The sequence below is a fragment of the Lysinibacillus mangiferihumi genome, from assembly GCF_003049665.1.
Taxonomy (GTDB): Bacteria; Bacillota; Bacilli; order Bacillales_A; family Planococcaceae; genus Lysinibacillus; species Lysinibacillus mangiferihumi.
Window position 1 is genome coordinate 57,672 of sequence record NZ_PYWM01000013.1, and the last position, 57,671, is coordinate 115,342.

At 36.1% G+C, this 57,671-nt stretch carries 53 protein-coding genes, 2 tRNA genes, 3 pseudogenes and 1 riboswitch (1 of these 59 only partly in view); of the genes and pseudogenes, 16 read left to right on the forward strand and 42 right to left on the reverse strand.

The window, feature by feature from the left end; all coding sequences use genetic code 11:
• Nucleotides 1-38: 38 nt before the first annotated feature.
• From C9J37_RS13500 to C9J37_RS13515, 4 genes are all read right to left on the reverse strand, one after another.
• Nucleotides 39-1,160, reverse strand: a complete 1,122-nt coding sequence (locus tag C9J37_RS13500) for an endonuclease Q family protein (RefSeq protein WP_235617111.1) — start codon at nucleotides 1,158-1,160, stop codon at nucleotides 39-41.
• Nucleotides 1,161-1,277: 117 nt separating this feature from the next.
• Nucleotides 1,278-1,448: a hypothetical protein gene (locus C9J37_RS13505; protein ID WP_176723185.1), complete on the reverse strand. Its 171-nt coding sequence runs from the start codon at nucleotides 1,446-1,448 to the stop codon at nucleotides 1,278-1,280.
• 86 nt (nucleotides 1,449-1,534) lie between these two features.
• Complete coding sequence (locus C9J37_RS13510) at nucleotides 1,535-2,332, reverse strand: ABC transporter ATP-binding protein (RefSeq protein ID WP_107895811.1); 798 nt, start codon at nucleotides 2,330-2,332, stop codon at nucleotides 1,535-1,537.
• A gap of 5 nt (nucleotides 2,333-2,337) precedes the next feature.
• Nucleotides 2,338-3,384: a FecCD family ABC transporter permease gene (locus C9J37_RS13515; protein ID WP_107895750.1), complete on the reverse strand. Its 1,047-nt coding sequence runs from the start codon at nucleotides 3,382-3,384 to the stop codon at nucleotides 2,338-2,340.
• Between the two features lie 148 nt (nucleotides 3,385-3,532).
• A riboswitch (cobalamin riboswitch) is annotated at nucleotides 3,533-3,726 on the reverse strand.
• A gap of 151 nt (nucleotides 3,727-3,877) precedes the next feature.
• On the opposite strand from C9J37_RS13515, the gene C9J37_RS13520 reads away from it, so the two are divergent.
• Nucleotides 3,878-4,474, forward strand: coding sequence for a YdhK family protein (locus C9J37_RS13520; RefSeq protein ID WP_107895751.1), 597 nt, complete (start codon nucleotides 3,878-3,880; stop codon nucleotides 4,472-4,474).
• A gap of 42 nt (nucleotides 4,475-4,516) precedes the next feature.
• On the opposite strand, the gene C9J37_RS13525 is transcribed toward C9J37_RS13520, so the two are convergent.
• From C9J37_RS13525 to C9J37_RS13590, 14 genes are all read right to left on the reverse strand, one after another.
• A complete protein-coding gene (locus tag C9J37_RS13525) occupies nucleotides 4,517-5,209 on the reverse strand; it encodes a response regulator transcription factor (RefSeq protein ID WP_107895752.1) in 693 nt (230 codons plus the stop codon).
• 6 nt (nucleotides 5,210-5,215) lie between these two features.
• Complete coding sequence (locus C9J37_RS13530) at nucleotides 5,216-6,580, reverse strand: sensor histidine kinase (RefSeq protein ID WP_107895753.1); 1,365 nt, start codon at nucleotides 6,578-6,580, stop codon at nucleotides 5,216-5,218.
• Between the two features lie 576 nt (nucleotides 6,581-7,156).
• Nucleotides 7,157-7,699: an NADPH-dependent FMN reductase gene (locus C9J37_RS13535; protein WP_107895754.1), complete on the reverse strand. Its 543-nt coding sequence runs from the start codon at nucleotides 7,697-7,699 to the stop codon at nucleotides 7,157-7,159.
• 63 nt (nucleotides 7,700-7,762) lie between these two features.
• A complete protein-coding gene (locus tag C9J37_RS13540; protein WP_107895755.1) occupies nucleotides 7,763-8,380 on the reverse strand; it encodes a nitroreductase family protein in 618 nt (205 codons plus the stop codon).
• A gap of 109 nt (nucleotides 8,381-8,489) precedes the next feature.
• On the reverse strand, nucleotides 8,490-9,473 hold the full coding sequence (locus C9J37_RS13545) for a ring-cleaving dioxygenase (protein WP_107895756.1): 984 nt from the start codon (nucleotides 9,471-9,473) through the stop codon (nucleotides 8,490-8,492).
• Nucleotides 9,474-9,524: 51 nt separating this feature from the next.
• Nucleotides 9,525-9,959 (reverse strand): MarR family winged helix-turn-helix transcriptional regulator, encoded by a 435-nt coding sequence (locus tag C9J37_RS13550; RefSeq protein WP_107895757.1) that lies wholly within the window; start codon nucleotides 9,957-9,959, stop codon nucleotides 9,525-9,527.
• Nucleotides 9,960-10,153: 194 nt separating this feature from the next.
• Nucleotides 10,154-10,621: a YusW family protein gene (locus C9J37_RS13555; RefSeq protein ID WP_107895758.1), complete on the reverse strand. Its 468-nt coding sequence runs from the start codon at nucleotides 10,619-10,621 to the stop codon at nucleotides 10,154-10,156.
• A 133-nt stretch (nucleotides 10,622-10,754) separates the two neighbouring features.
• A complete protein-coding gene (locus tag C9J37_RS13560; RefSeq protein ID WP_107895759.1) occupies nucleotides 10,755-12,983 on the reverse strand; it encodes a YcdB/YcdC domain-containing protein in 2,229 nt (742 codons plus the stop codon).
• A 125-nt stretch (nucleotides 12,984-13,108) separates the two neighbouring features.
• On the reverse strand, nucleotides 13,109-14,398 hold the full coding sequence (locus tag C9J37_RS13565) for a glycoside hydrolase family 18 protein (RefSeq protein WP_167397315.1): 1,290 nt from the start codon (nucleotides 14,396-14,398) through the stop codon (nucleotides 13,109-13,111).
• A gap of 301 nt (nucleotides 14,399-14,699) precedes the next feature.
• The gene (locus tag C9J37_RS13570) at nucleotides 14,700-15,254 is read right to left on the reverse strand and encodes a hypothetical protein (RefSeq protein ID WP_107895761.1); all 555 of its coding nucleotides are present in this window, start codon (nucleotides 15,252-15,254) and stop codon (nucleotides 14,700-14,702) included.
• A 138-nt stretch (nucleotides 15,255-15,392) separates the two neighbouring features.
• Nucleotides 15,393-15,797, reverse strand: coding sequence for a hypothetical protein (locus C9J37_RS13575; RefSeq protein WP_107895762.1), 405 nt, complete (start codon nucleotides 15,795-15,797; stop codon nucleotides 15,393-15,395).
• Nucleotides 15,797-16,306 (reverse strand): RNA polymerase sigma factor, encoded by a 510-nt coding sequence (locus C9J37_RS13580; protein ID WP_167397313.1) that lies wholly within the window; start codon nucleotides 16,304-16,306, stop codon nucleotides 15,797-15,799. Before C9J37_RS13580 ends, C9J37_RS13575 begins: the two co-directional genes overlap by 1 nt.
• 397 nt (nucleotides 16,307-16,703) lie before the next feature.
• Nucleotides 16,704-17,438, reverse strand: coding sequence for a hypothetical protein (locus C9J37_RS13585; RefSeq protein ID WP_107895764.1), 735 nt, complete (start codon nucleotides 17,436-17,438; stop codon nucleotides 16,704-16,706).
• Nucleotides 17,431-18,768 (reverse strand): AAA family ATPase, encoded by a 1,338-nt coding sequence (locus C9J37_RS13590; RefSeq protein WP_107895765.1) that lies wholly within the window; start codon nucleotides 18,766-18,768, stop codon nucleotides 17,431-17,433. The genes C9J37_RS13585 and C9J37_RS13590 overlap by 8 nt, the downstream gene beginning before the upstream one ends.
• Nucleotides 18,769-18,938: 170 nt before the next feature.
• On the opposite strand from C9J37_RS13590, the gene C9J37_RS13595 reads away from it, so the two are divergent.
• The 4 genes from C9J37_RS13595 to C9J37_RS13610 all read left to right on the forward strand — a co-directional run bounded on the left by C9J37_RS13595 (nucleotide 18,939) and on the right by C9J37_RS13610 (nucleotide 26,033).
• Entirely contained in the window at nucleotides 18,939-19,427 is a 489-nt protein-coding gene (locus C9J37_RS13595) for a hypothetical protein (RefSeq protein ID WP_107895766.1), read from the forward strand.
• A gap of 504 nt (nucleotides 19,428-19,931) precedes the next feature.
• Nucleotides 19,932-21,680 carry a methyl-accepting chemotaxis protein gene (locus C9J37_RS13600; RefSeq protein WP_107895767.1) on the forward strand — a complete coding sequence of 583 codons (1,749 nt, stop codon included), beginning with the start codon at nucleotides 19,932-19,934 and terminating at the stop codon, nucleotides 21,678-21,680.
• 188 nt (nucleotides 21,681-21,868) lie between these two features.
• The gene (locus C9J37_RS13605) at nucleotides 21,869-25,036 is read left to right on the forward strand and encodes a non-ribosomal peptide synthetase family protein (protein WP_107895768.1); all 3,168 of its coding nucleotides are present in this window, start codon (nucleotides 21,869-21,871) and stop codon (nucleotides 25,034-25,036) included.
• A 241-nt stretch (nucleotides 25,037-25,277) separates the two neighbouring features.
• Nucleotides 25,278-26,033, forward strand: coding sequence for a GNAT family N-acetyltransferase (locus C9J37_RS13610; RefSeq protein WP_107895769.1), 756 nt, complete (start codon nucleotides 25,278-25,280; stop codon nucleotides 26,031-26,033).
• A gap of 178 nt (nucleotides 26,034-26,211) precedes the next feature.
• On the opposite strand, the gene C9J37_RS13615 is transcribed toward C9J37_RS13610, so the two are convergent.
• The 4 genes from C9J37_RS13615 to C9J37_RS13630 form a co-directional block, all read right to left on the reverse strand.
• On the reverse strand, nucleotides 26,212-27,690 hold the full coding sequence (locus tag C9J37_RS13615; RefSeq protein ID WP_107895770.1) for an MDR family MFS transporter: 1,479 nt from the start codon (nucleotides 27,688-27,690) through the stop codon (nucleotides 26,212-26,214).
• Nucleotides 27,691-28,414: 724 nt separating this feature from the next.
• Nucleotides 28,415-30,472, reverse strand: coding sequence for a HAMP domain-containing sensor histidine kinase (locus C9J37_RS13620; RefSeq protein WP_167397314.1), 2,058 nt, complete (start codon nucleotides 30,470-30,472; stop codon nucleotides 28,415-28,417).
• Nucleotides 30,459-31,145 (reverse strand): response regulator transcription factor, encoded by a 687-nt coding sequence (locus C9J37_RS13625; protein ID WP_107895771.1) that lies wholly within the window; start codon nucleotides 31,143-31,145, stop codon nucleotides 30,459-30,461. Before C9J37_RS13625 ends, C9J37_RS13620 begins: the two co-directional genes overlap by 14 nt.
• A 225-nt stretch (nucleotides 31,146-31,370) precedes the next feature.
• A complete protein-coding gene (locus tag C9J37_RS13630; RefSeq protein ID WP_107895772.1) occupies nucleotides 31,371-32,123 on the reverse strand; it encodes a phospholipase A2 family protein in 753 nt (250 codons plus the stop codon).
• A 195-nt stretch (nucleotides 32,124-32,318) separates the two neighbouring features.
• Here C9J37_RS13630 and C9J37_RS13635 point away from each other — a divergent pair, with 195 nt between their 5' ends.
• The 4 genes and pseudogenes from C9J37_RS13635 to C9J37_RS29680 all read left to right on the forward strand — a co-directional run.
• Nucleotides 32,319-32,831: an RNA polymerase sigma factor gene (locus C9J37_RS13635; RefSeq protein WP_107895773.1), complete on the forward strand. Its 513-nt coding sequence runs from the start codon at nucleotides 32,319-32,321 to the stop codon at nucleotides 32,829-32,831.
• Nucleotides 32,815-33,774: an anti sigma factor C-terminal domain-containing protein gene (locus C9J37_RS13640; RefSeq protein WP_107895774.1), complete on the forward strand. Its 960-nt coding sequence runs from the start codon at nucleotides 32,815-32,817 to the stop codon at nucleotides 33,772-33,774. Before C9J37_RS13635 ends, C9J37_RS13640 begins: the two co-directional genes overlap by 17 nt.
• Nucleotides 33,775-33,795: 21 nt before the next feature.
• Nucleotides 33,796-34,071 carry a hypothetical protein gene (locus C9J37_RS13645; protein ID WP_107895775.1) on the forward strand — a complete coding sequence of 92 codons (276 nt, stop codon included), beginning with the start codon at nucleotides 33,796-33,798 and terminating at the stop codon, nucleotides 34,069-34,071.
• Nucleotides 34,072-34,259: 188 nt separating this feature from the next.
• Nucleotides 34,260-34,356 (forward strand): annotated as a pseudogene (locus tag C9J37_RS29680) (IS200/IS605 family transposase); the annotation flags it as partial.
• Nucleotides 34,357-34,531: 175 nt separating this feature from the next.
• On the opposite strand, the gene C9J37_RS13650 reads toward C9J37_RS29680, so the two are convergent.
• The 9 genes from C9J37_RS13650 to C9J37_RS13690 form a co-directional block, all read right to left on the reverse strand.
• Nucleotides 34,532-35,161: a hypothetical protein gene (locus C9J37_RS13650; RefSeq protein WP_107895776.1), complete on the reverse strand. Its 630-nt coding sequence runs from the start codon at nucleotides 35,159-35,161 to the stop codon at nucleotides 34,532-34,534.
• Nucleotides 35,162-35,166: 5 nt separating this feature from the next.
• Nucleotides 35,167-36,033, reverse strand: coding sequence for an ATP-binding cassette domain-containing protein (locus C9J37_RS13655; RefSeq protein ID WP_107895777.1), 867 nt, complete (start codon nucleotides 36,031-36,033; stop codon nucleotides 35,167-35,169).
• Nucleotides 36,034-36,047: 14 nt separating this feature from the next.
• Complete coding sequence (locus C9J37_RS13660) at nucleotides 36,048-38,108, reverse strand: hypothetical protein (RefSeq protein ID WP_107895778.1); 2,061 nt, start codon at nucleotides 38,106-38,108, stop codon at nucleotides 36,048-36,050.
• Between the two features lie 63 nt (nucleotides 38,109-38,171).
• Entirely contained in the window at nucleotides 38,172-38,564 is a 393-nt protein-coding gene (locus C9J37_RS13665) for a hypothetical protein (protein ID WP_107895779.1), read from the reverse strand.
• A 516-nt stretch (nucleotides 38,565-39,080) separates the two neighbouring features.
• Nucleotides 39,081-39,151: transfer RNA gene (locus tag C9J37_RS13670), tRNA-Cys, on the reverse strand.
• Between the two features lie 70 nt (nucleotides 39,152-39,221).
• On the reverse strand, nucleotides 39,222-39,458 hold the full coding sequence (locus C9J37_RS13675) for a helix-turn-helix domain-containing protein (protein ID WP_107895780.1): 237 nt from the start codon (nucleotides 39,456-39,458) through the stop codon (nucleotides 39,222-39,224).
• Between the two features lie 6 nt (nucleotides 39,459-39,464).
• Nucleotides 39,465-39,629: a YvrJ family protein gene (locus tag C9J37_RS13680; protein ID WP_107895781.1), complete on the reverse strand. Its 165-nt coding sequence runs from the start codon at nucleotides 39,627-39,629 to the stop codon at nucleotides 39,465-39,467.
• Nucleotides 39,629-40,249 carry a sigma-70 family RNA polymerase sigma factor gene (locus C9J37_RS13685; RefSeq protein WP_107895782.1) on the reverse strand — a complete coding sequence of 207 codons (621 nt, stop codon included), beginning with the start codon at nucleotides 40,247-40,249 and terminating at the stop codon, nucleotides 39,629-39,631. The genes C9J37_RS13680 and C9J37_RS13685 overlap by 1 nt, the downstream gene beginning before the upstream one ends.
• Before the next feature lie 163 nt (nucleotides 40,250-40,412).
• On the reverse strand, nucleotides 40,413-41,564 hold the full coding sequence (locus C9J37_RS13690; protein WP_107895783.1) for a S8 family peptidase: 1,152 nt from the start codon (nucleotides 41,562-41,564) through the stop codon (nucleotides 40,413-40,415).
• Nucleotides 41,565-41,908: 344 nt separating this feature from the next.
• Between C9J37_RS13690 and C9J37_RS13695 the strand changes: the two are divergent.
• Nucleotides 41,909-42,064 (forward strand): annotated as a pseudogene (locus C9J37_RS13695) (site-specific integrase); the annotation flags it as partial.
• A 79-nt stretch (nucleotides 42,065-42,143) separates the two neighbouring features.
• Here the strand turns inward: C9J37_RS13695 and groL are convergent.
• Nucleotides 42,144-43,778: a chaperonin GroEL gene (gene groL, locus C9J37_RS13700; protein ID WP_107895784.1), complete on the reverse strand. Its 1,635-nt coding sequence runs from the start codon at nucleotides 43,776-43,778 to the stop codon at nucleotides 42,144-42,146.
• Between the two features lie 56 nt (nucleotides 43,779-43,834).
• Nucleotides 43,835-44,119 (reverse strand): co-chaperone GroES, encoded by a 285-nt coding sequence (groES, locus tag C9J37_RS13705; RefSeq protein ID WP_024363933.1) that lies wholly within the window; start codon nucleotides 44,117-44,119, stop codon nucleotides 43,835-43,837.
• A gap of 173 nt (nucleotides 44,120-44,292) precedes the next feature.
• On the opposite strand from groES, the gene C9J37_RS13710 reads away from it, so the two are divergent.
• Nucleotides 44,293-45,057 (forward strand): CPBP family intramembrane glutamic endopeptidase, encoded by a 765-nt coding sequence (locus C9J37_RS13710; protein WP_107895785.1) that lies wholly within the window; start codon nucleotides 44,293-44,295, stop codon nucleotides 45,055-45,057.
• A gap of 38 nt (nucleotides 45,058-45,095) precedes the next feature.
• Here C9J37_RS13710 and tatC read toward each other — a convergent pair whose 3' ends face one another.
• From tatC to C9J37_RS13725, 3 genes are all read right to left on the reverse strand, one after another.
• Nucleotides 45,096-45,917, reverse strand: a complete 822-nt coding sequence (gene tatC / locus C9J37_RS13715; protein ID WP_107895786.1) for a twin-arginine translocase subunit TatC — start codon at nucleotides 45,915-45,917, stop codon at nucleotides 45,096-45,098.
• Nucleotides 45,918-45,937: 20 nt separating this feature from the next.
• Nucleotides 45,938-46,153: a twin-arginine translocase TatA/TatE family subunit gene (locus C9J37_RS13720; RefSeq protein WP_107895787.1), complete on the reverse strand. Its 216-nt coding sequence runs from the start codon at nucleotides 46,151-46,153 to the stop codon at nucleotides 45,938-45,940.
• A gap of 116 nt (nucleotides 46,154-46,269) precedes the next feature.
• A complete protein-coding gene (locus C9J37_RS13725; RefSeq protein ID WP_024363929.1) occupies nucleotides 46,270-46,905 on the reverse strand; it encodes a redox-sensing transcriptional repressor Rex in 636 nt (211 codons plus the stop codon).
• 295 nt (nucleotides 46,906-47,200) lie between these two features.
• Between C9J37_RS13725 and C9J37_RS13730 the strand changes: the two genes are divergently transcribed.
• Nucleotides 47,201-49,144 carry an ABC transporter ATP-binding protein gene (locus C9J37_RS13730; protein WP_107895788.1) on the forward strand — a complete coding sequence of 648 codons (1,944 nt, stop codon included), beginning with the start codon at nucleotides 47,201-47,203 and terminating at the stop codon, nucleotides 49,142-49,144.
• A 664-nt stretch (nucleotides 49,145-49,808) separates the two neighbouring features.
• On the opposite strand, the gene tsaD is transcribed toward C9J37_RS13730, so the two are convergent.
• From tsaD to C9J37_RS13760, 6 genes are all read right to left on the reverse strand, one after another.
• Nucleotides 49,809-50,828, reverse strand: coding sequence for a tRNA (adenosine(37)-N6)-threonylcarbamoyltransferase complex transferase subunit TsaD (gene tsaD, locus C9J37_RS13735; RefSeq protein WP_107895813.1), 1,020 nt, complete (start codon nucleotides 50,826-50,828; stop codon nucleotides 49,809-49,811).
• Nucleotides 50,828-51,280 carry a ribosomal protein S18-alanine N-acetyltransferase gene (gene rimI / locus C9J37_RS13740; RefSeq protein WP_107895789.1) on the reverse strand — a complete coding sequence of 151 codons (453 nt, stop codon included), beginning with the start codon at nucleotides 51,278-51,280 and terminating at the stop codon, nucleotides 50,828-50,830. The genes tsaD and rimI overlap by 1 nt, the downstream gene beginning before the upstream one ends.
• Nucleotides 51,270-51,980, reverse strand: a complete 711-nt coding sequence (gene tsaB, locus C9J37_RS13745) for a tRNA (adenosine(37)-N6)-threonylcarbamoyltransferase complex dimerization subunit type 1 TsaB (protein WP_107895790.1) — start codon at nucleotides 51,978-51,980, stop codon at nucleotides 51,270-51,272. The genes rimI and tsaB overlap by 11 nt, the downstream gene beginning before the upstream one ends.
• Entirely contained in the window at nucleotides 51,977-52,429 is a 453-nt protein-coding gene (gene tsaE / locus C9J37_RS13750; RefSeq protein WP_107895791.1) for a tRNA (adenosine(37)-N6)-threonylcarbamoyltransferase complex ATPase subunit type 1 TsaE, read from the reverse strand. The genes tsaB and tsaE overlap by 4 nt, the downstream gene beginning before the upstream one ends.
• 112 nt (nucleotides 52,430-52,541) lie before the next feature.
• Nucleotides 52,542-52,871 carry a hypothetical protein gene (locus tag C9J37_RS13755; RefSeq protein WP_107895792.1) on the reverse strand — a complete coding sequence of 110 codons (330 nt, stop codon included), beginning with the start codon at nucleotides 52,869-52,871 and terminating at the stop codon, nucleotides 52,542-52,544.
• A 304-nt stretch (nucleotides 52,872-53,175) separates the two neighbouring features.
• Nucleotides 53,176-53,251: transfer RNA gene (locus C9J37_RS13760), tRNA-Asp, on the reverse strand.
• 142 nt (nucleotides 53,252-53,393) lie between these two features.
• Between C9J37_RS13760 and C9J37_RS29685 the strand changes: the two are divergent.
• The 4 genes and pseudogenes from C9J37_RS29685 to C9J37_RS29405 all read left to right on the forward strand — a co-directional run.
• Nucleotides 53,394-54,484: pseudogene (locus tag C9J37_RS29685) on the forward strand (M24 family metallopeptidase).
• A 115-nt stretch (nucleotides 54,485-54,599) separates the two neighbouring features.
• Entirely contained in the window at nucleotides 54,600-55,523 is a 924-nt protein-coding gene (gene opp3b / locus C9J37_RS13770) for an oligopeptide ABC transporter permease (protein WP_107895793.1), read from the forward strand.
• Between the two features lie 3 nt (nucleotides 55,524-55,526).
• The gene (gene opp3C, locus C9J37_RS13775) at nucleotides 55,527-56,555 is read left to right on the forward strand and encodes an oligopeptide ABC transporter permease (protein WP_107895794.1); all 1,029 of its coding nucleotides are present in this window, start codon (nucleotides 55,527-55,529) and stop codon (nucleotides 56,553-56,555) included.
• A gap of 12 nt (nucleotides 56,556-56,567) precedes the next feature.
• Nucleotides 56,568-57,671, forward strand: the 5' portion of a protein-coding gene (locus tag C9J37_RS29405; RefSeq protein ID WP_107895795.1) for an ABC transporter ATP-binding protein. Its footprint extends 885 nt past the window's final position; 1,104 of the gene's 1,989 nt are visible here — the first part of the coding sequence; its start codon is at nucleotides 56,568-56,570; the stop codon falls past the right edge of the window.

The window sequence follows — 57,671 nt, forward strand, 5'->3', positions numbered from 1 at the left end:
TTATATTGTAAATACTTTGGCTAGAATTCTTTTCTACTCTATTTATGCTGTACCTTTCCATAGACACCTCCACCACCAACCTCAATATGTAATTGTCCCGTTCTCGCTAAATCAATCATCGTAGCTATTTTCTGTGGCACAATTTCCTCGAGTTGCTCGGTCGTGATACGGTGTAAAATAGTCATTTCAGTCCCAAATGCATGTAATAATCTTTCCATCATTTTCGGACCTAAACCTGGTATAAAATCAAGTGGTATTTGATGGATGTAAGGTGGTCTGTCACGTTCATCAACATACGGCTCTGATAGTTCCTTAATACGTGTCGCAACACCTTTAATAATTTTCAAACTTGCACAGGATGTACAAAGCGTATCGTCTGCACTTAACTGCTTACCACAATTAGCACAAACAGTTTGATAATATTTGCCGAGCAATGGATTTAACCCATAATTCGCCACTACTGCCCGCCCATCCTGTTCATGGAGCGCCATCTTTAATTCGCTAAAATTAGCCGCCATTAATTTTAGTTTTTGATATTCACGAGCCATTTTCCCAAGCGAATGTGCATCAGAGTTTGTAACAAATGTATAGGCTTGAAGTTCTTTTATGTTTTTTACCATATTGGTATCAGAACTTAAACCAAGCTCTATAGCATCTATAAGCTGTGGATTGAATACTTCTGTTAAGCTTATATGAACACCTTTTCCAAATAAACTTTTAAATGGCGTAAAAACATGTGCTGGAATAAAAAGGCCCCCTAATTCCCGCACTTTTTGTTGTACAGCTCGGCCTTCACAATAAATACGCTGTGAACTTAAATGGATGTTTTTCATATACTGGCTCATCCAATTCGAAAAATTCTCCATCACTTGAATAGTAGGGAAATAAGCTAGCACATGAATTGGTCCATGGCAGGAGCTATCATATATTTCGATTTCAGAACCTGGAATAAGCGTTGTTTCTTGAAACCGAAGTCCACCTTGCGATAACTCCTTAAGTTCGCCTTGTTGTATCATTATATTCATTTCAGCAATGACTTCTGGTGAATGACAATCAATAATGCCGATAATATCAAGCCCTTTTTTGGCACTAGCCATCTCTAAAATCCGTGCTAATGTTAACGTTTTACTCCCAGTAATTTTCACTGCGCGCCCACTCATTGTTCGTCCAATATGAATATGTAAATCTGCATAATAGTCATGAAACAATGTACACATCTCCTTTTGTTTTATTATAAAATGAAAAAACCTTACATTGCTGCAAGGTATTTTCAAGTATTAGGATGGATGGTTTTGATGAGCGCCTTTATCTGTCTCGTACGAACCTGAACCTTGGTTTGGCATTGCCGCTGCATCATAAGCAACTAATGTAACGCCAATTTTCTTTTCGAGTTCATTAATTTTTTCAAGCTGTGTGTGATCTAATTGTGCAAATTTTACTTCTTCCATATTCATCACGCATCCTTTCAAAAATAACGTTCCCCGAATATCTCACAACTATACTAAAGGCAATTGGATAATTTCTTTAAGCAGTGCTATGTGGAAATTGTTCGAAAATTGTTTGAGTGACTGGCACTTAAATAGGTTAAATATGGTTTGCCTGTTAGTGGATGTGTTTGAATATCGGCGCATACTCCAAAAACATCACGCAGTAGCTTAGGTGTTAACACTTCTTCTGGCGTACCATATTGAACGATACGACCTTGTTGTAAAACATAAATGTAGTCGCAGTACATTGCGGCCATATTTAAATCATGTAAGGCGGCGACAACCGTCAAATGCAGTGTTTGAATTAAATCCATTAGTTGTAATTGATGCTGGATATCTAAATGATTTGTCGGCTCATCTAAAATAAGTATCTGTGCTTGCTGTGCAAGCGCACGCGCAACCATCACTCTCTTTTTTTCCCCTCCAGAAAGGGAACTAAAACTACGTGTTTCTAAATGGGCAATACCTGTTTGAGACAAGGCTTCTTTTACAATATTAAAGTCTTCCTTATTGTCCAGCTCAAAAAGTTTTTTATGTGGTGTTCTCCCCATGCTTACTAAATCTTTTACTAGAAAATCGAACAACACAGGCGTTTCTTGACTGACAACTGCTAATTTCTTTGCGATGACTTTACTTGATTGCTTAAATATATCTTGCTCATTTAATAGCACTGTACCGCTTTCTGGCTTTAATAAACGATACATATTTTTTAATAGTGTAGACTTTCCGCTACCATTAGGGCCAATCAACCCAACAAACTGCTTTGCTTTTATTTGAATACTTACTTTCTCCAATATGCACTGATCATGAATGGAGAATGATACTTCCTTTGCTTCTAATGTCATCACCTTTAATCCCCTTCACCAAATGAATAATTGTTTCGACGTAGTAGCCAAATGAAAAATGGTCCCCCACAAAAAGCAGTAATAATACCAATCGGCATTTCTTCTGGGGCTATTAATACACGCGCTAACGCATCAGCCCAAACTAGAAAAATTCCCCCTAACAATGCACTTATGGGGATAACATGTTTATAATTAGAGCCAACTAACAAGCGTACGATATGCGGAATAATTAAACCAACAAACCCGATGGACCCACTTACTGCAACGAGCACACCTGTCAGTAAAGATACGAGTACTATTAGCTGTATGCGAAACTGTTGAAGATTTACCCCTAACGTGACGGCTGCTTCTTCCCCAAGTAGTAATAAATTCAGATTTCGATAGTATAGCCACAACAACCCAAATACGATAAAAAAGACAATGACTGGAATAAATAAATTACTCCATTTTGCTCCTGCGAGACTGCCTAACATCCAATACATAACGGCTTTCATACCGCCCTCTTCCTTAGACATCATTAACATAAAATTCGAAGTGGCAGATAAGATAAAGGACACCGCCATCCCCGCTAGTAAAAGGCGAAAAATCGAAATACGTCCTCCTACACGCGACAACAAAAATACTAAGACAATTGCCATAAAAGAGCCTAAAAAAGCAGAGACTGAAAGGGCGTAGATGCCTAAAAATGAAAACGCCCCTAAAATAATGACAGCCGTTGCGCCCACTGTTGCTCCCGAAGAAATACCTAAAATATACGGATCGGCTATCGAATTACGGACTAGTGCTTGAACAGCAGCACCAGCAACCGCTAAGCCTGCACCAACAACAGCCGCCAGGATAACGCGAGGAGCACGTATTTGCCATATAATAATCTCCTGCGAGCGACTCCAATCCGCCTCTACAGAACTAGTAAAGAACGGTATTTTTGAAAGAATTACTTTCCATACATGCAACGGTGTAACTGACACAGACCCAATCATAATGGCCACTGTCATAGACGCAATGAGCGCTAGAAAAAGGGTCAAAGAAAATAACATAAATTTTTTATTCATTTGGTTATGAACTCCTTATCAATCATGATAAAGACGCAGCAATAAAAAAGGGCATTCTACGCATACATGCATAGAAATACCCTTAGCTAAACAAATTAGGAGAAATATCCATCAATTGTCCGTAATTGCTTGCATCCTCGTGGGCATTACAGGTATGAACTAACTGGCAGGTCTCCTGGCTTCGATTCATCGTATCTACGATTGCCTTCCCATTTAAAAACAGTGGCTACATTATCATAGAACTCCTCGTTACAGTTGCGGGACAGCGTCGGATTTACACCGACTTCCCTTTTAAGTGATGCTCGTGTTTACAAGCGTCACACCATTAGTATCTGAAATTTTAAAATTATGACGATTCTATCATACATCATTATCGTAGTCTATTATTTCCTTCATTGAGGAATCCATCCTTCCTCCTTTCAAACAAAATCCATCATTTCTGCACATTTACTTGCTACATTAAAAACACATTAAATCGAAGGAGGAAATTCATATGGTGTTAAATAAAAATCGGCTCCTAATGTTAGTGGCAGCATTTGCTTTACTAATACTTTCAGCTTGTGCTGACAATTCGACGAAGTCAGAATCTGCTCATAGCGACAAAACAGGCCACGGCGAAGAGATGGACCATGGGGATGAAATGGATCATTCCATGATGAATCATTCAAGCTCTGGTGAAGTTCCAGCCACTTTAAAAACAGCCGAAAATCCAAAATTCCCTGTCGGCAGTAAGGCTATTCTTACAGATGGCCATATGTCAGGAATGACAGGAGCCGAAGCGACAATTGTCGGCGCTTACGATACGACAGCATATATTATTTCATTTGAGCCTACTACTGGTGGTAAGACAATTGAAAATCATAAATGGGTGATTCATGAGGAATTAATCGACCCAGGTGAAGCACCTTTATCTCCAGGAACAGAAGTAAAAACTGATGCTACCCATATGACAGGCATGGAAAATGCAACTGTACGCATTGATGATGCCGTACAAACGACTGTCTATATGGTCGATTTTGCTTTAACAACTACTGGTGAAGAAATGAAAAATCATAAATGGGTGACTGATAGCGAGCTAGCTACAAAATAATAACAAAACAGCCTCTGTGGTTTTACCATCAGAGGCTGTTTTTCATTCTAAAACCTTTTTGTCACCGCTTTTATGCCATTTATAGCCGATTCCCCACACTGTCTGTAAATAATCATCCACTGGAAAGCCACTTTTTCGAAGCTTATCCCGTAAATTGCGGACATGTGAATCAATCGTTCGGTCTTCAATTGCTACATTATATCCCCATACAGTGTTGATTAAATGCTCTCTTGAGAAAACTTTATTTTGATAATCAAGAAATAATGCTAACATCGAAAATTCTTTTGGCGTTAAAGAAATCATCTTTTGGTGAAAAGATGACTCAAAGGATTCTTTATTTAAGCATAGCCCTTCGAAATTAATAACGATTTCTTCAGCCTTTGTTCTTCTTAAAACAGCCTGTATACGCGCTAACAATTCTTCCTCATCGAAAGGCTTTAAAATATAGTCGTCAGCTCCAAGATTTAACCCTTTTATAATATCAGCCTGTTCCCCTTTTGCCGTAAGCATAATAACCGGCACGTCCCAAAACTTCCTTATTTCCTGACATACTTGCCAGCCATCCATATCAGGCATCATAATATCTAACAGCACTAAATCGATATGATGTTCTTCTAAATATTCTAAAGCATCTCTCACAGACGACCTAGCAATGCAATGAAAAGAAGGTTCAAGATAAAGGGTTAGTAACTCTAACATCCTTGGTTCATCGTCAATTAATAATAATGTTTTCATTTGTTCCTACTCCTTAAACAATAATTTAAAAGTAGTCCCTTTGTTTTCCTCACTAACAACGGTAATTTCCCCTCCATGTGCATGAACGAGCTCCTTTACAATGGCAAGTCCTAATCCTAAACCGCCATTGGCACGCGTACGAGATTTATCAACCCTATAAAAACGTTCAAAAATATAAGGTAAATCCTTCTGCGGAATTCCTTTTCCGGTATCTTTTATAATAATTGATACGAAATGATTGTTTCTTTCCACTTGTAAGAAAGTCGAATCTCCTGAGGAACAATAAGTCAGCGCATTATTTAACAAATTCAAAATAATTTGCTCCAACCTTATTGTATCAGCCAATAAAGTTAGTCCCGCTTCACATTGCACAAAAAGGTCAATGTGTTTTTCATGAAAAGCAGGTCTTAACTTTGCCTCAATACTTGCCACAAAGTCATCCATATGAAGACATTCTTTGTTTATAACAAATGCGTTTTCATCCATTTTTGCTAAATCAAATAAGTCTTTTATTAACCGTGATAATCGATTCGTTTCATCAATAATAATACGTAAATACTTTTGACGATCTCGTTCCGATAAATCTCGTTTATAAAGAATATCTGTATAACCTTTTATAAACGTAATCGGTGTTCGCAGCTCATGAGCAATACTCGATAAAAATTCCTTTCTTTCCTCTCGTAAATGATTTAAGTCATCAGATAATAGTTGAATAGCATTCGCAAGATCACTTAATTCATCTTGACCATTCGTTGAAAGGGCTACTGTAAAATCCCCTTTACTCATTTTTAATGTTGCTTCTTTCATTTCAATTAATGGACGAGCAAGCTTTCTAGATAACACAATAATCACTACAATGGTCACCAATCCCGACACAAGCCCAACAATTAGGAAGTGTTTATTTAATCGCTCCATTAAGGCATGGATAGAATCTGTATTTTGGAACATAAAAACATAGCCAATGGTCTTTTGCTGTTTTTGAATTGGACTAACGGTCGCTATATACTTTTCATCTTGCCAATTGTTCTCTAGCACCTGACCATCATAAGGTACACTTGCTCCAAGCCTCTGTAAATATGCTTTTATATCAAGGTGCGGCGAAGAAGTAGCTAAAATTTTGCCAGCACGATCTGCGATCACAACCTCTGTATTATCTCGGGATTCCATTAATAATATATGTGATAACGTTTCCTTTTCGAAATTTTGCTCCAATATCTTTCGATGCGAATTACCCGTTGTCTGCAAGTTTGTTAATTCTTCATCAACTCTCGAATTCGTCAAAGAAAGATGCAAAAATAACATCATAAACGTTTCTATGCAAAACAATGTGATAAAAAAGATAATGCCAAGCTTTAGTGAAAGTTTTTTCATCCTGTAACCACCTATATTTCAAAATGATAACGTGTAAGTGTGAAGATTTTATGCAGAAGAAAGATACTTCTATTAAATAGTATAAAATAAAAATTACATGCTCATTGATTTTTCATCCTATGTAGTACCTAATGCAAATAAGAATAAACCATATATTAGAAATGTATAGTAGGTACGTTTTGCTCGACTCCTGCTGGAAAAGCATGACACTTTAGAGCCCGTGCAATGCCAACAACCCTAAAAAAGAATGAGGCTGGTACAAAAGAGAAAAAGTGTTAGATTGAACCCAATCAATCTAACACTTTTTTGGTATGCCGTTGTTGTCCGCTACAGCGGTGCTTTCCGCGGGCACACCGTAAGCCGCAACCCTCGCTAACGCGCGGTCTGTTGCGTCTAACATTGTGTGCTGTTCCCGCTGGAGTCACCGCCTTCGCTACCAACAACTAGTAAACATTTCTAATTTTTTAAATTGCAAAAGCAAGAATAGCTAAGGTCTCCATATAGCAAAAAAATTATGAACACCTTTCCTCTGTTCTTTAAATTTTTTTAGTTATGTTCCAGCCTCATTCTTTTTTATTAAATATAATTTTTAACCCAATCTAAGAAGTTTTCAATTACTGAATCAAGGAATTTGACAGTTCCTTCATCTGTTAAATTACCTTCTGCATCAAATTTTGTGTGGACAGCGCCAATATAAACATCATTACCACTTAGCAATGGTGAATTAATGCCAGGTGAGAATAAAATATCACGTAAATGTAATTGCGCTTTAACCGTTCCTAAGTTCCCCATAGATGCTCCCATCATAAAGGATGGTTTACCAATCATTACTTTATCCACTCGTGATAGCCAATCTATCGCGTTTACCATCACCCCTGGCACCGTTCCGTTATATTCTGGTGTGATCCACAGTACCGCGTCTGCCGCTTTTACTTTGGCTTTGAAATCCAAGACCGTTTGTGGTGCTTCATTTTCAATATCTTGATCGTACATTGGTAAATCTCGTAAGCTTAATACCTCTAGTTCAAACTTTTCTGTATAACGTTTTTGTATAAACTTTGCTAATTGCATATTATAAGATTCTTTACGGATACTACCTACGATTGCTACTACTTTCACGATATTTCCTCCTAAATGATTACTATTTTTAATATTGGTTAAGCATTTATATTTTATACTGCACTAATAATAAGTAGTAAACTCTTCAACAGGTTTACGATACCCTCTTAAACGCTGACTACTTTCCTTTTCCTTACCGATTGTCATCATTAGTACAATTTCATGTGTTGCTGGCACATTGAATAGTGCACGCATTTGTTGTTGATCAAAGCCAATCATCGGACATGTATCCCAGCCGCGATTTTTAGCTGCTAACATAAAGAGCATAGCCGAAAGTGATGCATTACGAATTGCATCTTCCTTCATAAACGCTTCGCCACGTTCTTCGTAAAACTTTGTATTATCGTCTATAAGATTGTCAAGTTCACAGTTTGTAATAATACCCAAATCAACCATACCTTGACTAATATGAGCCGTTTGCTTGTAAGCTTCTTTATCTCCTAATACTAAAATAACACCGGATGCTGAATGTACTTTATATTGACCATATGCAGCCTCGCGTACTTTTTCTTTTAATTCTTGATTTAACACAACAATATATTCCGCGTGTTGCAAGTTGAATGCTGAAGGTGCAAGCTTTACATCTTCTAAAATGGGACGGATATCCTCCTCCGTCATTGTAATTCCCTCTATAAAATTATTTGCCGATCGACGTTTATCAATTAACTTTGTAAACTCCATTCTGACGTCCTCCAGTCATTCATTTTGCTTCGGTAGTACTGTCTACATTCATAATCTAAGACCTAACTAGCATTTACTTTCCAATTGCTTATTGCACACGGGAAAGTTATTATTCATATTCTTTCTCAAATGGTATCGTACTTCTAACAGTATTAATTGGTCGAACAAGTTCTTCTATTTGTGCGCGCTTAGGCTCTAGGAAAGGTGGTAATGATAATTTTTCTCCCAATGTTTCATAAGGTTCATCTCCCATAAAGCCAGGTCCATCTGTCGCCCATTCAAATAAAATTTGAGGTGCTACACGTGCATAGAGCGATTCAAAGAAGTGACGGTTAACGTAACCAGACGTATTGAAGCCAAAGCCTTCTAAGCGTGCTGTCCATTCATCTAGAACAGCTCGATCTGCTACACGAAATGCTGCATGGTGCACTGTACCAAAACCTTGACGGGCTACAGGTAAGATTGTGTTATATTCTACAATGATTTGCGCACCGTTCCCTCCCTCTCCTACCTCAAATAAATGGAAGTCTCCTTCTGCTGCTATTTCTGTGAAAAGCATTACTTTTTCTAACATTTCTTTGAAATAAGTAAAATTCGCAACACGTACAAATATTGGCCCTAATCCTGTAATGGCATATTCAAGCGGGATAGGACCATCTTGCCAAGGTGTACCTGCGGCAACGCCTTTGTTGTTTTCGTCAGATATCAGTTGATACTGTTGATCGTCAAAATCAACAAACGATACGGTTTGCTTACCAAACTGTTCTTTAATGCCTGTATGTTTGATATTTAAGCGATTAAAGCGCTTTACCCAATAAACTAATGCTGCATCCGTTGGTACTCGAAATGATGTTTTGGAAATCTCATTTGTTCCATGTACACCTTTTGGTATGTTCGGGAAGTCAAAGAATGTCATATCTGTACCTGCACTACCCTTATCATCTGCAAAAAATAGGTGATATGTTTGTATATCGTCCTGATTGACTGTTTTTTTTACGAGACGCATCCCTAGTACATACGTGAAAAATTTATAATTTTCTTCAGCACTACTTGTTATCGCTGTTACATGGTGAATCCCTTTTAAATGATTCATAATTAAAAGCCTCCTATTTATCTCGAAATCGAGATATATGTGTAAAATTTTTTATTTATTAATGGCATTAAGACCGACCTTTTTTAAAGCCATATTCATTATTTCCAACTCCTGCTGGTCCAATATTTGAAAAATTTCATTTATCTTCTGTTCATGGAGCGGGAAAATTCTATCCATTAAAACCTGTCCCTCATCTGTTAACACTGCATACGTAACACGTCGGTCATTAGCACAAGCACGTCGACAAACAAAATCTTTTTGCTCCAGCTTATCAATCACATACGTAATACTACTACTTGCAACTAAAATTTTCTTACCAATTACTTGAATGGGCTGTTCGCCATTATGATATAAAAAATCTAGTACCGCAAATTCCGTTTGGTTTAAATCATACTGAAGCAAATCTTTTTTGGTTGCATCCTGAACAGATTGATAAGCGCGGAACATAATCGTAAAAGCTTTTAAATAACGATTTTCTTCCTTCATAAGATGCACGCTCCTATTTACCTCGAAATTAATTATCTTTAATTCGAGATAATAATATCATAAAAATATCCTGCTAGCAATCCTTTTGTCTTAAACCCTTCTGTGGCATTTAAAATGGACTCAGATTGATTTATAAAAAGGCGTTGCAAATCGTAGAAAAAGCCCTATACATATTACCGTATAAGGCACAGCTATTACTTCAATCGTTTAAACTCTTTTTCTGTTCCATCCGCAAATTCCACTTCTACCTCAATGGATTGGTAATCATCTTTAATATTAAATACTTTAATAACCTGCTCAATTACTTCATCATTCGGTGTTGTTGAATCAAACGTTAGTTGCTTCAATAATGGTTCGACCTTCGTATAAGCCTTATCACCTTGTATTCTTTCATTGTTGCGATCATCTTTTAATTTAACTTCTAAACCGTTCTTCTTATTTTCATATTCAATCTCATAAGATTCTGTTGGCGAATAATCGACATCCAATGCAAATTCCAAAAAGTTAAAAGGCACTTGGTCAGTGACATTTTCGCCAGCTTGTTGATTTGTATTTTGCTCAATTGGAGCATTTGCAGGTACGTCTTTTACCTCATCTTTATTACAACCATAAAGTAAACCTGTCGCTAATGAGAATACTAATAAGTTTTTATAAATTCGCATTATTTCCACTCCTTTTCTTGCATGTATTCTTCCCTAAAACCGCTCCAATTAAACGGCAAAAAGGTATCTCTTTAAGTCAAGAGATACCCTTTTCCTCCATCCTAAACAGATGGAAGAATTCATTCAAATTGTCCTAGTAGAAATTACGACTAGCATTATTTTCATGAATAGCACGAGCTAAGCGAAGTGTTGACACAGCTAAATCAGCATAACTTACTTCTGCAGTGGCATTAAAGTTATTTTGTTGTGCATCAATTAACCCCATCGCGCTTGCTAATGCAACATATCCTGTATACGCTGGATCGATAGTGCTGGCATCTGCGAAGTTTAATTTATAAATATCGCTATGCTTAGCAGCACTTTCTAAACGTAATACATGAATATACCATTCTGCAAGTTCCTGACGAGTCAATTTTGCATCAACAGCAAATTCATTTGCTGGTTGTAATACGCCCATTCTTACTGCTTGTTCAACCACTCCGTATAACGGATGTTTCGCATCAATATTACTAAAGGATTGAGGGGCTTCTTCTTCATTTCCATATGTTCCAAAATGTCCATATGTCAATGATTTAAGCATAATTTTCAATGCCTCACCTTTTGTCACAGATGTATCAGCATTAAAGCTTGCTGGATCTTTTACTTCCAACACATTTTGAGCTAATAAGTAATTTAGTTCCTTTGCAGCAGTTGGGTGTGAAATTTGAGGTTTACTATTTGAATCATCAACGCTATTTACCCATTTGCCAGTTGTTGCATCAATTTGATTGAAAAGGCTACCTTCATAAGTCGGTGCATACACTAAATCATAGTGGTTATTATCCTCTTTATCCTGCTTTGTATACTGCAGTTTTAGCTTTAATGCATTACTAAATGTTTCCTTCACCTTATCAGCTGATACAGCATTACTTACAGCCGGCCAGTTATCAATTTTCTGTTGGTTAATTGTTAATGAGCGCAATGAACCATCTGATCCGATGCTTACATAAATTTCATCGCCAACAACAGCAATTCCATTGACTACGCGTGGGAAAGAGAAGCTATATTGCTTGCCATAACTATCATAAGCAAAATCATCTAAAGGTTTTGCATAGTTATGAATATAAGACGGAGCCCACTCTTTTAAGTAGTCGATTGCTTTTGCCATCGCAGCATCTTTAGTAATTGTTTCTGCTTTTTTATCTGATACCATGAAGTCTCTACGTACATCATAGAACTGAGTAATTTCACCAGTTGCCTTGTTAATTTCAAGTGACGCACCAGTGCCACCACTATCATAATTATACATATAGTTTACAGAGTAGAGTGTGTCACCGTTTTCATTTTCTCTTTCATCAATCATCTCAATTTGCAACTTCGCCTTTTCAGGGTCCACTTTTAAGAAGGACTTTGCAAATTCCTCCACTTCTTCAAGTGTCATGCCGCTTTTTCTCGGAGCAAGTTGTTCTGAAGAAAGCTTTTCAACACCCTTTGCTTTTGGTGCTTGCGATACGAAACCATTCGCTGTTTGCCATTGACCAGTTAATGCATTTACACCATAGAAGCTTGATGTTGGCACATACACTAGTTTGACATTGCGTTTTTCAGATTGGAAATTATAGTCTACATAATAACGTAGCTCAACAGCAAAGTTCTCACGAATTTGTGCAAGAACATCTTCCTCACTCTTTTTCTTTTCTATACTATCGAACGTTGCTTTAGAAGATACATCTGAATTGCGATATACTTGTACAACTTCTCCATTAGCAAGCACGCCGATAGAAATGAAATGGTCACTAATTGCCACACCGTTTTGTGTTGGTGCATACGTATAGGAATAAGTAATTGGTTCTGATAATGGACGAGTGAAATTATAACCGTAAAGATAATCATATTCATCTTCTTGCAACTTATAATTTGCTGTATTCGGGAATTTCTTTAAGAAATCCTGTGCAATTTTTTGTGCATCTTCTTTTGAATATTTTGCAGGATAGAGCGCATCTGCAACATTCGCTGGCTGGTAATAGAAGTTTTCTAGCTCTAAATTATCGCCCTTAAATGTGATGCTACCATAGATATCTTTTCCATTCACCGTTTTATGGAAGCTCAATTCATAACGAACCGTTTTATCATCGTTATAATAATGGCCACTTCCAGTATGGAAATCATTATCTGTTAAAAAATTGAACTTTTCTGGGAAAAGCTCACGTAATTTTTTAATAAGTGTGCTTTTTGTTACTTTTGTTTCAGTAGAGGCTACTTGAATCTCAATTCTTTCTGGAGCATCCTTAACATTAGCAGAAGCTTGTGCCATTGGAGAAAGAACCCCGACAGAAAATGCAGTAGACGTTAAAATAATTCCTAACTTTTTAAATTTACCCAAAATATCCCTCCTAAATTACAATTTACCATAATTATATATTATATTACCAAATTAGGGAATAGTATTTACAGATTATTTCCAAATAGTTGAGAAATAGATTGGGTATACCATTATCCCTATCATTGTCATTTCTTCACCACATCAAAATTTGAACCTATCAATAGCCAATTTTGCGGGAACGGTAGGCCTAGCTTCCAATAGCCTATACCTCTAAGCTTGTACTGCTTAATTAAATTGAATTTTGCTTGAATCGATCGCGCATCTTCAAACCAGACTACATGTGCTCTTCCTTGCTCGTCGTAATAGTCAAAGAAAGGTGCTTGTGCATTCCAATCATACTGAATCGCTGCATTATATTTTTTTGCAATGTCAATAGCCCTCTGCGGACTTACAGCCTCTGCATACGGACCACCTTGTACAAACGGCAATGTCCAATCGTAGCCATATAGGTTTTGCCCAAGCAATATTTTACTTGCTGGCATTTCCGATACAGCATACTTCACAACAGCCTCCACTTCCCTAATAGGTGAAACAGCCATTGGGGGACCCGCAGAATAGCCCCACTCATAGGTCATCAGCAATACAAAGTCCACAATCTCCCCATGCGCTTTGTAATCATGTGCCTCAATCCAAGGACCTCGCTGATTAGCACTTGTTTTCGGTGCTAGCGCTGTCGACACCGTATATCCCTCGGCATGGAACCGCTTCACTGCTCGTCTTAAAAAACTGTTATACGCTTCTCGTTGATCGGCTGGTAAGTTCTCAAAATCAAAATGAATATCTTTAATGCTTCCTACGCGCTTCGCTTCATTAAGAATGTTGTCAAAAAGTAAATCTTGCACAGCGATACTTTGGAATATATCTCTTGCTAGTTCTCCGCTAAATTGGAAGTTCTCCAAGTTAGATACAACCATAGCAAGAGCTGCACCTGTATCATTTGCAATTTCAGTGACACCATTAATCGGTGGTTTCTTTAGTGTCCCATCCCTCTGCGCCTCATAGCTAAATAACGCAAGATACGTTAAATATGGCGATGCTTCTCTAGCTTGGCTTAATAGCGCCTCACTTACCGCTGTTCCTCTTGGCTCTAAATATGCCAATGTCTCTGCTTTTGTTTTCGGTGCTGGCGGAATATAAAGACGCAAACCAATTGATAAAATCTGGTTTGGATGAATGCCATTGACCTGAGCAAGCGTTAAATAATTAATGCCGAAGCGTTGCCCTATTGACCATAAACTGTCCCCAGGCTGTACATAATAAAAGCTACCTACGATTGGAATGACGAGCGCTTGCCCAACAACTAATCGATTGGGATCAGGAATTTGGTTGGCATCTACTATACTTTGAACGGTTGTACCATACGCATGTGCAATGCCATATAAGGACTCCCCTGCCCGTACAACATGTATTTGAATGCGATTTGCCTCCTTTTTACATAATAAAACCATAGCTATAAAGCTTATGATATAAAATAAGAAAACATGTCACTTTCGAGTGTCAGGCACTCAAACAATTCTGAATTCTTCCGGCAAGCAATTAAGTAAAAATCTACGAAGACTCCTGCGGGAACGCACGTAACGTAAGACGCAACAGGCGGCGCGACAGCGACGGTTGTGGCTTACGTCGTGCCCGCGGAAAGCGTAGTGAATTTTTACGATTTAGGAGCCGATATTATGCTAGGTATCTATGGTAAGTGCCAGGCACTCAAACAATTTATTAAAATGATTGGACATTACTTTGTTGTTTGCTTTTAAAGTATTTACTACCTGAACGGCAATAAAAGACGAACAGTATAAAAGCTATAAGCTGTAGTAGAATACTTATAGTAAGCGCCACCTCTTGCAAATTGGCATCTAAGTTAATAGCAAATGATTGTATAACAAAACCACATAGCATAAGCGTCATATATATTTGATATGTTCTAAATGTTTTCGCCTCGAAAGCTTTATTTTCATGAATATGCAATAACAGTTGAAATAGAAAATACATGAAAAGTATCAATAAAAATTGCAGCAACTGTACTCCGATTTGTCCTAACAGCAATGTCCCCGTCCATTGGTCCAGTTCCACAACAAAGGACAATACAGTTAAAACTATCGCAAAGTTCCTCGTCCAATACTTCAATTTACGAATTGACGGCAATAAATGAATGCCATAAGCAAAAAACATATAACCAAAGAAATCAGGAAAAATGTCAGGTAGTCCAAAAAATTTTAAGTCTAAAAAAATAAAACATAACCCATTATATAAATTATTGTAAGGATCTTTCATCAACGTTCCCCTCCCGCAAAGTTCTATATCTCGAATGAAAAGTAGTAGTAATACTTCACTGTCTCTATCTAAAAATCTACTAGCAGTGGATACAGCAGTATCACGTTGAGACGGTACTACAATCGGTTCAGCTACACGCTACCAATTAGCGTATACTAGGTTCCCCACCCATACACACAATGACAAGGCAAATGTTATAAAGACCAGTTTCCCTTTTGTATAACCCTTGCTAAACACAAAAATAATAAATAACACTAGGGAGAGTAATACAAACAACCCTCCAGTAAACACCATTGTTTTCTCTTGACTGATAATAGGTGATGCCGTACTTCTTATTTCTAACGTTTGACCTGTAGTAATCATCCATAAAAAAACAAAAATAGCTATTGTCATAGGGATTGTGAGAAGTGGTGCAACAGTTACTTTTTTTGTTTTTAATTTTGGATTGTTTTCTAACTCTCGACGTAGGCTACTTGAAAATGCTTGCTCTGGCTCAATATCGGGACGATTTTTTAATGTATCAAATAACTCACGATCTTCCATCAATTTCTCCTCCCTACTTTTTTACGAAGTCTTGCCATTGCACGATGAAAGTCAACGCGTACCTTCACTTCTGAAATATCGAGAATAGCTGCTGTTTCTTGAATTGTGTAATCCTTTAACATACGACATATAATGATTGTTCGATCATGTGACTTTAATGTCATTAATGCTTGCTGTACAATTTGCCATTGCTCGTTTTTTTCAACTATAGCAGGAGGTTCTATGCCTTCTGTTAAAATAGGCTGTTTAGTTAGTTTCTCTGTCAATAAACGCTTAATCTTTTGTTTTCTATGTATATCTACTGCTGTATTCCGTGCAATCGTTAAAATCCACGTTTTTACCTTCTCTCCATCCTTTAAGTGATGTAATTGTTTAAGTACTTTTAAAAAAGTTTCTTGCGTGATATCTTCCGCTTCTTGTTTGCTATTTGTATAATAAAGCGCAAAATGGTAGACATCACGATGATAGGCATCATACAGTTGCTCAATCTGTAATTGATTTTTATGCAAAACTTCACCCCGCTTTCTACATTCCTTAATAAGTCGTTAGTATCCAATATTTGTTACACATTTTATAAAAATTTTAGCTCATTGAAAGTGGGTGGGACAAAAGAGAAAAAGTGTTAGATTGACTGCCATCAATCTAACACTTTTTCGCTACGCCGTTGTTGTCCGCTTCGGCGGTGCTTTCCGCTCAGCACAGTAAGCCGCAACCCTCGCTAACGCGCGGAATGCCAGCGTCTAACATTATGTGCTGTTCCCGCTGGAGTCACCACCTCCGCTACCAACAACTAGTGAAACACTTCTATTTTTTTGCAAGTAGCCAAGTTCCCATAATAGCAAAAATTTACGAACACCTTTCCTCTGTTCCTTAAATTTTTTAGTTTTGTCCCAGCCTTTTTGCCCATTAGTCACCTACATTAGACGTAATCATATCAAATAATAACGGCACATTTGTACCGCGTTGCAATGAGTTACAGCCCTTCGTTAAGTGCGCCCAGCTTTCTTTCATCTTTTCCCTATAAGTTAGTGTTCCATCAACGGGCAAAAAATCCGCAAGATATTCTTTAATAGAGCCCGATAAATTGTCCATAAATTCATCTACTTTCTGCACTTTTTCTGTTGCAACTTCATTGCGCTCATTCCATAACACATGCTCTAAATTCGTAGCAAAATAAAAAAGTTGATACGGTACTTTTAAACGATTAATACTAAAATGGTCATTGGCAAGCAAAATCTTGACGTTATTCGCTTTCATTTCATTACGCTGTTCGATTTGCTCTTTACGCCTCTCTGTTTTTACTAAAATGGCATCCTCTGTGTAAAATAAATTTTGCTCCATATCTGATTTGATTTTGACAAACTCTGGGGCGATAAAACAACCATCTGCATCTGTAATATGAATGACCGCCGTTAAATCTTTTGCTAAAAACTTATACTTTTCTAGATAGTTATGAATGACTCGGCTAACACTATTTTTAATATTGGGAATTCTCTTTTTTGCATCCCACTTTGTCAAAATATCCTCTCGCTGTACATCAAAGCGAATCGTCGAATCAGTAAAATGTTCATCCAAAAAATCTTCTAAAATAATTTGCTCTGTTTGACCTTCAACAATAACTAATAGTACTTTTTTAGTCATGTTGCACACCAGCTTTTCTAAAAGCACGTTTTATTTTGAACGTTTTCGTTTCTTTATAAACTTCCTCATCCTGTCCGCCAAGCTGTATCGCACGCAAATAGACATCTCGCGCATTATTGACCTCTTTAATGCCCTTTAGCTGCATATATCGATAATTCTCATTTGTTGTTGTAAACCATAAGTTTTTAATGGCAAGCACCTCTAACACACGTAAATTATGGGACGTAAAAATAAGCTGTCCTTTTCCGCCCTCATCAATCACTGTTAACAACTCACCTAACAAATATTCAAATACACCCGAATCTAATTCATCGATTACGACACATGCAGTCGGATTATTATAAACAGCTATTAGTACGCTAAGCACAGCAATGATTTTCAAAATTCCTTCCGATTCAGTTCGTAACGGTAATTCCCGCTCACCGCGTTTCGATAAAAACTCAAAACGTATGCCTTTTTCACCGTTATCTAATAATTGCTCTGTAATAACGTAAATTTTAATCGTTAGCCCTGGGATAATGGTCGACAATACTTGGTTGCTTTGCTCAATGACTTCACATAATACATTGAAAGCATTCTCTGGCAATAATGCTGGTCCTTTCAAATCGTAAGGAATCGAGCCTCGCGTTTTTTCTAAATGAATACTAAAAGGCATAATACGCTCTTCAAATAAAGGTGCAATATTTTGGTTATTAATAACATGTAAGTCCCGATTAAAGTCGACTGCTATATTACGAAGCAATTCCATTTCTAATTCTGATAGCTTTTCTTGTAGCAACGGCTTTAAATCTTTATGGAAGACAAAAGACATATATTGTTTTCGTGCTAATTGTTGAATAACAAGCGTCTTTATACGGATCTTTTCACTCATATCACGCAAAGAGCTTTTTCGAATTTGAACATCCTCATCTGCGACACTTACTAACACTTTTGAACGTTTTCCTTTTTCATCTTCCCTGTAAGTCAAGCGCTCTGCAATAATGAACAGTCGATTTTCATCTTCTTGCAATGTTACGGAATAGTTGACAAAAAATGTCCCGAATTGGTTGTCCACTAGCAATTCAAAGTCCAAACTAGCGGTATTTTCCCCTGCCATAATTAAGCGTTTATCTTGTGATGGCAATTTCACTTCAGCAATCCACCCAGAAATAATTGTCTTCAACAGACTAAATGCATCGACAATGGTTGTTTTCCCTGAACCATTTTGTCCATACACACCTACAACATTCGCTGCCATAAGCGAAGCAAAATTCACTGCTAATGTGAGCTCACCATTGCGTACATTTCTTAAATTTTGTATCTTTATTTTTTTCATTTTGATAATGGCCATTTCAAACATCCTTTTCAGTCATTTCTTCCTATTATAATTAAAATCGATATATTTTATAACAAATAGCGCGATAATACCTATTCTTGCTTATTCATCCTATGCCATATGCCTATGACAAATAGAATATGGGACATATGTTAGAAAAGAAAAATGAAGAAAGGTGTGTTCTATTGGTCTATCCAAGATTAGCCCCTGAAGATTTTAATCAGCAATTCCGACCTGGTATGAAAATATGGGTTACGCTCCCTACTGGTACTTATTCCGGTACATTAATTCGAACATTTGGAAAAGACGGAAGAACTGCTGAAATACAGCTAGATTCTGGACAAATTATTACAGTAGATGTGAATCAAATTGCCGCAGCAGGGACAGGTTTGCCTCCTGGCTCATATCCGCCACCATATCCACCTCCTTATCCACCTCCTTATCCACCTCCTTATCCATCCCCTTACCCGCCGCCATATCCACCTCCTCGTCCACATCCGCCGCAACCGTATCCACCATATCCGCATCCGCCGCAACCATATCCACCACGTCCATATCCACCGCAGCCATTCCCACCTCCTCCATTTCCAGGCGGGCAATTACCAGGATTCCCTCGTTTAACACCTCCAGGTATTTCTGATATTTTACCTGGCATATTTGGTAATCCAAGATAAAAAAAGGCTTTCCATCCGTTCAGTAATGAACAAATGGAAAGCCTTTATTTTTTTACATAGCAATGACCAACAACAATTTTTCGCTTATGTTGGTTACAATATTTGTTCAGAATAATAAACACTTTATTTTAACAGCTAGTCCCAGAAATAAAATATACTATTAATAGTGCATTTTCTATTAATTATGTGCATAGACACCAATAAACATTGATATAAAAAAACTATATATTATTTCGCTCACCGAAATTTCACACTTTAAATAGGAGGATTTTTGGGTTGTGAATCGTATTTTTTGGCAGTATAGTTGATTAATGTTAGGGGATGAATGGATTATTTTACAATCAAAGAAATAATGATAAAAAGTATAAGGTATTTCCATATATTCGAATATCATAACGGTCAATTGTAACATTGTACTATTCCCATTACATTTGACTTTCGCATTATCGGCCGTCCCTTTTTCGCTTGAAATATGTCTTGTATACAATTTTAGGAGGAAGAGATATGAAGAAAAATAAGAAACAGCAAATGTCGATTAGCAAGAAATTAACCGTCATCATGGTTAGTATTTTACTATTATTTGGGCTAGTTACTACGGGATTTGCCTATTATATAGTGAAAAACAGTAATTTAAAAGATATGGACCAATCGCTCTATGATAAAGGGATGATTTTGTCTAAGACAATAGACCAAAAGACATTAAAATCCGTACTAGAAAGCCCAAATGCTGACAATAATGATGTCCTACATTTAACGAAGGAAATGGATGCCATCAACGAGGAATCAGATATTATTACCAATCTCTTTCTTATTACAGTAGATGGTGAAAATATTAACGCACCGGTTCTTTCCACAAGCGTACTCGAAGTAGGTGCAGAATATAACCAAGATATGGTTGCCATGGGACTTTCCCCAGATTTTCTTGCAAGAATAAAGGAAGTATTCGAAACAAAAGAGGCAACAGCTACAGCTATTTATAAAGATGAGTTTGGAAGCTATAAAACAGGTCTTACGCCGATTTTAGATAAAGATGGTTCCGTTGTAGCTGCTTACGCCATCGATTATGATGTATCCATGGTAAATGCTAAAGCATTATCAGAAGCATTATGGATTCTGTTAATTACTGTACTATTCCTAATTGGTTCTTCTATCGTGGTTTATTCACTATTAAGAAAGAAGCTAACACCTATCCAACAGCTATCTTTACAATCTAAAAAAGTTGCGGAAGGTAACTTAGAGCTTGAAGCGTTACCTGTTCAATCAAATGATGAAATTGGCGTACTAACAAATAATTTCAATGTTATGATTGACAGCTTAAAAACTGTTATTAAAAGTGCAACAAATGTTTCTTCACGTGTTTCAAACTCTGCACAAGTTTTATCAAGCAATATGCAAGAAGCAACAGATTCATACAATAATGTAGCTTCGTCAATGCAAGAAATAGCTAGTGGTGCTGATTTACAAGTGCAAAAGGCTAAAGAAAGTTCCATTACAATTGAGGAAATGAGTATTGGTATTCAACGCATTGCGATGACATCCAATCAAATTTCCGAATCTTCTATTTTAGCATCAGAAGAAGCTGAAAAAGGTAATGATTCGACAAGCAAATCTGTAACGCAAATGAATGCTATTAGTAAGGCAGTGAATCATTCCGCATCGTCTGTAAAAATGCTCGGTGAACATTCTGGTAAAATCGAAGAAATCGTCGGCATTATCACAGGGATTGCTTCCCAAACAAATCTGCTTGCATTAAATGCTGCAATTGAAGCTGCTCGCGCAGGCGAAGCAGGAAGTGGCTTTGCTGTTGTTGCTGATGAAGTGCGTAAGCTAGCCGAACAATCAGAAGCTTCGGCAAGGGAAATTTCTACGCTCATTACTCGTATTCAACATGATACAAATGAATCAGTTAAGATCATGATACATGCTGTAGAAGAAGTGGATAATGGCTTAATTATGATTAATGATTCCGAAAAATCGTTTAGCCAAATTTTAACTTCAATTCACCATGTTACAGGGCAAATTCAAGAATTATCAGCTACGATTGAAGAAATGGCAGCAGGTATGGAGGAAGTTACATCAGCTGTTCAAGATATGGAACACTTCTCAGTAAGTTCTCGAGACAACACAAGAGCAGTAGCCGAAACATCTGCTAGTCAGCTGAATACAGTGCAAAGAGTTTCAGAAGAAGCACAAGTACTATCAGATTTATCAAGTGAATTATTAACTGTCGTAAATACATTTATTGTAAAATAATGATGTACTAAATGCATGGCGAAAATAAACAAAGAGCAAGCAATCCTACAACCTTGTCGATGTAAAAACATCGGCAAGGCTGTTTGTTAAGAAAAAGTAGCAATGTCTAATCCTATCAATAATAAAGTTACTTCTAATTGCACTAAACGGGAACAGTCCCCTACTTTCAAAAATAGGAGTTGTTATGATTGAATTTAAAACGAGACCTTGATTTATTTACAGCAAATTATCAAACAAATACCCAAGAACAACAGACGTTACCATCCAATTGTACACAACTGTTAACAGAAGAAGATAAAGTATTATATCAAGCTTTAAATCAAACAAAAGCCTTTTATGCGAAAGATCAAACAATCCCTAATGTATTTTATCAATCAGCGGAACAATTCGCTGAAAGAATTGCCCTGTCTTTTAATGGTGGTCGGATCACCTATCGTCAGCTCAATGAACGCTCCAATCAAGTTGCCCATATGTTACTAGACAATGGTCTCCAAAAAGGAGACAAAGTAGCAATTGTTATGGAACGTAGTCAGGATACAGTTATCAGTTTACTTGGCGTTCTAAAAGCAGGAGGTATTTACGTTCCAATAGATCCGAGCTATCCACAAGAACGCTGTCAATACCTTTTAAATGATTCAGGGGCAACATTCATATTAATAAAAGAAGAACACGCAGCTTTACTTACCAATTTATTACATAACGATTTCCAATGTCGTACAGTGTTTACACTGAATCGCATGGAAATCACATTTCCAAAAGACAATGTTTACATCGATCTCAGCCCTGCCGATTTAGCCTATATTATTTATACATCTGGCTCGACAGGCAAGCCAAAAGGCGTAATGCTAAAGCATGAATCTGTGATCAACTTAATTACGGATAATCAAAGAATCTACCAAGCAAGTAAATATGATGTCTTTTCGCAATTTATCTCCTATAGTTTTGATCCATCCGTCACGGAAACATTTACTGCTTTCTTTTCAGGCGCTCGATTACATATGCTCACAAGTATTGAACGCATATCGATTGAAGCATTCGCTGAGATGATTGCAAGGGAAAAAGTGACAACAGCCACTATTCCAAATGCATTCTTTACGCAGCTTGCAACGCATCTCTCCAGCGATTACCAATATCAATTATCATCTCTTAAATATTTGTCTGTAGGTGGGGAAGCCCTTATGCCTGCGGTTATACAAAAGTGGCGTGAAAAATTCGGAACGACAACTGCAATTATTAATTTATATGGACCGACAGAATGTACAGTGCTGTCCTCGTATTACAAAGTGCCGGATACAATCATTGAGCACCATGCGAGTATTCCAATCGGCAAACCGATTGCCAATTACGAGATGTATATTATTAATACCGACGGTCAGCTATGCCCTGCCAATGAAGCAGGTGAACTTTATATTGCTGGTGCAGGACTAGCTGCTGGCTATTTAAATCAGCCTGAAAAAACTGCTGAAGTGTTTGTCCCACATCTGTCCACTGAATGTGGGAAGTTGATGTATCGAACAGGTGATTTAGCCCGTTTATTGCCAAGTGGCGTAATTGAATTTGTAGGACGCAAAGATTCTCAAATTAAAGTGCGAGGGTTCCGCATTGAGCTTGGGGAAATTGAAACGGTGTTAAGTAATCACCCTAACATCCAAGAGGCTGTAATACTTGCCAAAAAAAAGGACGATGGCAATACTAGCTTGTTTGCCTATTACACGGTATTCGGTGGTATGAAGGTGGAACAAGAAGCACTTCGACATTATTTAGCAGATCTTTTACCAGACTATATGGTGCCTGAACGTTTACTTGAAGTGCAGGAAATGCCATTATCTCCTACTGGCAAAATTGATCGAAAGCAATTAGCTGCCCTTGAGGTAACAACACCGCTACCAAGGCATTATGATGCGCCTGAAAATACAATACAGCAGCTACTAGCCAGTGCTTGGGAGCAGGTACTAGGTGTTGAACGTGTCGGCATCCACGATAACTTCTTTCATATCGGTGGACATTCTTTAAAAGTACTTGAGATTTTAGTACAAGTGAAAAAGCATATTCCATTTTTAAAAATTCAAGACTTTTTCCAATACCATACGATTGCTGAATTAGATTATTATATTAGTACCTATCAACCTGAAACAAGTGAGGCCCAGCAAAAAACTGACTTTGTACGTAAAGATTTAATGGAGCCAAGCCGTCTTATCACTACTCATAATGTCACACCTTTAGCGATGAAAACGGTGCTGTTAACTGGGGCAACAGGTTATTTAGGTAGTCATGTTTTATATGAGCTTTTAATGAATACGAACGCACATGTTTATTGTTTAATTAGACAAAGTGCTCAGACAACGCCTGATGATAAATTAAAAGATAGCATGTTATTTTATTTTGGACATGCTATTATCCCTATGCTGCAAAAACGAGTGACGGTCATCCAAGGCGATTTATGTAAGGCAAAACTTGATTTATCTGCTAAAGACCACGCGCTTCTTACTGAAAAAATCGACGCCATTATTCATTGCGGTGCAGATGTAAGACATTTCGGAGCAGCAAGTCATTTTAACGATGTCAATGTGCAAGGCACTAGATACTTGCTGGAGCTTGCTAAATGTAAAGTGGGTGTACATTTCCATTATGTTTCAACAATAGGTATCCCCGAGGAGCTTGCGGCAACGCAATGGGGAGACAAACAAGCACTTGGTGATTTCGATTACAATGTTGCACTTTCAAATGTCTATAACCAAAGTAAGTTAGATGCTGAAAATCTCGTTAGAAATGCAGTGAATGATAATATTCCTGTCTCAATTTATCGTGTTGGCAATTTAACATGTCATTCACAGACAGGGAAATTCCAACGCAATATAGATGATAATGCATTTTATCGTCTGGTAAAATCAATGCTTTATTTAGGAAAAACCCCGTCAGCTCATTGGCATGTCGATTTTACGCCAATTAATTTTGCAAGCCAAGCACTTGTAGCGCTAGCCCGTCAGCCAAAATCAAACGGGCACATATTCCATCTATGTAACCCAGTACCGTTACTCTATCTCGATTTTGTTGAGGCTATCAAAGACATGGGCTATGCGTTAGAAATTGTTACGGCGAAAGAATACGAAGATTGGCTATTACATTCGGAGCATCCAGAAGAACTACAAGATTATTTATCATTAGCCATTGCACAGCTTGACGGTGATGGCCCAAGCGATTCACCATTTAGAATTAATAGTGATAAAACACAGGACTTTTTAAAGCATACGGATATTACATGCGCAGAGCCTAATCCAGCCTTTATCCGTACAATGATTGCTTATGGCATTCAATTAGGTTATTTCCCTGAGCCAACGCCTGTTACAGTACGATAATGTAGGAATTTAATAAAGAATCCGCTCCTATTCCTTTGCTGAAGCGTACGTCAAAAGGCATCAAGATGTAACTCTCTTGATGCCCTTTGTCTTTTTTAGGTGTCAGTTACTTATCGCTTGGAGCGAAGGTGTGCATCATTTAGATTTTCCTTGCTATCAAGTGCCATAGCATTCACACTAATAGCAACAAAGTTTCAATCGTTACCCATTTTCAAGTCATGCTATAATAAGGAGATTTACAATGAACGATATTACTTTTGAGCATATAGAAAAAATTGGCCATATCATTTATGAAGACGAAATGTATCGGCATGTGCATTATCCAGAAATGCTGAGCCGTTATGATAGTAATTTTATTTTATTTAAAACCATGCCTGCATTAACGACATTTAAGAATTTGGAGCATTTACTACGCTCCTATCACCAACAACATAATCAGCAACATTTAAAATTTATTTTCCCGTCTAACGAAAAAATTCCGAGCGATATTCACAGTTATTTAACGGATGAAAACTATGATATTGGATTTTTAGAGTTATATACAATTGAACCTAGCCATTTCCCTGCAAAGGTAAACGAGCATGTTGAAGTTCGACCTGTGACTGACGACAATTTAGAGGCATTTTTAACACTGCAGTACAAAGAAGATTTAAGATATGGTGAAACTTTTGCCACTGAAAAACAAGCTTTACTAAAACATCGTTTTCACGATTCAAAGAAACATCAACTCCTTGCTTACTATGAAGGCATCCCAGTTGGTTCTACAGAGCTAATTGAAGAAGATACGACAGTTGAAATTGATAATTTATTTGTACTAGAGGCTTATCAACGGAAAGGAATAGGTACTCAACTTCAGCAATATGTAATGCAAAATTTTCAGCAAAAAACCGTTATTTTAGTAGCAGATGGTGAAGATACACCGAGAGACATGTATCAAAAACAACATTATATTTATCGGGGTTTCCAATATGAAGTTTTAAAGGTTGAAGATCAATAACTAGCTGTCTTTAAACGATACTTCAGCATCACAACAAACTAGAAAAACGATTGCTAGATTACCGTTTTATCTTTAATTAGCGTAAATAAAAAGCTTCTCAAAAGTTGATGCAACTGATGAGAAGCTTTTATTTTTTAACGTTTACTATAGTATTGGGCAGTATTCAACCGATACTACGCTATGATTTCGTTTCAGAGTGTGTTTCTACTATTTCTTTAGGCACCGCACGATAAACAGTAAATGCCAAAATAATCGCTACTATCGTGATAATAAAAGCAATGAGATAAACAAGTTCCACACCAGCTACCATTGCTTGGCTAATTGTAGACGGATCACTCGGATTTGTTGCCTTTTGTAAAAAATGATTTTGTTTGGCATTCATAATACTAATAAAAACAGCAACACCAATAGCGCCTACAACAGGCTGTAAAGTAGTCATCACTGCCGTTCCATGTGGATATAAAGATTTAGGCAGTTGGTTTAACCCATTTGTCTGTGCTGGCATCATAATAGCCGAGACACTTAGCATTAATAAAATATAGCATACTACAATTATCCAAATCGGCGTTTCAGCCGTTAACCTGCTCAAAGTAAATACGGTACCACTTAAAACAAGTGTTGCTGGAATCATCAATACACGTGGTCCAAATTTATCAAACATCTGCCCCATAATTGGAGACATGAGCCCATTGAGTAAACTCCCTGGTAGTAATACGAGTCCCGCTGCTGCAGCCGTCAAAGCTAATGGTCCCTGCATAAATATAGGTAATATAATTTCTGATGCAAACATCGCCATAATAATAATCACAAACATAAATACAGCGTGTGTATACATTGGATATTTGAATACCCGTAAATCCATAACAGGCTCTTTCAGCTTAAATTGCCTTAATGAGAACAAGACAACACCTATGACTCCGATGATAATCGTCAGATAGACGCTAGAACTAAGGAAACCTTTATCACCAGCAGCACTAAACCCGTAAATAATTGCTCCAAACCCAATCGTTGAAAAAAGCAATGATAGAAAATCGATTTTAGGTTTTGTTACTTCCGAAACATTTGTTAAATACTTAAAGGCAAAAACAATTGAAAATATGGCAAAAGGAATAACAATAATAAATAGATAGCGCCAACCTAAATATTCCACGATTACCCCAGATAAAGTTGGTCCAATTGCCGGTGCAAACGTAAACGTTAAACCTACAATGCCCATAACTTTCCCGCGCTTTTCTGGTGGATATAATAAAAGGAACACATTAAATATAATGGGCATTAACAACCCTGTTCCAACCGCTTGTATTAAACGTCCTACCAATAAAAGCGGAAAACTAGGTGCAATTGCACAAATAATCGTACCAATTGTGAACGTGACCATCACACTAAGAAATAATTGCCTTGTTGTAAACCACTGCAACATCAATGCAGAGACTGGAATGACTATACCCATGACAAGCATAAACCCTGTTGCCATCCATTGAACGGTTGGCAAGGTAATATGGAATTCATCCATTAATGTAGTTAAAGCAATGTTTAACAATGTTTCGTTTAAAACAGCAAAGAATGCACCGATAATTAACGACAGCATAATCGGTAATGTTTTAACATTAGGGTCCTGTGATAGGAATTCATATTTCACCGTTTGATTTTGATTCATTTATTTACTCCTTACGAATAGTCATATTAAAAAAATGCTTCATAGATTTCATTATGATAAGTAACCTATGCTTAATAATTTGTATATTCAAAACAAATCCTACCCAATCCTTCCTAGTTCATGTACCATTGGGGAATTCACCACCTTGTATAGCGTCAGAGCATTTTATAATACCCGCTGTAGAAAACAAAAAGATCACAAACATCTGCCTGTGATCTCAAAAGTAAAGGGAAAAAATCGTCCTATTTTTATGAAGTTAGCCATAAGGCATAAAACACCTACTTTTGATACCATCAAAAAAGGTGTAATTAGACAAAAATAAAAGAAAGGTTGAACAAAGTCGCCTTTCTAACATTGCATATTTTTCCATCGGTTAAACAATCGTTCCTATATTTCGAAGTGTGATATATGGGAAAGATTCATAAACTTATGAAATTGTATTTTCACAAATATGAAATGAGGTATATTAAAACAAGACAGACTAATTCCGTTTACTCTGCATACACAAACAGAGCCTTTGACCATATTCAATTATTGGTTCAAAGTTGGGAATCGTAGTGTCATATTTAATAGTCCTCCTTTACGCATTTTATAATACATGACAAATTATAACGAACTTATTAGCAGAAGTCAAAGATTTCAAGAACAAGAAAAAATTATTACAGTTGTTGTTGAAGAACAACTGCAAAAGAATAGGACACACTTTATGCATCCTATTCCTTCACTATTTTAATTCATTTTGAAATTTCGGTAGGTAAATCATCGCCTTAAATAAATCGCCATCTACTTGAACGAAGAACTTTCCATCTTGGATTTGAATAAGGCTTTCAGCTATCGATAACCCTAATCCGCTACCTTGACTCGATCTAGATTCATCCCCGCGTGTAAAACGTTCCATAAGCTCATCGACTGAAATATTTAATTCATACGCTGAAATATTTTTAAATGTTACTAGTAGTTCATTACCTAAGTCTTCAACATCAATATATACTCTGGATGCAGGCAGTGCGTATTTAAAAATATTCGAAAATAAGTTTTCAATGGCGCGCCATAGAAGTTTACCATCAGCCTTCACATAGACTTTTTCTGTTGGGTGGGCTAACTTAAAATCTAAGGATGCTGCTTCGATTTTCTCATCCATCTCTCCTATGCCTTGTTTTAGTAACGAAACGATATCAATTCGTTCTAATTGAACAGGCATACTGCCACTTGACGCTTTAGCCGCTTCAAACAAGTCGTCCGTTAAAAGCTTGAGCCTTTTCGATTTTTGATCTAATACATCAATATATTCAGCAATTAATTCCGGGTCTTTTTCGATTCTTAATAAATCGACATACGTAATAATAGACGTTAATGGCGTTCTGATATCGTGCGAAACATTCGTAATAAGCTCTGTTTTTAAACGCTCACTCTTGATTTCACTATCCACCGACTTTTTTAAACCATCGGTAATGCTATTAATATTCATGGCAAGTTGGCTAAACTCCCCTTTTCCATCTACTTCAATTCGATGATGAAGGTCACCATTTTTAATCTGCTCTACACCCTCTTTAATACGATTAAACGATTTCACCTTCTTCATTGCCAACCAGGCTGCTACGCCTAGTGTAATAGGAAACATAAAAAACGTAGCCACCACTACTAAAGGATAGCCGATAACAAGTAACACAATTTTTACCGCTGTACTCCCATTATCAAATATGTTTTTCACCACAATAAAACATTTTTTAATAATTTGATAGATAAGTGTATGCTGCAGTAATGTTCGATTTTTAATATGCTTTACGAGTGATAAGACCAGCAGCAAAGCAATTATAAAAATAGGCACCGTTAGAAGCAAGTACATATTACGTAACACTTCAATAATCATAGCCATCCACATAGAGATTAAACATACGACGATCACAATATTTAAATCATTATATAATTTGTCCATAACATGTAAATGCAGTTCTTTATCTTTGAATGACGTTCTGCCAATAACAATTATTAAATAAATAAAAGATACAATAAATCCTGCTAGATATAACATAAACTCATTCAGTAAACGTTTGGCAATCGCTTTATCTTTTTGCCATTCCTGCATTTTTTGCTCTAAGAAAGATTCTTCAAACGCCACATAGATAACGTCTGTTTGTGGATTTAACTGTTCCACTTCTTGTGTAACATAATCTACGTACTTACTTTTTCCTACTTCTTTTGGATACAGCTTCTGTTGATAATCATCAAATAGCATATATGCGCCAAATGATGTAAATTGTTCTTTTTTATTTAGTTCACTATTGGAGAAGATATGTTCACCGTCACTTGCATAATAGACGATTCCTTCCGATGCTTCTAAAGTGTTGAGTAAACGATAAAACACCCGTAGTTGTTGTCTCATGCTTTCTTCTTTTTTACTTTTGATGTCATCTGCATACTCTTTTTCATATATGCGTCTATTTTCCAACTCACTCATATTCCCATTGTATTTATATGAATATTGGAAATCATTATATAACTCTTCTTCAATTGCTCTTCTATCTTCTTTTGTAAGTGCCTTACCGCTTAAAATATATTCTTCACTTTTATATTGTCCGATTAATTGCGCTAAGGAACTGATAAGACTATAACTTTCATCAGCGAATACTTGACTTTCAAAGTAATTATTTTCATTGATATTACTAAGATAAACATCATTTAATTCCATGCCCATAATAGCCTTCGCTGTACCCGTTAAACAAGCGATAGCAATTAGAAACACAATCACTTTCGTAATCAGTGCATGACTAATATTTCTCAACTTTATACCCCACTCCCCATACAACTTTTAAATACTTCGGCTCTTTCGGATTAATTTCAATTTTCTCTCGAATTTTCCGAATATGGACTGCCACCGTATTTTCTGGGTTAACGGCGCTTTCATTCCACACCTTTTCATAAATCTCTTCAATCGTAAATACTCTTCCAGTATTGGCTGTAAGTAGCTTTAAAATTTTATACTGTACTGGGGTCAAATGAACAGCTTGTTTATCAACCGTAATAACTTTCTTTTCATCATCAATCATAAGACCACCCGTTTGGAAAATATGGCTACTTACTTCCAGACTGCCAAATGCCGTATACCTTCTTAACTGTGATTTCACTCGAGCGACAAGTTCTAATGGATTAAACGGCTTTGCCATATAATCATCTGCACCAATATTTAATCCGAGTATTTTATCATAATCCTCCGACTTAGCAGAAAGCATAATTAATGGAATCATATTATCTTGCCGAATCTTCATTGTCGCCGTAATGCCATCCATTTTTGGCATCATAATATCCATAATAATTAGGTGAATCACTTGCTCGTGAATAAGATCAATTGCCTCCACACCATTGTACGCTTTAAATACTTTATATCCCTCATTTTCTAAATAAACGCTTATTGCCCTTACAATTTCTTTATCATCATCACAAACCAAAATGTTCAACTACATTCAATCCTCCATCTCTTTAGGTTCCTATAATCACTCCTATTGGATTCGTATAAAAATATAATACTAACTAAATCTTAACAAACTCATGCACCAATTCTTAAGATTTTCTTATTGTTTTCATGAGGACTCTGTTTTTTCCCCGTGTAGAGTAACAAAAGAATAAGCGATGAACAATAGTTCTGTTCATTGCTTATCCTTTTAATCAATCCTCAAATTACTTTATTTACAACTAGAACACATAGCTGCTTGAACGATTGGTGTACTAAACTGCCATGGAACTCGTTGAGAACAATCACAAAGATTTGAATCGCAAAGACAATTCTTATAACTTACTCCATAGGTATGGTAGCAACAGTCATGGGATTTACAGCAAAAGTCCAATGAGTTAACAGCACCGGCAGTAGATTTACATGCTGAAGAACCACCGCAGCCTTCACCACACCACATATATCCGCCTGGCATACAACCTGAATACCAAGCTGCAGTTTTTACTTCTTCATTTAATAGCATCCCTGGTACATAGTTTTCATCAATCGGGAATTGTTCTTCTTGAAGTTTATTCGACTCTATTGCTAAAGCAGCAACTTCATGTGTGTGTGAACTAATTAAAGATGACACATATTCATCGTGGTATGATCTAAAGTGAGTAACTTTAATTTCGTCTTCTTCAACTTTAAAGATTTCACCAATGAAAAAGTCATTTGTTGTACTCTCATCGCCATTTAAATGACGGATAGTATATCGGATTTTCACATTTTCATTGATTTTAAGATACACCACCTTTGCAGAATAAACATCCTCACCTTTAAGGACATCGAACTTAATTGCTTGAATAACCTCTGAATTCTCATCAAACTCAAATTTTTCCGAATTATTCATCTCTTGGATTAAATTACGGAATTTAGTTTTTTCAGAAAATGTACTAATTAACGTTTTTACTTCTTCGTTATTCAAATAGTTACCTACTAACATTTTATTTTCCCCCTCAATTTGTATTTGGTGGCCACCATACAATATATAAAGAATGATAGCGCTGATAAATAACAACCTTTAATACAGAAATAGAAAAGGTATATAATGTAGACACAACGCAATTAGAAAAAAATGTATATTAATTAATTGTTTACCTTTTTTGGTTTCGTTCGTCTTATAGTTAGGAGGTTATTCATGAATGAGTTCGATTTTGGGGAGCTGTTGTTCCAATCTTTAAATAAGAACAAAAAATACCTAATTAACATGGGAGCGAGTGTGGAGGACGCTGAAGATGTTATACAAGATACTGCCTATAAATTCCTAACCTATATTGATTCTGTGGACATTAGTAATATTGACGGTTGGCTTTTTCGTGTATCTGTTAATAGTTATTACGACTTATACCGTAAAAGAAAAAGACAAAGCAATATTTTGATGAAGTTTAATGTAAAAGAGTTATTCGAGGAGGTAACACCTGAAAAAGCTGCACTACAAATGGAATTAAAAAGAGATATTCACAAGATATTAGAAATAATAAAACCGAAACATGCGGAATTTTTAATTTTAAAGTACAGTACAGGGTTAAAAATTGAAGACATTGCACACTTGTATGAGATGAAAGTCAATTCTGTAAAGACAATTCTTCATCGAGCAAGAAAACAATTTATTGAAGAATATGGGAGGATTCATAATGACAAAGGAGAATAACACTTCGGGATTTCAAAATTTAGCAAAAAAAGCAAAAAGGAAATCTCAAATACGTATGGGCATCATTGCATTTATTGTTTGTATTTTAGTATTAAGTACCTTTCAGTTTGTGGGTAATATAGTTATTTCAAAGACGATTAATAAAGAAAGCGCAGTTGATACTATGTGGAACAACATACATGGAGCCAATATTACACAACAAGGAACAGTTACGAATTATACCCTTTTCTCTGCAACAACCAAAACTGAATTCAATAAAATAGTAGGAGATGTTGCTATACCCTGGGTTCCGATTGAAAAAAGATATTCATTGTTCGGTACTTCAAAAAGAATAACTACTAACGGTCCAGTCGGTAGTGGACATATTAATGATCAAAGAATACCAATGTATTTCAATGGAGAAAGGGTCATTGAATTTATACATCCAAAAGTAAATTTTAATGATATTGCGGATGATAAAGAAATTATTTCTGATATAAAAGACGATAAGGTAATAGAGGTAGCTTTATCTTTTGATAAGGCTTATTCATTACTAGAAACTCAGAATACTTTTGGTAAAAGCTTATCATGGTTTTGGGTGAACACTTATGAAGCAGCAGATATTAATGATTTTAACCAGCTAAACGTAGATACCGGAAAAAATGTAACAATCTCGGGTGATGACGTTATCGGTTTTTCCTCCAATAAAACTAATGATCTTGATAATGGATCAGCACTTTTTATAAGTAATATTAAACAACTCTCAAAAGAAGGCAGTTATAAAGAAATAGCTAATCGAATTGTCAGCAATATAACTGCTACTTCTAATGAAAAAGAACTGTCATCTGCTAATCTCGAAATTATTGGTGTAGTTGTAACAGGTTTTCCATCGGAAATTTTAGAATTAATTGAATCCCCTATGGTAAGAGCTGTATTTTTAGGATCGACTGTTGATAAATATTAATGTGGAAATGAGGTAATCTTAATGGAATTCTTATTTTTATTCACAGCACTGTTACTATTAAATTGTATTGTTATACAATTTTCGAGATATTCGTTCAATAAATGGCTTATATCAGCGGCTATCGTGATAATATGTTCCCCTGTAGTTGGTACTATTGCGGGATCCATATTTGGTTATATAGAAAAAAGTGGTTTTGGTGCTGGATTTTTTGGATTTATTTCTGGTGGACTCTTTTTTTTAAATGGTGTAATTTTCATTTTCATGGCGTTTTTATTTTCACGCAAAAAAAATGCGTAAAATTCAAACTCTTTTGTGTTAGCTTTCTGGACCTTCCTACTCTGCAGGTGATTTCAGTAAGCTTTTAACTATGAACATAAAAACTCCAATCGTACAATAATTACAGGTCTGGTCACCCTATTTAGTACGAGAGGATCCTTCAAAAAGGGAAAATCAAATATTAATAACCATGATTTTTAAAAAATAGCTTTGCACAAAAATACAGAAGATATGTCATTTATAATCAAATCAAGACTGATATAGGAAAAATTCTACATCAGTTATGTGAAAGAAAAGCAATGGAATTTATTTAACCAACAGGATGGCTAGAATATAAGCTTTTATTGATGTGTATGCCTATGAACTAAGTGTATATTAGTTCATAGGCTAATGGAAAGAGTAACTTAATGATTTTCGATCGACATATCGATTTAAAGTATCAAAAGGCGATTCGACAATCTTAGTGTGGTAGATATTTCTTTTATATTATTTTTCTTTCGATAGTACGAACATTAACATATGACAAATAGAGACTTACTGTTATAAGTAACATACTAGAAATTGCATAAAAAACTATTTCTCTAAAAGTGAAGTTAAAGTCAAAGAAAAACATATGCGGCCACAGAAACACGTCTCCTAAAGTTAGCAATTCTGTTGCGATATACAAAACAATTATCATAAAAGGTGTTTCAATATTTTTAAAAAATATTGCTAGTAACAACCCTAATGAGGAAATTAATAAAGCTTGACTAATCAACAAGATCAGCAATTTAAATATACTTACATCTGGGAGTATTACATAAAATGTGGCCACTATTAGGGCAAGCATTATTATGAAAATTGACTCAAATTTAATAAAATTCAGAATGAGATTGCGTGGATAACATAGTAATAAAATTTCTTCTGATTGATTTTGATATAACTCATATACTAGATAAATAGACCACCAAGCTGAAAATGGTACAAAAACAGTTTGAAGAAATATTAATAGTTGTAATTCATATTGTTCTGCTGGCAAAAAGAATAGAGAACAAAAAACAACTAAAAAAATAATAATAGGAATGTAGAAATTTAAACCCATGTTTTTTACTTCAAATTTAAATTGGTCCATTTTTTCTACCTCCAACCATTAATGATTGATAAGTAACCATCAATAAGCGTAGCGTTTAAAGGAGTAGCATTAGATGGTTTATTTTTAGACAATACCCTTACATCTAAAATGTTGAAACCGCGTTGCTGAATATCTATAACAGTATATAATTTGAATGTTTCTGACAATTCGTTTTCGTGAATTTGAATGCTCCAAACAAAACCATCAGATGATTTAGCAATTTCTTCTGGAGTACCTTCAGCTAATACGCTACCTTCTTTGATAATACCTAACTTTGTACATAAGAATTCAACATCTTCTACAATATGAGAGGATATTATAATGGTTTTGTCCTTTGACAATTCTCTTAATAGATTTCTAAATCTTATGCGTTCAAGAATATCTAGACCGGAAGTAGGTTCGTCTATAATAAGAATACTAGGGTTCGTTAGAAAAACTTGTGCAATTCCTAAACGTTTTCTCATTCCGCCAGATAACTTTGATACTTTTTGTTTTTTAGCATCGACTAAATTAACTTGCTCCAACACCGTTGTAATTCTCTCTTTTCGTAATTGAGAATCAGCTATTCCCTTTAATAAAGCAATATGATTTAAACAATCATACACTGTAGCCTTTGGGTACAAATCAAAATCTTGAGGTAAATAACCAATTCCGTTACGAATTGTTTTTAAATCTGTAGAATGTAAATCATCGTTTTCAACTATAATTTTACCTTCATCAACAGAGATTAGCCCCGCCAGGACTCTCATCAATGTAGTTTTACCAGCTCCATTTGGTCCTAATAGTCCGTAAATACCTTCAATTTCTAGAGAAACTTTTTGTAATGTTTTTTTCCCTTTATATGTTTTTGTAATATTTTGAACATTTATCATAGCTCTATTCCTCTCTATCTATATTTTTTCACCATTTCACTTACGTCGTTCCATGTGACTTTTTCTGATTGTAGAAGTTTACTCCAATCAAGCAATATTTTTTCTATAGTTGAATCAGATTTTGACGATAGCAAAGCAGAGATGTCCGAAATTATCTCTTTATCTTCATCTGAGGTATTAGCTAATACTTCTCCCAACCAATAGTCTTTTTCTGAATACCGCTGTTCTTTTACACCTGTTTTCTCATTGAGATAATGTCCTGCTAAAGCAGAAAAGAGAATAGAAATATTATCATTTTGATAAATGACACCGTTATTTTTCCACAAAAGTGCTCCTAATATTTGATATGGAATTAAATGTTCAAGTCGTTTAAATATCGTTTCATCATGATGTTCATAAGGATTAATAAGAATTGTTAGTTGTTCTTTTTCTTGATACCACATTAATTCAGAGGGTAATATATCATTTGCTCCTATAGCTGGTATTAGTAGTATTTTTTTCGGTAGTGATACCCCTTCTATCTTGAAGATTCTTTTAATTTGCTCAATGTTTTTTTCAAGTTGAATTAAATAAGAATCTATGAATTTTATACTATTTTCCCAAGTTATAGGGTAAAGTATTTTATAATTGTTTATTTGGTCATATTTCAACTCTCCATAAATTAAGTAAATACCATTTTTACTTTCACCTTTATATTCACCTTCACGAACTTTTTCCAAGTTAGTAAATACTTCTTGATTCCCTTTGTAATTTAAAACATAATCAATATCTTGTTGTGGCTGAGTAGGTAATCTATGATTTGAGTTATAAGTATCTTTCATCGAAGGATTATTATTTTTTAAAGGAATCCACGCAAAGTAAAATGGTAAATAGGCAAACTCATTATTTGCATCCATATAAGGTGAGGAAATACCACTGTATATGAATTTAAGTTTTTTTGTTTCTTCCTTTAAATTAACTTTTATAAAGTCTCCCTCTTGTTTAAAATCAATTGCATTATTAAGTTCGTCCATAATCTTATTTACTTTAAACCCATGATACAAATTAAAATATTTAATTCCCTGTTCTTGTTGTTGAAAATACAACTCTACTGCAGCATCTAATTTTTTATTGATTGCTAAATAAATATCATATTTTTCAACATCGTAATCTAACCATATATTCATTGGATTATATCTATTTTCTGCATAATAATTTAGTTCATCAGCATTCCGTTGGTTGAATAGTGTTGGATTTATTTTAGATTCCATATATATATAATTCGTAGAAACAAATAGTATTAAGGCAACTAACAGTAAATTGATCAATATCTTTAATGACTTCTGAATATGACTTTTCAGTACAACAACGATTAAAATTATTGTGAGTAACAACACAATCCAACTTAATTTATTTATCAAGTCTTCTTTCGTGAAAACAAATCCACTAAAAGCATGATAGGACATTATAGGGTTTGGGACTCCTAAATGAAAAAAACCAGGGACATAATCGAAACCTAGTAAACGAAATAAATTATCACTAAAATAAACATTCATAGGAGAAATAAGTAACCATATACCAAATAGGATGGAGATGCTTATTTTTTTTCTTGAAGTTAGGCCAACAAGTACACCTATTAATGAACTTATAACTGCAGGAACAAACCAATATATAAAAACAAAGAATATAGAATCTATATAAAAATCTGAAAAAACGTATCCGGATAACACATAAACTAACATAAATAATATTATTGCAAAGATACAGAATACAATGTTTGATAAGAGTATAAATAAATAGTTGCTCGCAATTTTTATATAGCAACTTTTCGGTATCGTAAGGAATAACTCTTTTGCAACTTTTACACTCTCTACTTTAATGGAAAAGTATCCTAATATCATAAAAATAAGCATATATCCTTGAATCAAATACGAAGATAACTGCAACATATTACCAGGATTAGTGATTTCAGAGGAGGAATAAGTATAAATTATGACTCCTAAATATAATAAAGCTATTACGACAGATATAATGTATATTGGATTTCTAAAGTTTAACTTGCTGAAAAAACATACGGAATTTATTAACTTCTTCAATATATCCAGCTCCTCACTATGTAATATACCCTCCCCTTAAAAAGGGGAAGGGAATATTTGTGATTAATCGGTGATTCTTACTGCACCATAAAGAGCAGTAGTATTATATTCTGTATTAGCAACAGCGTAATAAGTAGAGGGATCTGGATAAAAGTTTGTTTTCACTTCTTTTCCAGCTGCTGCATAGCTATTGTGAACGATTGAATCCGGAAGAACAGCAACGTATTTTTTTGCATATCCAAAGATTCCGTAAGGACCGCCTCCAGCATTTGTAACTGTCATTTGAGAAGCACCATCGTGAATATTTACTTTGGCCCCTTCTGCACTTGACGTATAATTTATTAGAGCTGTAGACGATGCAGCAGAGGCGCTAGATGCTAAAGCTCCAAATGCTGCAATACCTAAGATAATTGATTTCATCTTATTATTTTTTTTTATATTCACAACATCAACCATATAAATCCTCCTTGTATAAAGTAGTATTCTTTCTATAGGCCTATAGAAGTTTTAGAAAGAGCTGCTCTTTCTAATATAGATAGAACTCCTAACTTAGATTTTCACAACCTTTAAGTATTTATAGTTCATGTTCCTTTGTTTACTTTTTTCGTTGAATATTGTTACCTTAGGAATACCCGTATTCTCTATATGAATAATACTTTCTCTCCAGTCTTAATTATTTATTTAGTACTTGTTTCAAAAAAAAAGCAGAACAATTGAGTTAACAATGTTCATGCTCTATATAAAATTATTGAATTGTTAGCTTGTTGAAATGTAAATTCATGTGAAGTTGAAACTTAAGGCTGCTTTTTCTAAAATAGCTGTAATAAATGAATAAGAAATTGATGTTTCAGGCTTTTAGTTAGTTTTTTAATTAAAATGTTTTCTAGTTTATCTTTATTAAATCCCATAACTTTAGAAATCACATCGTGGGCTATGAAAATTAAATAAAATTTATTTTATAAAATACAACTAAGGTGACACTCGGGATCGAACCGAGGATAAAGGTTTTGCAGACCTCTGCCTTACCCCTTGGCTATGCCACCGTGATCAACAAATAAATTTCTTTAAAGGTTTTCAAGATTACCACTTAAAAAAATAAAATGATGTATTCTTTCATGGATTGCTAAAGCGATTTTTCATTTCCCAGAATCCCGGTACAGAATGAACATCGTATTTCTTTATTGTTTTAATAAGTATAATGGTTAAATCCTGACGTAAGTCTTCTCTATAAATCGGATGTGTTTGATAAAGACAATTTTTTAATTTAGGTTCAAAAAACTGTATTACATCTAATAAAGCCGTATCATCATATTTTGATTTTTCTACTAAGGCAACCAATTCTTTAGACATTTATTTTCAATCCCTTCTTAAATCTTTTATAACTTCTGTCAAATGTTTAATACTTGTTTCAAGATTTTCTATTTTCTTTTCGAATCTAATAAATAGATATATCGTTATTGAAATAGGAAATCCAAAATTGCCGATTATCGATATCCATTCTGGTGTTTCTGAGAACAGCATTAAATTCCCCCCTTTTTATCCTTATGAGTTTCGATGTATTCACGTATATTTTTCAATGCTTTTTTATGAGTCTTTGATACCGCTTGTTGCGATATATTTAATAGCTGTCCGATTTCTGTATCACTGAATCCTTTTATATAAACTAAATTAATAATTTGTTTTTGTTTTTCTGTTAATGAATATAAAGCATCATTCATTAATGGACAGGTTACATGTTCATTAATTTCATCTTCTAAGACAATCTCATCAAGAATTAAATAACTTTCTTCAGCAGCTAATAAATCTAAAAATGTTTCCTCACCTCCATCGGTATTAATTGGTGCGTTTAAAGTAGAAGTAAATCTTGACTGTATAACTTTTAATCGCTTGTCGTAATTTATTGAATTAAATTTAAGTGTTGTAGAAATATGAGAAATAAATCTGATTTTAAAATAAAAATGTTTAAATAATATATCTAATTCTTTCATATTCTCAGGAGTAGGATTTGAAATTGTTTTCATGTACATTTCTTTATTAATTGGTATTCTGAGAAAAGAAATCACCAAATCATTATTTAATAACTCAGGATTTTCCATTTCAAATTTTTTGATTTCTTCTTCATTCCATTCATTTTTCAGCAACCATAGAACCCCCTTTAAGGAAACATATGTTCTTATTTATTTAAAAAAAAGAGCATATGTTCTTGTTTATAGTTAAAAAAAAGAGCGTACATCCTTCTTTATAGATTTTTTTGAAAATTAATCCATTTTTCCGTTCGTTATTTATTTTAACATTATATTTTTGTCATTTAAATGGTTGACATAAATTTTTAATATGCATAGCTGCAGAAGCGGATTCTTGAATTAATGATATTAAAAATTCCCGTTCATCTTCTGTCGAATTTTCTTTCAAGCATTGTGTAAAGAAGGCTTGCGACCTTCGAGCTTCACAGAAACACTTTAATAGCAATGATTGATCTAATGTGTTTTCAAATTGTTCACTAGAATCATCTTCTATACCAACGTCAATAGATAGATTAAGAATTGAGATTGCTTCTTCGTAATCCCCAATTAGTACTCTAGTAGTGTGCTGCATTAAATACTTAAATAAGTCCGATTCTGTAGGCCTTGAGTTTGTTAAGTTTTCATACTTATTGATTAATAACGCTAAGGCACCTGTAACATGAGGTACGGCCATAGAAGTACCTGATAAATTTGTAAAATCTCCATTTAAAAAAGTAGATTTAATAGAAACACCTGGAGCATAAATATCAACTTGTTTATTAGTATTAGAGAAATTTGCAACTCTGTTATTTTTATCTACAGCACCCACTGCAATCACTTCCTCGTAACCAGCTGGATAAGAGTATTCAGCAGTAAAAAAATTGTCATCCCCTTCATTGCCAGATGCTACAACAACTGCTATATCACTTTTAATTGCTTGTTTTATGGCATTATGTAGACTGTCTTTAGATGTTCTTAATCCTAATGACATAGATATAATGTCTACACGTTCATTATTTAAACCTCTCCAATTAATAGCGTAATTAATTGCCTTTACCAATGAATCAACATTTCCCACCCCATTGCTTTCCAATACTTTTAAAACCAGTAAACTTACTTCGGGCGCTACCCCTACAATGCCTGTATCATTAAATGAAGCTCCTATTATTCCAGCTACATGTGTACCATGACCATCTAAATCATCAAAGATAGTAACATCTCCATTAAATTCTTTTGTGAAATTATACCCACCAATAAGGCGATCCTTTAAGTCTATATGGTGGCTGTTACAACCCGTATCTAATATTGCAACAACTACCCCCTTACCTTTATATCCTTGCACCCAAAAGTTTTTAGCGTTAATACTAGTGATATTATTAGTTATCTCATCATTCATCTGCTCTTCCTCTAAAAATCTAGGCACGGCTAATAATGTAATCTCATTATCCTTCATTATCCAACACCTCCTGTTTACTTTGTAATATACATAGAATAAGGAATGTAAAATTTCACAACCTAGAAAAATTAAAATGTAAAATTAATTGTGGAAATCGTTAATTAACCTAGCATGTGAACTATAGTTTCTACATTTAGAAAACATAAAGAGGAACAAGGAAAAACTCATTGAACGCTTTGGTAGCTCCTACTATGATGAAGGTTATGTATTCGGTAATTTCAAACGTCATCCTGGCTATGCTATTTTGATTAAATTAGCAGAGAGTAGAATGGCTAGATTATAAAAAAGTAAACTTAAATCTTGAAGTCACTCCCTATTCTCTTCGCAACACACATACATCTCTACTTGAAGAAGCTGGAGTAGGACTTGAAGAAATCATGGATTGCTTAGGTCACCAAGACGATGCAGTGACTAGAAGCGTGTACCTTCACGTAACCTCTGAAATGAAAAAAGAAGCCTCCCAAAAGTTCAGTGAACTTTTGAGAAGCCTCCGTTAAAATCCTTTTTGTTAGAAAAATGTAAGCATTTCACTTTCCTTATATTCAAACCCTTTTAAAGCAAGAGGTTGACGGCTTATTACATCATTCCGCCCATGCCACCCATGCCACCCATATCAGGCATGCCTGGTGCTGCTGGTTCTGGAATATCTGCTACAACTGCTTCTGTTGTTAAGAATAAAGCTGCTACAGAAGCTGCGTTTTGTAGTGCTGAACGTGTTACTTTCGCTGGGTCTACTACGCCTGCTTCCATCATGTTTACCCATTCGCCTGTTGCTGCGTTGAAACCAACACCGATTTCTTCGCGTTTTAAACGGTCTACAATGATAGAACCTTCAAGACCTGCATTGTTTGCGATTTGACGAACTGGCTCTTCTAACGCACGAAGCACGATTTTTACACCAGTTGCTACATCACCATCAACTGCGTCAGCTGCTTTTTCAACTGCTGCATAGACGTTTAGAAGTGCCGTACCACCACCTGATACAATACCTTCTTCAACTGCTGCACGTGTTGAGTTCAGTGCATCTTCAATGCGAAGTTTACGCTCTTTTAGTTCTGTTTCTGTTGCAGCACCAACTTTAATCACTGCTACACCACCAGCTAATTTTGCTAAGCGCTCTTGTAATTTTTCTTTATCGAACTCTGAAGTTGTTTCAGCAAGTTGTGCACGGATTTGGCCTACGCGACTTTCGATTGCATCTGCGCCGCCAACACCTTCTACGATTGTTGTGTTGTCTTTTGTTACAACAACTTTCGCTGCACGGCCTAGTGATGTAATATCAGCTGTTTTAAGGTCTAAACCTAATTCTTCTGTAATTACTTGACCACCTGTTAAGATTGCAATATCTTCTAGCATTGCTTTACGACGGTCACCGAAACCTGGCGCTTTTACTGCTACAGCGTTGAATGTACCGCGTAGTTTGTTTACAACAAGCGTTGCAAGAGCTTCACCTTCAACGTCTTCAGCGATCATTAAAAGTGGACGACCTTGTTGTACCACTTGTTCTAATAGTGGTAAAACTTCTTGGATATTTGTAATTTTCTTATCTGTAATTAAAATGTATGGGTTCTCAAGAACGGCTTCCATTTTATCTGTATCTGTTACCATATAGTGTGATGCATAACCACGATCGAATTGCATACCTTCCACTACATCTAACTCCGTTGTGAAACCTTTAGATTCTTCGATTGTGATAACACCATCATTACCAACACGTTCCATTGCTTCTGCAATTAGTTGGCCTACTTCGTCGTCTGCTGCTGAAATTGCCGCAACTTGTGCAATCTCTTCTTTGTTGCTTACCGGACGAGAAATGCTGTGTAATTCTGTCAGTGCTGCTGCTACCGCTTTGTCAATCCCTTTACGGATGCCAACAGGGTTTGCACCAGCTGTTACGTTTTTCAAACCTTCACGGATAATGGCTTGTGCAAGAACTGTTGCAGTCGTTGTACCATCACCAGCAATTTCATTTGTTTTAGAAGCAACTTCTGCTACTAATTTTGCACCCATGTTTTCGTATGGATTTTCAAGTTCAATTTCTTTCGCAATTGTTACACCATCATTTGTAATTAATGGAGAACCAAATTTTTTTTCTAACACGACGTTACGACCTTTAGGACCTAATGTCACTTTCACTGCGTTTGCTAATTTATCTACACCTTGAAGCATTAATGAACGAGCTTCTTCTGAGAATTTAATATCTTTTGCCATTTGAATTTACCCTCCTGAAATGGAATATTCGTTAAGCTTGATTCATATACTAATAATTATCCAATAATTGCAAGAATATCGCTTTCGCGTAAGATTAAGTATTCATTGCCTTCATATTTAACTTCTGTACCTGCGTATTTAGAGAAAATAATGTGGTCGTCAACTTTAACGTCAAGCTCTACACGTTGTCCGTTTTCTAAAACACGACCTGTCCCAACTGCTACTACTTTACCTTCTTGCGGTTTTTCTTTTGCAGAGTCTGGTAGTACAATCCCAAATGCAGATTTTTCTTCTACCTCGATTAGTTCGATGACAATACGATCTCCTAGTGGTCTTAACAAGTAAAACAACCTCCTATTAATTTAAATATTAGTTGAAAGTTTATTAGCACTCTATATCAACGAGTGCTAATACATTTATTATGATAATCAATCCATTCTTTTTTTGCAAGCCAGAACTTCGAAAAATTTTGTTTTCTTTCCATATTCCTCTACAATAGAAAGGAAGCTTATGAATGGAAAGGATTTTGACTGTGAATAATTCTCTAAAAGGCGTTCAGCATAAAAAAACTGCTCTTTACGTTTTAATCGTTTACATTATTATGCAAGTGTCAGGTAGATGGTTGCTTTTACCGTTCCATAAATTTGTGATGAATACAACAGGCTTATCTCACGAACAAGCAGCTCCTATCACACAAGGCTGGTATATCGCACTCAGCTTTGCAATTGCATTGATTTTAAGTTTAATTTTAACAACCCGCGATAAAACGTTTTGGGATGTCTATCAAGGTAAAAAAGAGTCTATCCCGCTTACAATTATGTGGGGCATTTTAGGTTTCTTCCTTGTATTCTTCGGTCAAATGATTGGAGCGGCTATTGAAATGGCTGTTTTTGGAATCGAAGGTGGCTCACAAAACACTGCTGATATCGTAGCGATAGCTAAAGGTGCACCCATTGCCATTTTAGCGATTGTTGTCTTTGGTCCCATTTTAGAGGAATTTGTCTTCCGTCGCGTTATTTTCGGCTCACTTGTTCAAACGACGAACTTTTGGGTGGCGGCCATTGTTAGTGCTATTTTCTTCGCACTGATTCATTTCGATTTTTCACACATCCTGTTGTATACCATTTGTGGTCTAATCTTTGCTTTCCTATACCACAAAACAAAACGGATATGGACATCAATTATTGCGCACATCATGCTAAATGGCTTTGTGACGCTTGTCCAATTAAACGCTGAACCGTTGCAAAAGTTTTTACAAGAACTGCAAAAAATGCAATAAAAAAAGCTGGATGTGGTCATCACATCCAGCTTTTTTTATTAGTCATTCAATTCTTCAATTTGACGTCTCTGTTCAGCTAACAGACGTTCAACTTGCTCACGTTCTGCTGCTATCCGTTCTTCCTCTAATAGCATCGCTTCAGCTTGTAAAAATTTACGATAGCCCCTGCGCGCTATAATAATACTAATCTCATAAATTACAAATAGCGGAATTGCTACAATAACGTTTGAAATAAAGTCGGGTGGTGCAAGGAATACCGCTATCACAACTAACACGAAATATGCATATTTTCTGAACTTCACCATTAATTCAGGATTTAATATACCTAAACGTGCTAAAAATAACGTTACAACAGGTAACTGAAAAACGATTCCGAAAGGCATAACTAGGCGAAACAAAAATGAAAAATATGCGTTAATCCCTATTGTTTGTTTGATTTCTAAATCCGCAGATAAGCCCATCATAAAATGCATGACATACGGGAACAACACAAAATAAGAAAATGAAGCACCTGCTATAAATAGAATAAACGAATAAGGAATATATTTTAAAGTAGCCTTACGTTCTGTCTCATGTAAACCTGGTGTGATAAACAACCAAATTTGATGAAGAAGCAACGGTGAACTTAAAACGAACGCTACAAAAACCGTCACTTGTAGGTAAATGACAAGAGGATCGGTCACATTAAACGCATTCAAAGTTAGTTGCTCTGCTTCTTTACTATATTGAATATATTTAATAATTGGTTCGGCTAGATAAAAGCCCACAATAAGTGCAATAACAAAGAAAACAGCACAAATTAAGAGCCGTTTTCTAAGTTCTACTAAATGCTCTGTAACAGTTAATTCTCTTGGATTCATATTAACTTGACATCCTTAACTTACTTAACGTTATCATTTTCTTTATGTTCAATTACTTTCTTTTTTGTATCATCATCGTCATCAGCTAGACCTTTTGTTGCATTTTTAAATTCGCGAAGTGTAGAACCCATAGCTTTACCTAGCTCTGGTAATTTCTTTGGTCCGAAAATTAAAATTGCAACCACACCGATAATAACTAGGCCAACTGGTGTAATAGCACTTAAGTGCACAACCATTACAGCCACCTCCTCTTATATATATATCATTTTAACTCAATTTTTTTCGTTTGGCGAATTTATTTAGATAGATTGAACGCCATCAATTGTAACTGTTTACAAAATTGTGAATGCAATTATTTATCGCTATTTCTTATTAAATAAATGAGCGCTTGCAATTCAACAGATAAATCTATTGTTAATAATTTCATAGAATCGGGTACAGTAATTCGCTCTGGTGTAAAGTTTAAAATACCTTTTGCGTCCATTGCTGCTAAGCGATCTGCCATCTTCTGAGCAGAGCGTGAAGATACAGTTAAAATAGCAAGGTCTGCCCCGTATTCAGCATATTTTTCTTCTAGTAAATCGGGATGATACACAGGAATATTGCTAATCATTTTCCCTTCCTTTGGTGCCTTCGAGTCAAATGCCACCACAATATGCGTATTATGATTTTTCTGGAAATTGTACTTTAAAAAGGCATTCCCTAAGTTCCCCACACCGATTAATGCTACTTTTGTTGTTTCATGCTGATCTAGTGTTTGACTAAAAAATGTCAATAGATGTTGTACATCGTAGCCATATCCTTTTTTCCCAAGCGCACCAAAATAAGAAAAGTCACGACGAATCGTTGCAGAGTCGATTTTCATCGCTTCGCTCAATTCCTTCGATGAAATACGTTCCATTCCTTCTTGTGCAAAGTTTTGGATAAATCGATAGTAAAGAGGAAGTCTTTTAGTTGTGGCTTGTGGAATTTTCACTTCTTGTTTCAAACTTTTTCCTCCTTATAAACACATCAAATCCACCGAAGTGCATTTGAAAAATTCTTTTGAAACATGCTTATACAAATCAATTACACCGCAGTATAATTGCGCCCAGATTTTTTCCAGCTTAAGCGGTAATCTGTGACATCCACTGGTGGATTTCCCTTTAGTTAACGGCGTTTTTTACGCCACTAACTAAAGAGAAATCGTTTCAATCTTACATGACAGCTTGGAATAAGTAAAGCACTGACATTGCAAGCAAATCCCTCATCATTTACACTAAGAATGAATTGAGGTGTCAAGAATGATTGTATTACAAGTCAATCAACTATATAAATCCTTTATTGCCGATGAAATTTTAAGTGGCGTAAAACTAGAAGTCCAACACCGTGACCGTGTCGCATTAGTAGGACGTAACGGTGCTGGTAAATCCACTTTACTAAAAATCATTGCTGGTCAATTGTCATATGATGCTGGCGATATTATCATTCCAAAAGGTGTACAAGTCGGCTATTTGGAACAACATGCTGGTCTAGATTCTACGTTGTCAATTTGGGACGAAATGATGACAATTTTCGAACCGCTTCTTTCACAAGAAAAAGCATTACGTTCCCTTGAACAACAAATGGCTGATCCGGCCGTTTACGATAACTCTGACATCTATACAAAGATAATGTCCGAATATGACCAATTACAACATGATTTTAAAGATGCAGGTGGTTATCAGTACGAGTCTGATACACGCTCCGTTCTTCATGGAATGCAATTTTACCCAGAGGATTATGAAAAACCAATTAGCTCCTTGTCAGGGGGCCAGCGAACTCGTCTAGCTCTTGCTAAGCTGCTACTAAGCAAGCCCGATTTATTAATTCTCGATGAGCCTACCAACCATTTAGATATCGAAACGCTATCTTGGTTAGAAAATTATTTAAAAGGCTATGAAGGCGCTATTTTAATTGTTTCCCATGACCGTTACTTCTTAGATCAAGTTGTTTCTATCGTCTATGAAGTATCTCGCCATCGCGTCACAAAATATACTGGCAACTATAGTGCCTATTTAGATGAGAAAGCAAAAAACTATGAGCGCGATATGAAAATGTTTGAACGCCAGCAAGATGAGAAAGCCAAGCTTGAGGATTTTATTCAAAAAAATATTGCCCGTGCCTCAACAACCAAAATGGCACAAAGCCGACGCAAAATGCTTGAACGTACAGAATGGATGGACTCCCCTGAAGGAGATGAAAAGTCCGCTAGCTTCGGTTTTACAATTGAACGGCAAAGTGGAAATGATGTGCTTTCTATTGATGCCTTAGCTGTTGGCTACGGTGACAAGCAAATTTCTAGCGGCATAACACTACGCACTTTTCGTGAAGACCGCCTCGCATTAGTCGGACCAAACGGTGTGGGCAAATCCACATTATTAAAAACCATTGTAAAAGATTTGTCCCCACTTGCAGGGGAAATCCGCTATGGTACTAATGTGCAAATTGGCTATTACGATCAAGAACAGGCGAAACTATCTAGCAACAAGAGCGTTTTAAAGGAACTATGGGATGAATGGCCATTAATGAATGAAAAAGATATTCGCACTGTGCTTGGTCGCTTTTTATTCAGCGGCGAAGATGTCGATAAAACGGTAAACTCTTTATCTGGTGGTGAGAAAGCTCGACTGGCATTGGCAAAGTTAATGATGCAAAAAGCGAATTTCTTAATTCTCGATGAGCCTACCAACCATTTAGATTTGGATAGTAAAGAGGTGCTAGAAAATGCCCTGATTGATTATCCTGGAACACTCCTTTTCGTATCACATGACCGTTATTTCATTAACCGAATTGCTACAAAAGTTGTTGAGCTATCTGGAGAAGGTTCTTTTGAGTATTTAGGTGATTATGATTATTATCTTGAGAAAAAACAGGAGCTTTACGAAATTGCTCAAATGAAAGCAGCTTCTCAGCCACAACTACAATCAACAGCATCTGAAAAGACCTCTACTTCAACAATTGATAAAGAGGCAAAAAAGCGTGAACGCCAAATTAGAAGAACTATTGAAGAGCTAGAAGTCAACATGCAAAAGGCTACAGCAGAAATCGCTAATTTAGAAGAAGCGCTTTGTGATCCTGCCATTTTCACAGATCATGAGAAAATTACACAACTACAAAATGAGTTAGCTTCTGTCAAAGAACAACATGAAGTCATTGAAATGGAATGGCTTGAGCTAAATGAAGAACTAGAAAATATTATTTTATAAATCGTAAAGTAACATTATTATTTTTTTAGTACTTGGCGCTAAAATAAATACCTTGCATAATATAAGCTCCTAAATCGTAAAAATCCACTTCGCTTTCCGCGGGCACACACGTAAGCCACAACCCTCGCTATCGCGCGGAATGCCTTCGTCTTACGTTCTGTGGGTTCCCGCAGGAGTCTTCGTGGATTTCCCCTTATAATTTTCAGAATTATTTTAGTACCTGGCACCTTTAGCCATATGCTTGTCATATGGCTTTTTTCTTTACTCGCCTTTATTTTTCATATATATTGGTCAAGTGCTATTTTTCGACAAAAAATGCCCACAACTTTATACACACTATAAAACTAGTAATATCAACATATCAACAGACTTTTCCACACTGTCCACAATTTCAAATTATTTAATCCACATAGTTTTGTGTAAAACACGCTACTATATATAGAATAATCACAACTTATGCACAAGTTATCCACATATTGTGCATAAGTACGAATGTTCGCAGTTTTTTCACATGTTTTTTTCACAGGTTCTGTGGATAATTTTCTGAAAAATTCATCAATTACTCTTTCTCTATTATAAGTATATATTTTCTTACATTATTCGAGATTTTATACGTAAAAAAAGAGGATGCCCCGAATAACTTGAGCCTCCTCTTTTCAATCTCTTAGTCAACCCAAGATTTTAATTCCATACCTGGGCGACCATTCATCATCATATTACCACGAATACCAGCTTCAAACATTGGTGTTGCGGCTGCTCCAATCATTGCTGCATTGTCTGTACACAATTTCAATGGCGGTACGAAAAAGGGAATTCCCTCTTTTGCAAAAACCTTTTCAAGGGATGTGCGCAGCCCCTTATTGGCAGCTACTCCACCAGCAGCGATGACTTGTTTAACATTATATTCCCGCGCTGCACGCAATGTTTTGGCTGTTAGAACTTCCACTACACTTTCCTGAAAGCCCTTTGCAACTGCAGTTGGAGATATTTCTTCACTACGTTGATCCATATTGTGCTTATAGTTAATAACTGCCGATTTTAAACCACTAAAGCTAAAATCATAAGAGCCTTCTTCAAGCCATACACGAGGAAAAGCAACGGCTTCTTGTCCTTCATGTGCTAACTGATCTATACGAGGTCCCCCAGGATATGGTAAGCCTAGCACGCGTGCAACTTTATCATATGCTTCACCTGCTGCATCATCTCGCGTTTCGCCAATCACTTCAAATGAACCATGTTCTTTCATATAAACAAGCTCTGTATGTCCCCCTGATACAACAAGGGCTAGAAGTGGAAATTCCATCGGTTGAACAAGTGCGTTAGCATAAATATGTCCAGCAATATGATGCACACCTAAAATTGGTATATTATTGGCAAAGGCAAACGCCTTTGCAGCATTAATGCCAATTAAAAGTGCTCCTACAAGACCAGGTCCTTCTGTAACAGCTACTGCATCTAAGTCAGAGGGCTTCATATTTGCTTGTTTTAGCGCCTCTTCAATAACAATAGTAATTTGCTCGACATGATGGCGTGATGCAATTTCTGGTACAACACCACCAAATCGCTTATGGCTCTCAATTTGTGAAGCTACCACATTTGAAACAATTTCAGAACCATTACGAATAATCGCGGCTGCTGTTTCATCACAGCTCGATTCAATTGCTAATATAACTCGATTTTCCATTATAAATTCACCCACATGACTAGGGCATCCTCCCCGTTATCTGTATAGTATCCTTTACGTATGCCACCATCTTGAAATGCAAGCTTGCGATAAAGGTTTTGTGCCACAGTATTGGTTTCACGTACCTCTAGGCTCATCACGTCCATTCCATGCTCACGTGCAATACGCATCGCTTCCCGCATTAAGCCTTCACCAATTCCTCGGCCGCGAGCTGACTCTACAACAGCGACATTTGTAATTTGCGCCGCATCTATGACCATCCACATGCCACAAAAACCAATTATAGTATTGTTTTCATCTACTGCTAAAACATAGTGTGCATATTGATTTTCATGCATCTCATAGTAAAAAGAATCCAATGTCCATGGTGTAGGAAATGTAGCAAGCTCAATCGCATATACCGCTGGAACATCCTCTGACACCATTTTACGATATACGATATTACTGCTCATGCGTCTGCTCCTTTTGCTCCTTTAACCAATTCGCTTCAGCCTCAGCAATACGTTTATATTGCGGAGTAAAATGGTGAACTGCCTCGATACTCGGTAGCTCTTCTGCGCTCGCTAGAAGAATGGCTGCACTGGCTCGTGGCAAATCCTCATGAAGAGCTGCACGATATGCGTTCTGCTCAAGCACTCCCACGATTTTATCCCAAAATACATCGACATCAGTTCCTACAAATAATATAGGTGCAGCTAATGCTTTCAAACGAGCTAACAGTCCATCGATATGATCATGATAATCTTCTATAACGACATCCAGCTCTGTCCCTTTATAAACAGCTGTATAGACATTGCCTCTGCGTGCATCAAAGATAGGACATATTAGCCCATCAAAAAGCGTTGCATTTGCGGCTAATACTTTTAAACTTGAAACACCAACTAATGGCTTTTGTAGCGTCCATGCTAATGTTTTAGCAAGCGTCACACCAATCCGTACTCCCGTGTAAGAACCAGGTCCTTCTGATACAGCAATTGCATCTAACTCATTTGGCTTTACACCTACATTTGCTAGTATCGTTTCAATTGCTGGCATGGCTCCTGCAGAATGCGTTAATTTTATATTTTGTACAACCTCGGCCATCACTTTTCCGTCTTTTACAACTGCAACAGAAAGTGGCGCATTCGCTGTTTCAATTCCCAACCAAATCATCTCATTAGCTCCTCACATATTGCCTCAAATCGCTTGCCATAAGGCATTAACACAAATCGTCGCTCATTTTCACCAATACGATAAATTTCAATTGCTAAACGCTCTTTAGGTAAATCTTGTTCTATTAAATGGGCCCACTCAACAACTGATATCGCATCGCCATAAAATAGCTCGTCCCAACCAAGGTCCTCATCACTTTCTGCCAATCGATATACATCTAAATGATTAAAAGGCAAACGTCCTTCATATTGTTTCACTATCGTAAATGTAGGGCTATTAACCGTTCTTGTTACACCTAGTCCTTTTGCTAAGGCTTTTGTAAATGTAGTCTTCCCGGCTCCTAAGTCGCCTTCTAACGTAATTGTATCTTGTGCCACCAGTAAATTTGCTAGCTTTATGGCAAAGTGCTCTGTATCTTCTAGTGAATTCATTATTTTTTCAAACTTCATCTTTATGTCCTCTCCTAGCTCATTACTTCTAGTTTACCGAAACATGCGCAAATGTTCAAAGCATCGTGTGATTTTCAAAAAAATAAACACGTCTCCCTGATTGAAGACGTGCCTACTCTCTTGTTGAATATCCCTTTACAGCAATAACCTCTTTATTAACTAATTTATCATCTTTAAATTGAACTATGTAGGCTTGTGTCATAAGGATTTCATCATTCCAACGATAATAATTATTTTCAATCATCTCACTAGCGTCCCCACCAGCAATTTTAACTACATCCATATAAGTCATACCTTGTTTCAGCTGCGCAAATTCATTTTCATTCATATTTTTTTGCCAATGATACGAATTCGATTCTTCTATATCAATAATTGGAACGCCACAAGCAACTTTAAGTATAAAGATTAACCAATATATACAGAATCGAAATGCTATGGACACCCCTCCGTCCTTCCTTGCAAAACCCATACTGTCTATACATATGCAATGGACAACGATTTAGTGAACATCTTTTAGTATTCACTATTTTTTATGGGGCTACTGGTGATTCCATTGGTTTTATTGGCGATTTCTCTCTGTTTTGTGGCGATTTTTCTCTGTTTGGTGGCGATTTTTCTCTGTTTGGTGGCGATTTCTCGACTTTTAGTGGCGATTCACAAACGTTTTGTGGCGATTTCCTACGCACTCAAATAAAAAAGCCCTTACGATTAATAAAAATCATAAGAACTGTAGTTTCATATTAAAATGGCGGTCCCGACCGGGATCGAACCGGCGATCTCCTGCGTGACAGGCAGGCATGTTAACCGCTACACCACGGGACCTCTTTAAGACATTTACAAATATAACATATGAAAATCTACTATGCAATACTTTTTTTATAGAACTTTACCTATTCTACAATAATATTTTCTTTTTACGTTTATATGCTATGATTACCTACAAAAATAGATGAGTAGGTAATATATGGATACTATTTATGGAACTCGTAAAGCGATTTTAAAATCAAAGCTTGAGGTGGATATTGCTTTTATCACATCGCCCTCCAATATTTTTTATTACACTGGGTTTTTATCGAATCCACACGAACGCTTTATGGCTCTTGTTTTCAATACGAAAACAAATAAAGAAATATTATATGTTCCAGCTTTAGATTTAGATGCTGCAGAACAGGTTGCTCATATTCAACACATCGTCCCAATAACTGATGAGCAAATGCCATTTGAAGTTGTCAAAAATACAATCGGAAACCTTGGTTCGACTGCTGGTGTAGAAGCCAAGGCACTTACATTGTCACGCTATTTAGAGCTAACAAATGCATTAAATGTCCAAGTGAAAGATATTTAACAACTAGTGAATAGACAACGCTTGCATAAAACACGCGATGAAATCAATCAGTTGAAAGTAGCCATTCATATTATTGAACAAGTTATGTCGGAGGGCATAAAAAAATTCATATTGGTATGACAGAATTAGAGCTTGTTGCTGAGTTAGAATATTTAATGCGCAAATTTGGAGCAGATGGGCCGTCCTTCGCCTCGATTATTTTGTCTGGTGAAAATGCAGCCCTACCACACGGCCATCCTAGTATGCGAAAAATTGAGCATGGTGATTTTGTGTTAATTGACATGGGCGTTATAAAAGATGGCTATTGTTCTGACATTACAAGAACATTTATCGTGGGCGAAGCGACAGAAATACAACGAGAAATATATGACACTGTTCTAGCCTCGACACTTGCTGGTATTAAAGCAGCAAAAGCAAACATTCCGTTAAAACAAGTAGATTTAACAGCAAGAGCCGTCATTGAAAACAAAGGCTATGGTGAATATTTTAACAACCGCATTGGTCATGGACTTGGTATTGAAGTCCATGAAGAACCTTCTGTCCATGCAGCAAACAATAATTTAATAACAACAGGTATGGTTTTTACAATTGAACCTGGTATTTATATACCGAAATATGGTGGCGTTCGTATTGAGGACAATGTTTATATAAATGAACTTGGTGAAGCTGAAGTACTTACTACCTTTCCACGTAAATTACAAATTTTATAATAGGCTTAACCCTAATGGAGTAAATTCGATTTTTCGAGTTTGCTCCTTTTTTTGGCACTAATCTTGCAATGATATTAATAGATTCAACACACTAAATTAGTAGGAGGTCCTTTCCATGATTCGCTACATCTTCACCCGAATCGGTTATATGATGATCACGTTATTTATTATCATCTTGCTTTCGTTTTTACTGATGAAAGCTCTACCTGGTTCTCCATTCAACGATGAACGGTTACCTGAAACACAGAAAGAATTACTGTACAAAAAATACGGTCTCGATAAACCAGTACCTGTACAGTTTGGTATTTACCTGTCGAATCTTGTTCAAGGGGATTTAGGTGTTTCTTTTGTTTTTGATAATCGCCCGGTTACGAAAATTATTCAAGAACGCATTGGCGCCTCGGCTATTCTCGGATTCCAAGCCGTTTTTGTCGGTACTATTATCGGCTTACTGTTAGGTATCGTAGCAGCATTAAAACATAACACCATTATTGATTACGGTGCAACCGTCTTAGCGGTACTCGGTATTTCTATTCCATCGTTTGTATTTGCAGGCTTTTTACAATATTGGGTTGGTGTTAAACTCGGCTGGCTTCCGATTGCCTTTTGGAATGGTTTTGAATACTCAATTTTACCAACAATCGCTTTAGCAGTTGGCGTTGTGGCAACCATTGCCCGCTTTACACGCATTGAAATGTTAGAGGTACTTAACCAAGAATATATTTTAACCGCTCAATCAAAAGGGTTATCGAATTCTTATATTATTACAAAGCATGGCATCCGCAATGCGCTCATTCCAATCATTACAATTATCGGGCCGTTAACTGTCAATACTATTACTGGTTCGCTTGTTATTGAGAAAATTTTTAGTATCCCTGGTTTAGGGGAGCAATTTGTTAATTCAATTATTACAAATGATTATCAACTGATTATGGGCACAACGATTTTTTATGCGGTTTTATTTGTCAGTGTCATTTTAATTATTGATATTTTATACGGGTTCATCGATCCTCGTATTCGTGTAGCGGGAGGCGAATAATTTATGACAGCAAAAATCACTGAAGAAACAAAGCATTATCCAGCCGATTTGTTTGAACTTGCCTCTCAAGCAGATATCGTCTCTGATATTGTGCATCGACCTGAGCAATCATTTTGGCAAGATGCATGGCGAGGTTTACGTAAAAATAAAGCAGCTATTGTTGGCTTATGTATTATTATTTTCGTTATCTTATTAGCTGTTTTCGGTCCATTTATGAATAACCATGGCTACGACGAACAAAACATTACACGCACCAATTTACCGCCAAAAGTTCCCGTTCTAGAACATTTGCCTTTCTTAGGGTTGAACGGTGTCGATGGGCGTGGCGTGGACCAATACGAAAAAAAGGGTATAACTGAATATTTTTGGTTCGGTACAGATGAATTAGGACGGGATTTATGGACACGTATTTGGCAAGGCACGCGTATTTCCCTTTATATTGCCTTTCTAGCAGCCACGATTGATTTAATAATCGGTGTTGCTTATGGTGCTATTTCAGCTTTCTATGGGGGACGTACTGATAATGTAATGCAACGTGTTATTGAAGTATTAGTTGGTATTACAGGGTTAATTGTCAATATTCTTCTTATTCTGATTTTGAAGCCCGGCATCATTTCTATTACACTCGCAATGGTTATCGTTGGCTGGATTAGTATGGCCCGTATCGTTCGCGCACAAATATTAAAGCTTAAATCATATGAATATGTACTTGCCTCCCGAACACTCGGAGCGAGTAACCAACGATTAATTTGGAAGCATTTAATTCCTAATACACTTGGACCGATTATTGTCGCTACTACTTTTACTATACCTGGCGCTATTTTCACAGAAGCCCTACTTAGTTTTATCGGATTAGGGCTACAACCACCGACCGCTTCCTTAGGAACAATTGTCAATGACTCATATAAACTATTGCGCATTTACCCACATGGCATGATTGTTTCTTCTATTATTATTAGCTTAATTATGATTAGCTTCAATTTACTTGGAGATGGACTGCGCGATGCATTCGATCCAAAAGTACGTAAATAAGGAGGTGTTCCGATGAAAACAATTTTAGAAGTCAAAAATCTTAGCGTTTCCTTCAACACTTATAGTGGCGAAGTACAGGCTGTACGCAATGTCTCGTTTGACTTATATGAAGGCGAAACATTAGCAATCGTTGGCGAATCAGGCTCAGGGAAATCCGTTACTTCGAAAAGCCTATTACGCTTAAATCCTCGTGAAACAACAATGATTAAAAATGGCCAAATCTTTTATCATCATAAAAATATTTTAGATTACAGTGAACAGCAAATGCGTGGGCTGCGCGGGGCTGAAATCTCAATGATTTTCCAAGATCCTATGACAGCGTTAAACCCTACGATGACGATCGGCAGTCAAATTGCAGAAAGCATTAAAAAACATACGTCTTTACGTGGCATGCAAATAATAGAGCGTGTCATTGAATTATTACAGCTCGTTGGCATTAAAGAAGCAGATAAACGCTATAAGCAATACCCACATCAATTTTCAGGTGGCATGCGTCAACGAATTGTCATAGCAATGGCACTTGCTTGTGAGCCGCGCATTATTATTGCAGATGAACCGACTACAGCATTGGATGTTTCGATTCAAGCCCAAATATTAGAATTGCTTAAAAACATCCAAAAAAAGATGAATCTCTCGATAATATTTATTACCCATGATTTAGGGGTTGTCGCAAAAATGGCTGATCGTGTTGCCGTGATGTATGCAGGTAAAATTGTTGAAATTGGCTTAGTCGATGAAATTTTTTACCACTGTCAACATCCATATACACAGGGACTACTCGCTGCGATGCCAAATCCAGATATAGATTCAGAATCCTTATATGCCATTCCAGGGACACCACCTAACCTATTGCAACCACCGGTGGGAGATGCCTTTGCAGCTCGCAATAAACAAGCACTCAAAATTGATTTTCTAGAGGAACCACCTATGTTTAAGATTAGCGATACGCATTATGCTGCAACTTGGCTATTGCACAAGCAGGCACCTCCATTGCTACCGGTTCATCAACAGCTAGCGCAGGAAAAGCAAAAAGAACGTGAGGAGAAACCTCTATTTGATACAAACAATCCGTTTTTATCCTTAAAGGAAGTGAAGCAATATTTTAAATTAGGAAAA

Bases quoted from the DNA above. Each gene is read 5' to 3' on its own strand.
- C9J37_RS13500 (WP_235617111.1), bottom strand. From the start codon at position 1,160: ATGAGTGGGCGCGCAGTGAAAATTACTGGGAGTAAAACGTTAACATTA.
- C9J37_RS13505 (WP_176723185.1), bottom strand. From the start codon at position 1,448: ATGGAAGAAGTAAAATTTGCACAATTAGATCACACACAGCTTGAAAAA.
- C9J37_RS13510 (WP_107895811.1), bottom strand. From the start codon at position 2,332: ATGACATTAGAAGCAAAGGAAGTATCATTCTCCATTCATGATCAGTGC.
- C9J37_RS13515 (WP_107895750.1), bottom strand. From the start codon at position 3,384: ATGAATAAAAAATTTATGTTATTTTCTTTGACCCTTTTTCTAGCGCTC.
- C9J37_RS13520 (WP_107895751.1), top strand. From the start codon at position 3,878: ATGGTGTTAAATAAAAATCGGCTCCTAATGTTAGTGGCAGCATTTGCT.
- C9J37_RS13525 (WP_107895752.1), bottom strand. From the start codon at position 5,209: ATGAAAACATTATTATTAATTGACGATGAACCAAGGATGTTAGAGTTA.
- C9J37_RS13530 (WP_107895753.1), bottom strand. From the start codon at position 6,580: ATGAAAAAACTTTCACTAAAGCTTGGCATTATCTTTTTTATCACATTG.
- C9J37_RS13540 (WP_107895755.1), bottom strand. From the start codon at position 8,380: ATGGAGTTTACAAAGTTAATTGATAAACGTCGATCGGCAAATAATTTT.
- C9J37_RS13545 (WP_107895756.1), bottom strand. From the start codon at position 9,473: ATGAATCATTTAAAAGGGATTCACCATGTAACAGCGATAACAAGTAGT.
- C9J37_RS13550 (WP_107895757.1), bottom strand. From the start codon at position 9,959: ATGAAGGAAGAAAATCGTTATTTAAAAGCTTTTACGATTATGTTCCGC.
- C9J37_RS13555 (WP_107895758.1), bottom strand. From the start codon at position 10,621: ATGCGAATTTATAAAAACTTATTAGTATTCTCATTAGCGACAGGTTTA.
- C9J37_RS13570 (WP_107895761.1), bottom strand. From the start codon at position 15,254: ATGAAAGATCCTTACAATAATTTATATAATGGGTTATGTTTTATTTTT.
- C9J37_RS13575 (WP_107895762.1), bottom strand. From the start codon at position 15,797: ATGGAAGATCGTGAGTTATTTGATACATTAAAAAATCGTCCCGATATT.
- C9J37_RS13585 (WP_107895764.1), bottom strand. From the start codon at position 17,438: ATGACTAAAAAAGTACTATTAGTTATTGTTGAAGGTCAAACAGAGCAA.
- C9J37_RS13590 (WP_107895765.1), bottom strand. From the start codon at position 18,768: ATGGCCATTATCAAAATGAAAAAAATAAAGATACAAAATTTAAGAAAT.
- C9J37_RS13600 (WP_107895767.1), top strand. From the start codon at position 19,932: ATGAAGAAAAATAAGAAACAGCAAATGTCGATTAGCAAGAAATTAACC.
- C9J37_RS13610 (WP_107895769.1), top strand. From the start codon at position 25,278: ATGAACGATATTACTTTTGAGCATATAGAAAAAATTGGCCATATCATT.
- C9J37_RS13615 (WP_107895770.1), bottom strand. From the start codon at position 27,690: ATGAATCAAAATCAAACGGTGAAATATGAATTCCTATCACAGGACCCT.
- C9J37_RS13630 (WP_107895772.1), bottom strand. From the start codon at position 32,123: ATGTTAGTAGGTAACTATTTGAATAACGAAGAAGTAAAAACGTTAATT.
- C9J37_RS13635 (WP_107895773.1), top strand. From the start codon at position 32,319: ATGAATGAGTTCGATTTTGGGGAGCTGTTGTTCCAATCTTTAAATAAG.
- C9J37_RS13640 (WP_107895774.1), top strand. From the start codon at position 32,815: ATGACAAAGGAGAATAACACTTCGGGATTTCAAAATTTAGCAAAAAAA.
- C9J37_RS13645 (WP_107895775.1), top strand. From the start codon at position 33,796: ATGGAATTCTTATTTTTATTCACAGCACTGTTACTATTAAATTGTATT.
- C9J37_RS13650 (WP_107895776.1), bottom strand. From the start codon at position 35,161: ATGGACCAATTTAAATTTGAAGTAAAAAACATGGGTTTAAATTTCTAC.
- C9J37_RS13655 (WP_107895777.1), bottom strand. From the start codon at position 36,033: ATGATAAATGTTCAAAATATTACAAAAACATATAAAGGGAAAAAAACA.
- C9J37_RS13665 (WP_107895779.1), bottom strand. From the start codon at position 38,564: ATGGTTGATGTTGTGAATATAAAAAAAAATAATAAGATGAAATCAATT.
- C9J37_RS13675 (WP_107895780.1), bottom strand. From the start codon at position 39,458: ATGTCTAAAGAATTGGTTGCCTTAGTAGAAAAATCAAAATATGATGAT.
- C9J37_RS13680 (WP_107895781.1), bottom strand. From the start codon at position 39,629: ATGCTGTTCTCAGAAACACCAGAATGGATATCGATAATCGGCAATTTT.
- C9J37_RS13690 (WP_107895783.1), bottom strand. From the start codon at position 41,564: ATGAAGGATAATGAGATTACATTATTAGCCGTGCCTAGATTTTTAGAG.
- groL (WP_107895784.1), bottom strand. From the start codon at position 43,778: ATGGCAAAAGATATTAAATTCTCAGAAGAAGCTCGTTCATTAATGCTT.
- C9J37_RS13710 (WP_107895785.1), top strand. From the start codon at position 44,293: ATGGAAAGGATTTTGACTGTGAATAATTCTCTAAAAGGCGTTCAGCAT.
- tatC (WP_107895786.1), bottom strand. From the start codon at position 45,917: ATGAATCCAAGAGAATTAACTGTTACAGAGCATTTAGTAGAACTTAGA.
- C9J37_RS13720 (WP_107895787.1), bottom strand. From the start codon at position 46,153: ATGGTTGTGCACTTAAGTGCTATTACACCAGTTGGCCTAGTTATTATC.
- C9J37_RS13730 (WP_107895788.1), top strand. From the start codon at position 47,201: ATGATTGTATTACAAGTCAATCAACTATATAAATCCTTTATTGCCGAT.
- tsaD (WP_107895813.1), bottom strand. From the start codon at position 50,828: ATGGAAAATCGAGTTATATTAGCAATTGAATCGAGCTGTGATGAAACA.
- rimI (WP_107895789.1), bottom strand. From the start codon at position 51,280: ATGAGCAGTAATATCGTATATCGTAAAATGGTGTCAGAGGATGTTCCA.
- tsaB (WP_107895790.1), bottom strand. From the start codon at position 51,980: ATGATTTGGTTGGGAATTGAAACAGCGAATGCGCCACTTTCTGTTGCA.
- tsaE (WP_107895791.1), bottom strand. From the start codon at position 52,429: ATGAAGTTTGAAAAAATAATGAATTCACTAGAAGATACAGAGCACTTT.
- opp3b (WP_107895793.1), top strand. From the start codon at position 54,600: ATGATTCGCTACATCTTCACCCGAATCGGTTATATGATGATCACGTTA.
- opp3C (WP_107895794.1), top strand. From the start codon at position 55,527: ATGACAGCAAAAATCACTGAAGAAACAAAGCATTATCCAGCCGATTTG.